The 57671-nt window shown below is 39.4% G+C and carries 60 protein-coding genes and 5 pseudogenes (1 of these 65 running past the window's edge); 45 read left to right on the top strand and 20 right to left on the bottom strand.

Annotated features, from left to right (window positions below):
* From WAX46_RS06500 to WAX46_RS06490, 3 genes and pseudogenes are all read left to right on the top strand, one after another.
* Positions 1-34, top strand: a pseudogene (locus WAX46_RS06500) (RDD family protein) (its annotated part extends 50 nt beyond the left edge of the window); the annotation flags it as partial.
* A gap of 95 nt (positions 35-129) precedes the next feature.
* Positions 130-1440, top strand: coding sequence for an MFS transporter (locus tag WAX46_RS06495; RefSeq protein WP_336493532.1), 1311 nt, complete (start codon positions 130-132; stop codon positions 1438-1440).
* 73 nt (positions 1441-1513) lie between these two features.
* Complete coding sequence (locus tag WAX46_RS06490; RefSeq protein ID WP_226567026.1) at positions 1514-2422, top strand: chemotaxis protein; 909 nt, start codon at positions 1514-1516, stop codon at positions 2420-2422.
* A gap of 35 nt (positions 2423-2457) precedes the next feature.
* Here WAX46_RS06490 and WAX46_RS06485 read toward each other — a convergent pair whose 3' ends face one another.
* The 5 genes from WAX46_RS06485 to WAX46_RS06465 form a co-directional block, all read right to left on the bottom strand.
* Positions 2458-2919, bottom strand: a complete 462-nt coding sequence (locus WAX46_RS06485) for a YkyB family protein (RefSeq protein ID WP_226567025.1) — start codon at positions 2917-2919, stop codon at positions 2458-2460.
* 669 nt (positions 2920-3588) lie between these two features.
* A complete protein-coding gene (locus WAX46_RS06480; protein WP_336493531.1) occupies positions 3589-4884 on the bottom strand; it encodes a M48 family metallopeptidase in 1296 nt (431 codons plus the stop codon).
* Between the two features lie 34 nt (positions 4885-4918).
* A complete protein-coding gene (locus tag WAX46_RS06475; protein ID WP_336493530.1) occupies positions 4919-5188 on the bottom strand; it encodes a hypothetical protein in 270 nt (89 codons plus the stop codon).
* An 80-nt stretch (positions 5189-5268) separates the two neighbouring features.
* On the bottom strand, positions 5269-5526 hold the full coding sequence (locus WAX46_RS06470; protein WP_336493529.1) for a hypothetical protein: 258 nt from the start codon (positions 5524-5526) through the stop codon (positions 5269-5271).
* A 317-nt stretch (positions 5527-5843) separates the two neighbouring features.
* Positions 5844-6041: a hypothetical protein gene (locus WAX46_RS06465; protein WP_226567021.1), complete on the bottom strand. Its 198-nt coding sequence runs from the start codon at positions 6039-6041 to the stop codon at positions 5844-5846.
* Positions 6042-6883: 842 nt separating this feature from the next.
* On the opposite strand from WAX46_RS06465, the pseudogene WAX46_RS15795 reads away from it, so the two are divergent.
* Positions 6884-7087: pseudogene (locus tag WAX46_RS15795) on the top strand (hypothetical protein); the annotation flags it as partial.
* A gap of 52 nt (positions 7088-7139) precedes the next feature.
* Here the strand turns inward: WAX46_RS15795 and WAX46_RS06455 are convergent.
* From WAX46_RS06455 to WAX46_RS06445, 3 genes are all read right to left on the bottom strand, one after another.
* Positions 7140-7544: a DUF3221 domain-containing protein gene (locus WAX46_RS06455; protein ID WP_226567020.1), complete on the bottom strand. Its 405-nt coding sequence runs from the start codon at positions 7542-7544 to the stop codon at positions 7140-7142.
* 704 nt (positions 7545-8248) lie between these two features.
* The gene (locus WAX46_RS06450) at positions 8249-9526 is read right to left on the bottom strand and encodes an MFS transporter (RefSeq protein ID WP_336493528.1); all 1278 of its coding nucleotides are present in this window, start codon (positions 9524-9526) and stop codon (positions 8249-8251) included.
* Between the two features lie 73 nt (positions 9527-9599).
* A complete protein-coding gene (locus WAX46_RS06445; protein WP_226567018.1) occupies positions 9600-10097 on the bottom strand; it encodes a L,D-transpeptidase family protein in 498 nt (165 codons plus the stop codon).
* Between the two features lie 245 nt (positions 10098-10342).
* Here WAX46_RS06445 and fadH point away from each other — a divergent pair, with 245 nt between their 5' ends.
* The 11 genes from fadH (at position 10343) to WAX46_RS06390 (ending at position 19045) form a co-directional block, all read left to right on the top strand.
* Entirely contained in the window at positions 10343-11107 is a 765-nt protein-coding gene (fadH, locus tag WAX46_RS06440; protein WP_336493527.1) for a 2,4-dienoyl-CoA reductase, read from the top strand.
* Positions 11108-11171: 64 nt separating this feature from the next.
* The gene (locus WAX46_RS06435; protein ID WP_336493526.1) at positions 11172-12392 is read left to right on the top strand and encodes an EAL domain-containing protein; all 1221 of its coding nucleotides are present in this window, start codon (positions 11172-11174) and stop codon (positions 12390-12392) included.
* Positions 12393-12653: 261 nt separating this feature from the next.
* Complete coding sequence (locus WAX46_RS06430; protein ID WP_226567015.1) at positions 12654-13550, top strand: manganese catalase family protein; 897 nt, start codon at positions 12654-12656, stop codon at positions 13548-13550.
* A gap of 159 nt (positions 13551-13709) precedes the next feature.
* Positions 13710-13952, top strand: a complete 243-nt coding sequence (locus WAX46_RS06425) for a YkuJ family protein (protein WP_336493525.1) — start codon at positions 13710-13712, stop codon at positions 13950-13952.
* 142 nt (positions 13953-14094) lie between these two features.
* Positions 14095-14610 carry a ribonuclease H-like YkuK family protein gene (locus tag WAX46_RS06420; RefSeq protein WP_226567013.1) on the top strand — a complete coding sequence of 172 codons (516 nt, stop codon included), beginning with the start codon at positions 14095-14097 and terminating at the stop codon, positions 14608-14610.
* Between the two features lie 151 nt (positions 14611-14761).
* A complete protein-coding gene (gene abbA / locus WAX46_RS06415) occupies positions 14762-14953 on the top strand; it encodes an antirepressor AbbA (protein WP_003210802.1) in 192 nt (63 codons plus the stop codon).
* Positions 14954-15098: 145 nt separating this feature from the next.
* Positions 15099-15542 carry a cyclic-di-AMP-binding protein CbpB gene (gene cbpB / locus WAX46_RS06410; protein WP_034281593.1) on the top strand — a complete coding sequence of 148 codons (444 nt, stop codon included), beginning with the start codon at positions 15099-15101 and terminating at the stop codon, positions 15540-15542.
* 98 nt (positions 15543-15640) lie between these two features.
* Positions 15641-16522: a LysR family transcriptional regulator gene (locus WAX46_RS06405; RefSeq protein ID WP_336493524.1), complete on the top strand. Its 882-nt coding sequence runs from the start codon at positions 15641-15643 to the stop codon at positions 16520-16522.
* A 307-nt stretch (positions 16523-16829) separates the two neighbouring features.
* A complete protein-coding gene (dapD, locus tag WAX46_RS06400; protein ID WP_226567011.1) occupies positions 16830-17540 on the top strand; it encodes a 2,3,4,5-tetrahydropyridine-2,6-dicarboxylate N-acetyltransferase in 711 nt (236 codons plus the stop codon).
* Positions 17541-17573: 33 nt separating this feature from the next.
* The gene (locus WAX46_RS06395; protein WP_336493523.1) at positions 17574-18752 is read left to right on the top strand and encodes an N-acetyldiaminopimelate deacetylase; all 1179 of its coding nucleotides are present in this window, start codon (positions 17574-17576) and stop codon (positions 18750-18752) included.
* A 50-nt stretch (positions 18753-18802) separates the two neighbouring features.
* Positions 18803-19045 carry a YkuS family protein gene (locus WAX46_RS06390; RefSeq protein WP_336493522.1) on the top strand — a complete coding sequence of 81 codons (243 nt, stop codon included), beginning with the start codon at positions 18803-18805 and terminating at the stop codon, positions 19043-19045.
* Positions 19046-19072: 27 nt separating this feature from the next.
* Here WAX46_RS06390 and WAX46_RS15790 read toward each other — a convergent pair.
* A pseudogene (locus WAX46_RS15790) lies at positions 19073-19225 on the bottom strand (mechanosensitive ion channel protein); the annotation flags it as partial.
* Positions 19226-19537: 312 nt separating this feature from the next.
* Here WAX46_RS15790 and ahpA point away from each other — a divergent pair.
* The 3 genes from ahpA to WAX46_RS06370 all read left to right on the top strand — a co-directional run bounded on the left by ahpA (position 19538) and on the right by WAX46_RS06370 (position 21684).
* Positions 19538-20080: a biofilm-specific peroxidase AhpA gene (ahpA, locus tag WAX46_RS06380; RefSeq protein ID WP_226567008.1), complete on the top strand. Its 543-nt coding sequence runs from the start codon at positions 19538-19540 to the stop codon at positions 20078-20080.
* 82 nt (positions 20081-20162) lie between these two features.
* The gene (locus WAX46_RS06375; protein ID WP_226567007.1) at positions 20163-20621 is read left to right on the top strand and encodes a TlpA family protein disulfide reductase; all 459 of its coding nucleotides are present in this window, start codon (positions 20163-20165) and stop codon (positions 20619-20621) included.
* Between the two features lie 481 nt (positions 20622-21102).
* On the top strand, positions 21103-21684 hold the full coding sequence (locus WAX46_RS06370) for a Rok-like winged helix domain-containing protein (protein ID WP_226567006.1): 582 nt from the start codon (positions 21103-21105) through the stop codon (positions 21682-21684).
* Between the two features lie 55 nt (positions 21685-21739).
* On the opposite strand, the gene WAX46_RS06365 is transcribed toward WAX46_RS06370, so the two are convergent.
* Positions 21740-22657, bottom strand: a complete 918-nt coding sequence (locus tag WAX46_RS06365) for a sigmaE regulated sporulation protein (RefSeq protein ID WP_226567005.1) — start codon at positions 22655-22657, stop codon at positions 21740-21742.
* A gap of 84 nt (positions 22658-22741) precedes the next feature.
* On the opposite strand from WAX46_RS06365, the gene WAX46_RS06360 reads away from it, so the two are divergent.
* The 6 genes from WAX46_RS06360 to moaD are packed head-to-tail and all read left to right on the top strand — an operon-like array spanning position 22742 to position 26875.
* Positions 22742-23323 (top strand): molybdenum cofactor guanylyltransferase, encoded by a 582-nt coding sequence (locus WAX46_RS06360; protein WP_226567004.1) that lies wholly within the window; start codon positions 22742-22744, stop codon positions 23321-23323.
* Positions 23324-23352: 29 nt separating this feature from the next.
* Positions 23353-24369, top strand: a complete 1017-nt coding sequence (locus WAX46_RS06355; RefSeq protein ID WP_226567003.1) for a MoeB/ThiF family adenylyltransferase — start codon at positions 23353-23355, stop codon at positions 24367-24369.
* A 9-nt stretch (positions 24370-24378) separates the two neighbouring features.
* The gene (locus WAX46_RS06350; RefSeq protein WP_226567002.1) at positions 24379-25656 is read left to right on the top strand and encodes a molybdopterin molybdotransferase MoeA; all 1278 of its coding nucleotides are present in this window, start codon (positions 24379-24381) and stop codon (positions 25654-25656) included.
* Positions 25638-26165 carry a molybdopterin-guanine dinucleotide biosynthesis protein B gene (gene mobB, locus WAX46_RS06345; protein ID WP_226567001.1) on the top strand — a complete coding sequence of 176 codons (528 nt, stop codon included), beginning with the start codon at positions 25638-25640 and terminating at the stop codon, positions 26163-26165. Before WAX46_RS06350 ends, mobB begins: the two co-directional genes overlap by 19 nt.
* A complete protein-coding gene (locus WAX46_RS06340; RefSeq protein ID WP_226567000.1) occupies positions 26158-26649 on the top strand; it encodes a molybdenum cofactor biosynthesis protein MoaE in 492 nt (163 codons plus the stop codon). The genes mobB and WAX46_RS06340 overlap by 8 nt, the downstream gene beginning before the upstream one ends.
* A complete protein-coding gene (gene moaD, locus WAX46_RS06335) occupies positions 26642-26875 on the top strand; it encodes a molybdopterin converting factor subunit 1 (protein WP_226567067.1) in 234 nt (77 codons plus the stop codon). The genes WAX46_RS06340 and moaD overlap by 8 nt, the downstream gene beginning before the upstream one ends.
* 47 nt (positions 26876-26922) lie before the next feature.
* Here moaD and WAX46_RS06330 read toward each other — a convergent pair whose 3' ends face one another.
* Positions 26923-27300, bottom strand: coding sequence for a Rok-like winged helix domain-containing protein (locus WAX46_RS06330; RefSeq protein WP_226566999.1), 378 nt, complete (start codon positions 27298-27300; stop codon positions 26923-26925).
* A gap of 512 nt (positions 27301-27812) precedes the next feature.
* Here WAX46_RS06330 and WAX46_RS06325 point away from each other — a divergent pair.
* The 8 genes from WAX46_RS06325 to lepB all read left to right on the top strand — a co-directional run bounded on the left by WAX46_RS06325 (position 27813) and on the right by lepB (position 36130).
* The gene (locus WAX46_RS06325) at positions 27813-28439 is read left to right on the top strand and encodes a YIP1 family protein (RefSeq protein WP_336493521.1); all 627 of its coding nucleotides are present in this window, start codon (positions 27813-27815) and stop codon (positions 28437-28439) included.
* 9 nt (positions 28440-28448) lie between these two features.
* Positions 28449-29555, top strand: a complete 1107-nt coding sequence (locus tag WAX46_RS06320) for an efflux RND transporter periplasmic adaptor subunit (protein WP_226566997.1) — start codon at positions 28449-28451, stop codon at positions 29553-29555.
* On the top strand, positions 29552-30253 hold the full coding sequence (locus tag WAX46_RS06315) for an ABC transporter ATP-binding protein (protein WP_226566996.1): 702 nt from the start codon (positions 29552-29554) through the stop codon (positions 30251-30253). Before WAX46_RS06320 ends, WAX46_RS06315 begins: the two co-directional genes overlap by 4 nt.
* The gene (locus WAX46_RS06310) at positions 30240-31433 is read left to right on the top strand and encodes an ABC transporter permease (protein ID WP_226566995.1); all 1194 of its coding nucleotides are present in this window, start codon (positions 30240-30242) and stop codon (positions 31431-31433) included. Before WAX46_RS06315 ends, WAX46_RS06310 begins: the two co-directional genes overlap by 14 nt.
* Positions 31434-31782: 349 nt before the next feature.
* A complete protein-coding gene (locus tag WAX46_RS06305; protein WP_226566994.1) occupies positions 31783-32538 on the top strand; it encodes a DeoR/GlpR family DNA-binding transcription regulator in 756 nt (251 codons plus the stop codon).
* Complete coding sequence (gene pfkB, locus WAX46_RS06300; protein WP_336493519.1) at positions 32535-33446, top strand: 1-phosphofructokinase; 912 nt, start codon at positions 32535-32537, stop codon at positions 33444-33446. The genes WAX46_RS06305 and pfkB overlap by 4 nt, the downstream gene beginning before the upstream one ends.
* Positions 33447-33459: 13 nt before the next feature.
* The gene (locus WAX46_RS06295; RefSeq protein WP_336493518.1) at positions 33460-35349 is read left to right on the top strand and encodes a PTS fructose transporter subunit IIABC; all 1890 of its coding nucleotides are present in this window, start codon (positions 33460-33462) and stop codon (positions 35347-35349) included.
* A 208-nt stretch (positions 35350-35557) separates the two neighbouring features.
* Positions 35558-36130 carry a signal peptidase I gene (lepB, locus tag WAX46_RS06290; protein ID WP_226567066.1) on the top strand — a complete coding sequence of 191 codons (573 nt, stop codon included), beginning with the start codon at positions 35558-35560 and terminating at the stop codon, positions 36128-36130.
* Positions 36131-36159: 29 nt separating this feature from the next.
* On the opposite strand, the pseudogene WAX46_RS06285 reads toward lepB, so the two are convergent.
* Positions 36160-36434: pseudogene (locus tag WAX46_RS06285) on the bottom strand (hypothetical protein).
* A 142-nt stretch (positions 36435-36576) separates the two neighbouring features.
* On the opposite strand from WAX46_RS06285, the gene WAX46_RS06280 reads away from it, so the two are divergent.
* The gene (locus tag WAX46_RS06280; protein WP_336493517.1) at positions 36577-38196 is read left to right on the top strand and encodes an ABC-F family ATP-binding cassette domain-containing protein; all 1620 of its coding nucleotides are present in this window, start codon (positions 36577-36579) and stop codon (positions 38194-38196) included.
* Between the two features lie 222 nt (positions 38197-38418).
* Here the strand turns inward: WAX46_RS06280 and WAX46_RS06275 are convergent, their stop codons facing one another.
* From WAX46_RS06275 to mreBH, 3 genes are all read right to left on the bottom strand, one after another.
* Positions 38419-39651: an aminopeptidase gene (locus WAX46_RS06275; RefSeq protein WP_336493516.1), complete on the bottom strand. Its 1233-nt coding sequence runs from the start codon at positions 39649-39651 to the stop codon at positions 38419-38421.
* A 105-nt stretch (positions 39652-39756) separates the two neighbouring features.
* Positions 39757-39888: a protein YkpC gene (locus WAX46_RS06270; RefSeq protein ID WP_226566989.1), complete on the bottom strand. Its 132-nt coding sequence runs from the start codon at positions 39886-39888 to the stop codon at positions 39757-39759.
* Between the two features lie 72 nt (positions 39889-39960).
* On the bottom strand, positions 39961-40968 hold the full coding sequence (mreBH, locus tag WAX46_RS06265) for a rod-share determining protein MreBH (RefSeq protein ID WP_226566988.1): 1008 nt from the start codon (positions 40966-40968) through the stop codon (positions 39961-39963).
* 275 nt (positions 40969-41243) lie between these two features.
* Here mreBH and WAX46_RS06260 point away from each other — a divergent pair, with 275 nt between their 5' ends.
* The 5 genes and pseudogenes from WAX46_RS06260 to ade all read left to right on the top strand — a co-directional run bounded on the left by WAX46_RS06260 (position 41244) and on the right by ade (position 46148).
* Entirely contained in the window at positions 41244-41522 is a 279-nt protein-coding gene (locus tag WAX46_RS06260; protein WP_226566987.1) for an AbrB/MazE/SpoVT family DNA-binding domain-containing protein, read from the top strand.
* A gap of 142 nt (positions 41523-41664) precedes the next feature.
* Positions 41665-42975: an ATP-binding protein gene (locus WAX46_RS06255; protein WP_226566986.1), complete on the top strand. Its 1311-nt coding sequence runs from the start codon at positions 41665-41667 to the stop codon at positions 42973-42975.
* A 138-nt stretch (positions 42976-43113) separates the two neighbouring features.
* Positions 43114-43401: pseudogene (locus WAX46_RS06250) on the top strand (gamma-glutamylcyclotransferase); the annotation flags it as partial.
* 76 nt (positions 43402-43477) lie between these two features.
* Positions 43478-44146, top strand: coding sequence for a potassium channel family protein (locus WAX46_RS06245; RefSeq protein WP_336493515.1), 669 nt, complete (start codon positions 43478-43480; stop codon positions 44144-44146).
* A 271-nt stretch (positions 44147-44417) separates the two neighbouring features.
* The gene (gene ade, locus WAX46_RS06240; protein ID WP_226566984.1) at positions 44418-46148 is read left to right on the top strand and encodes an adenine deaminase; all 1731 of its coding nucleotides are present in this window, start codon (positions 44418-44420) and stop codon (positions 46146-46148) included.
* A gap of 104 nt (positions 46149-46252) precedes the next feature.
* Here ade and rnjA read toward each other — a convergent pair whose 3' ends face one another.
* Positions 46253-47920 (bottom strand): ribonuclease J1, encoded by a 1668-nt coding sequence (rnjA, locus tag WAX46_RS06235; protein ID WP_336493514.1) that lies wholly within the window; start codon positions 47918-47920, stop codon positions 46253-46255.
* Between the two features lie 5 nt (positions 47921-47925).
* Positions 47926-48135, bottom strand: coding sequence for a DNA-dependent RNA polymerase subunit epsilon (locus tag WAX46_RS06230; protein ID WP_226566982.1), 210 nt, complete (start codon positions 48133-48135; stop codon positions 47926-47928).
* Positions 48136-48535: 400 nt separating this feature from the next.
* Here WAX46_RS06230 and WAX46_RS06225 point away from each other — a divergent pair, with 400 nt between their 5' ends.
* Positions 48536-49315: a Cof-type HAD-IIB family hydrolase gene (locus tag WAX46_RS06225; protein ID WP_226566981.1), complete on the top strand. Its 780-nt coding sequence runs from the start codon at positions 48536-48538 to the stop codon at positions 49313-49315.
* A gap of 37 nt (positions 49316-49352) precedes the next feature.
* On the opposite strand, the gene def is transcribed toward WAX46_RS06225, so the two are convergent.
* Both def and WAX46_RS06215 read right to left on the bottom strand, forming a co-directional pair.
* A complete protein-coding gene (gene def / locus WAX46_RS06220) occupies positions 49353-49910 on the bottom strand; it encodes a peptide deformylase (RefSeq protein WP_336493513.1) in 558 nt (185 codons plus the stop codon).
* Positions 49911-50022: 112 nt separating this feature from the next.
* Positions 50023-50202: a YjcZ family sporulation protein gene (locus tag WAX46_RS06215; RefSeq protein ID WP_226567065.1), complete on the bottom strand. Its 180-nt coding sequence runs from the start codon at positions 50200-50202 to the stop codon at positions 50023-50025.
* Between the two features lie 225 nt (positions 50203-50427).
* Here WAX46_RS06215 and WAX46_RS06210 point away from each other — a divergent pair, with 225 nt between their 5' ends.
* The 5 genes from WAX46_RS06210 (at position 50428) to lpdA (ending at position 56531) form a co-directional block, all read left to right on the top strand.
* A complete protein-coding gene (locus tag WAX46_RS06210) occupies positions 50428-51096 on the top strand; it encodes a YkyA family protein (RefSeq protein WP_226566979.1) in 669 nt (222 codons plus the stop codon).
* Between the two features lie 470 nt (positions 51097-51566).
* Positions 51567-52682: a pyruvate dehydrogenase (acetyl-transferring) E1 component subunit alpha gene (pdhA, locus tag WAX46_RS06205; protein ID WP_226566978.1), complete on the top strand. Its 1116-nt coding sequence runs from the start codon at positions 51567-51569 to the stop codon at positions 52680-52682.
* A 3-nt stretch (positions 52683-52685) separates the two neighbouring features.
* The gene (gene pdhB / locus WAX46_RS06200; protein ID WP_336493512.1) at positions 52686-53663 is read left to right on the top strand and encodes a pyruvate dehydrogenase complex E1 component subunit beta; all 978 of its coding nucleotides are present in this window, start codon (positions 52686-52688) and stop codon (positions 53661-53663) included.
* Between the two features lie 110 nt (positions 53664-53773).
* Positions 53774-55114, top strand: coding sequence for a dihydrolipoamide acetyltransferase family protein (locus tag WAX46_RS06195; RefSeq protein WP_336493511.1), 1341 nt, complete (start codon positions 53774-53776; stop codon positions 55112-55114).
* A gap of 4 nt (positions 55115-55118) precedes the next feature.
* Positions 55119-56531: a dihydrolipoyl dehydrogenase gene (gene lpdA / locus WAX46_RS06190; RefSeq protein ID WP_226566975.1), complete on the top strand. Its 1413-nt coding sequence runs from the start codon at positions 55119-55121 to the stop codon at positions 56529-56531.
* Positions 56532-56685: 154 nt separating this feature from the next.
* Here the strand turns inward: lpdA and WAX46_RS06185 are convergent, their stop codons facing one another.
* Positions 56686-57066 (bottom strand): hypothetical protein, encoded by a 381-nt coding sequence (locus tag WAX46_RS06185; RefSeq protein ID WP_226567064.1) that lies wholly within the window; start codon positions 57064-57066, stop codon positions 56686-56688.
* Between the two features lie 322 nt (positions 57067-57388).
* Here WAX46_RS06185 and WAX46_RS06180 point away from each other — a divergent pair, with 322 nt between their 5' ends.
* Positions 57389-57508: a GapA-binding peptide SR1P gene (locus WAX46_RS06180; RefSeq protein ID WP_003212464.1), complete on the top strand. Its 120-nt coding sequence runs from the start codon at positions 57389-57391 to the stop codon at positions 57506-57508.
* Positions 57509-57671 lie beyond the last annotated feature (163 nt).

Here is a 57671-nt window from a genome sequence, read left to right as displayed (position 1 = left end):
ACTTCACGATTTAATTGCAAGTACTATTGTTTAGAAGAAATCATGAGAAGAAGCACCTCTGCTATATAGTAAGGGGTGTTTTTTGAATAGATAGATTGTAAAAATAAGGCAGGTAAGGGAGATGATAGATTGAGAAGGGGAAATAAGACCGTACAGAAAAAAAGAGCAGGCTTCGGGCTGTTTTTGACAGCACCTGTTTTGGCCTGGGCCTTGTATGATTTTGCAAACACGATTTTTTCGTCGAATATGATCACCATTTTCTTCCCGTTCTACTTGCAGGAAACCATAGGAGACAGTGCGAGAATGGACCAGATCGCCAGTACATTTATCTCTTATGCGAATGCATTAGCAAGCTTTTTCCTTGTGATTTTTACACCATTATACGGAGTGCTGATCGATCATACAGGTAAAAAGAAGCGCTATATCACTGTGTTTACCCTTGTTTGTATCGCTTGTACGTTTATGATGGGAATCTTTGCTGGAATTGATTTTTCAAGTGAGTGGTATGGGCTGCCTGTCACCTTATTGGTGGTGGTCACCTTATTTGTGATCGCGAAATTTTTCTATCACTCTAGTCTTGTTTTTTATGACACCATTTTGCCTGATCTTGGGACAAAGGATGAAATCCCACTCATTTCTGGATTCGGAATTGCCGTTGGCTATTTAGGTACACTTGTTGGTCTCTCTGTTTATTTACTTTTAGGAAATGACCAGTTTCATGAAGCCTTTATCCCGACAGCTCTATTATTCTTTCTCTTCTTTCTCCCCTTTCTCTTTTTTGTGAAAGATCCTCATCCGCTGCCACAGCAAGTGAAAAAAGCATCCTTTTTTAGCGGGTATAAAGAGATTATTCGCACGTTTAAAGATATGAAGCAATACAAGCCAGCTTTTATTTTTATGATTGCTTTCTTTTTTATGAATGATGCTTTGCAGACAGCGATTGCGATGATGGCCGTTTATGCCAAAATCATTGTTGGCTTTACCGCTGGGCAATTTATTTTGCTTTATCTTGTGTCCACCGTCTCAAGTATCATCGGGTCCTTACTATTTGGATATATCACAAAAGCGATCGGGGCAAAGCGCTCGATTACAGTCGTTCATGTCATTTTAATCATTGCACTTATACTGGCTGTGACAGCTTCTACCGAATGGGTCTTCTGGGTCGCGGGAAGTTTATTTGGGATATCACTTGGCGCGAGCTGGGGGGCATCCCGGATATTGATTATTGAGTTAACACCTAAAGCAAAACGAGGACAATTCTTTGGACTCTTTGCGTTTTCTGGGAAAGTGTCCTCAATTGTCGGACCCATCATTTATGGCTCAGTCACACTGCTATTTGCAGCGCACGGAAATCTCGCAAGCCGCCTTGCGCTTGGGTCTTTACTTATCCTTGCAGCGATAGGACTTGTGATTCATCAATTCGTGGGAGAGAAAGCGTAAAGAAACGTCAACTTTTTACCCATGCTGCCGATATAAATAGTACAATCTTATATTGAAGAATAGAGGGATTTCCGTGGCTTTAAACAAACAAGACATTTTACTTGACTCTGGTACAAATGAATTGGAAATTGTGAAGTTTGAAATTGGTTCAAATCAATTCGGCATTAATGTGATGAAAGTAAGAGAAATCATTCAGCCAGTTAAGGTAACGGTTGTTCCGCACTCTCACCAAGATGTAGAAGGTATGATTAGTTTACGAGGCGAAATTTTACCAGTCATCAATCTATTTTCCTTTTTTAATGTCGAGTCAGATCAGTCAGAACAAGAAAAATACATTGTGACTGAATTCAACAAACGGAAATTTGTGTTCCATACAGGAACGGTTTCACAAATTCACCGCGTCAGCTGGGAAGAGATTGAAAAGCCAACTGCACTCAATCAAGGGATGGACCGTCATTTAACAGGTATCATTAAGCTTGATGGGAAAATGATTTTCCTTCCAGACTACGAAAAAATCATTTATGATATTGAATCCGCTTCTGGCGTAGATTCGTATCATATGTTTGACGGTGAGAAAGACGAGAGAAGAACAGGGAAGAAGCTGTATGTCGTTGAAGATTCTCCGCTTCTCATGGGATTATTAACAAATGAATTAACGGAAGCAGGCTATAAAAATATTGTCACATTTGAAGATGGCAAACAGGCATATGATCACGTCATGGATCTTGTCAGCAAAGGGATCAATTTGACAGAAGAAATTGATATGATTATTACAGATATTGAAATGCCAAAAATGGATGGTCATCGATTAACAAAACTGCTAAAGGACAATCCTTTAACGCAATCCATTCCGATTCTCATCTTCTCTTCGTTAATCACTGAAGATTTAAGACATAAAGGGGAAACAATCGGTGCAGATGATCAAATTAGTAAGCCAGAAATTCATCAGCTTATTGAAAAGGTAGATCACTTTATTATTTAATGAAAAAACCACTCGGCCCGAGTGGTTTTTTCTGTTTAAAAGTAACTTTCCCCGAGTCGTTTGAAGACGGGTTTCGTATTATGTGATTTTTGTTTTGTAGCGACAGTTTTTTCTTTTAAACCGACATACGTTTGAAGGATTTGTTTTGCTCTGTTTAATGACATATTCGCTTTCGGATTGCGATATGATTGATTTAAATTTCCTAAGTGTGGCAAAAATTCGAAGTCTTCTTTGGTTGGAGGCAGGTGAAAATAATAATCTCCAATTTCAATCAGCACGTCGGACTGTTGTTGACTATATTTGGGGTTGTTAGAGAAATGTAGGCCCACTTTTCTTCCTTTATCTTCTTGCAATATTTTTTGCAGTGCACGCTTTTTCAAAAGATAAAGGAACTTGGGGTTTGGTGCGGTTTTAGCATGGCGGTTAACAGTATAAACGGCTTTTGCGATGTTTTCTGCTGTAGGTTCTATGTCTTTAGTATGAGCATAATCGTCCATCTTTTCTCTCCTTTGTCTTTCGTCTTCTTGTGCTTAGTATAAATTATACGTTTTTATTAGTAAATTGCAAATAGAGTGATTGTAAAAAGAAAACCTTTGGTATAAAGGGGTTAGGGAGGATTATAATCTTAACATTATAGAATCCACCCCAAAACCTCCCCCAAATTATAAATTCATCGCCTATTTAAAAACTTCAACTGATTCTATTTCTAATTCTTCGAACGATTTGAGGGGCAACTGTATCAGCATAATTTAATTGAGTTAGGAGATATAGGTTTTCCATTTGTTCGCCTAATTAGTACAAGATCATTTTCTTTTAAAGGATGACCAAAGGAAAGCTTTAATTCTTTACACCAATTTTGTTCTCATTTTTTTTATTAGCATCCTCCCTTCTCTTATAGTGCGATAACTATTATTAGTTTTAGGGGGACGCAAACCATCATCATCATAGGTTTGTTTATTGTTATCATGCAATTAATAAAATTCAATGTCTTTCCATGTCAAACCTAACGTTACGCATTACTGTACGGTCTAAAATGAGAAGGCAGCATAATTTGAGATACTTTTAAGCGTTTGAGCAGCTTCAAGAAAAGCGCTTAATTGTTCGCAAGCGGTTCTTCTTCATTCATTTGGAATGGTACAGTTTAGTCTTCACATAATCACCTTGACTTAATTCGTTTTCTTTATGTTCTCAATTCGTTTTTTGAAAGAGGGATGACTTTCACGCCATTCAGATTTTCTTCCATAATCTCCATCTTCTCCTTCAATAAGGTTACTTAATTTAATCAAAGTATTGAGATACAGTGTTTTATTCTCAAGATGGGAAACAGCAAAGTGATCAGCCTGAATCTCAAATAACCGGCTGATTTTCTTTGGCAACCATTCCGTAATGAAGATCATGAGAATTACTCCTATTGGGAAAATAAGAACATATTGCCACCATCCGTTGGCAAGCATAACCTGTCTTGCATAATACATACTGATGCCCATAAATAATGTTACGATCAAAGTTAGGAACATGGTGTAGTGTGCATGTTTTAACTTCGCATGCCCCATTTCATGGTATAAGATAGCACGAATTTCATCTTTATCAAACTTATCTAACAACCCTTCTGTCACATACACATCGACTCTTCTTTTACATGGAAGTTTAAAAGAATATATCCAGGCATTCACACCCTGTTGAGAGTCTTTTTTCACCCAAATATTTACCTTTTGGTTTGTCTTATACTCAATATCCTTGCGAATATTCATGAATGCTTCCGTATTTAAAACTTCATATTTGTTTATTATTTTTTGAATGATTGAGTAACCAATAATAAATAATATGATTAGGGCGAAGTACCAGCCACAAAATAGAAAAAGGTTATCCATGATCTTCGCTTGAAACGACAAAGGAAGTAATAAATATGATCCGAAATATAGCAAAGATAATGTGGCAGCACCAAACAAAACCACTTGCTCCCTAACATTCATTAAGAACGAATTTCCTGACGCGCCTTCATTTTCTTCTAAATCTTCAGACGTATCTTTTGTAGTATACTCAAATGAATAAGCTGTCAATAAGACTGACAGGAAACTAGGTACAAGTATAGAGAGAATAATACTCAACACATAAGAGCCTGTTATTGATAGCACATATCCCATTAAGAAATAATAATTTAATCCCAAGGGAAGAAAAATGGCTAGAACAAAGGGAATAAATAATGTGAATAGGTTTTTCATAGATTCATGAAGATTAAAAAATAAAAATAACAGAGCTGGAAAAAGAATTCCCATTAATGTAATGAATATAATATATGTGGTATTATGCTTAAAATCTGTTTTGACCTTAGTAGTTTCTGTTAGATTCGTTAGACTGTATTTAGAGAAAAAAGGATTTTGCGATACCTGTTCCATCTTGATTTTATCATCATGAATAGGTACAAAACCTCTTCTTAGAAAAACTGTTGCCTTATCTTTCATTAATTTGTCAGTTTCAATTATGCTAATTCCATCCCTAGATGGAATCTCCGTGAAATGTATTTGCTTCCCCCCCCAATTGAAAGGCTGCTTCTGAACGATCTTTGGAGGAACCATCTTGATAGGTCAATAAAAAATCACCCTGATAAAGAGAATGGGAGATGAATACTTTTGGATTGTTATCTTTGTTCGAATCAAGTAGAACAAATGGAGAAACAACTGCTGAACGGATACCAACTTCAATCAAAATGACTATGATTGTAATAATGCTTGCAATAAAATAAGAAAGTGAGGCTTTTCGTACCATTTCATCACATCCTGCTGATATATAGGTGGTAGATATTCAGTAAATTAGTGGCTTTTTTCATATGGTATGGGTCACTATGGTTACTTGATTGTAATAGAACTATATGTAGTGGATGGCAAGTTTATTTCAGTCACACCTAGTGAAAACATGTTATCTCTTTTTTCAACACCAATAATTCCGACTCGTCTACATCCAAGAAAGTCTGCATCTGAAAGTGGCCGGTTATCCTCAATAAGGATTGGCTCAAGTTGAAGATAGTTTTGATTGATCTCTGATGTCCATTCAAATTGCTGTTTTTTATACCTGAATGTCTTGAAGTCTGTATTGAGACCAGGCACATTTTTTACCCATTGAAGGAAAGGTTTAAAAATAATAATGTATCATTACATGTAACCTATGCATGTAAAGGTAAAAACATAATATTTCAGAAGTAAGGATTGAAGGGCCAACTGTCTTATTTTTGTAGAAACATGAAAACCATTCATTGGTTCTTGAAGGGGTTAAGCCTAAAGAAGCTAAAAAAGACTCGCATCCGCCTATCAAATAGGTTTTCTGTATATAGCCTTCACCTCATGAAATTAACGGACCGAAGACGAAGACGAAACTTGAAGCTCTGTTAAAGTAAAAAAACGTTTTTGAGATATTTTAAATTCTTTTATGACACATTAAAACTGAATACGACGTATATCGCAACTTCAGCTACAAGTAAATAAATCATATACCTTGCGTATCTGAACACATCATTATCGTAAGCGCTTTTCTTACTTCTGAATGTCCATGCAAATAAACCTAAAACAGTTAAGGCTAAGATCACTTCAACTATTGTTAATGGAGACATTTTTATCACTTCCATCGACATTTCCATCCATAGTATCTCAACTCTATTGCAAGAGATGCTGCATTAACTTTCATCCCAGATGCATTATGCAGATAATTCATATTGCTTAGTTTTGATATATGTAAAGATGACACCATTCAAACATTGGCGGGCTATATTACCATAACTACCAATCATTTTTTTACAACACATTTACCAAAAGACGTTGCACTAGCAACCTGAAACCCAGACTTCTGAAAAGAAGAGTCCGACGCGATCAACTCTTTCAATTTCAAAGCAGCAGAGTCACCCGCCAGAACTTTTGCATCAAACAGTTCATTTTTTTAATCACATATCCTTCAACAGTCTTCTTTAATTAAAACTTTAATACTTTCTCAACTTACTTTTCTGAATAATACCATAACGGAATAGCTTTTTACCTAGGATAATGTATTTGACATATAGATTACCATAAAATGCGTTATGACATCCTTTGATATTGAAAAATAGTAAAAAAGATACATTTTAATAAGATGAATATCTTTACTTCAGACCTAGTGATTGTAATGTAAGAGGGTTTCTTTTTTACGTAGTAATGTTTTGCAGCTGAAACTGGACTTGAAGCCGGCCGGAAAAATACCAGCCGTATAATGATTGAAGCAATTCCAACTGAGAGAAGGGCTATGTTTTAAAGTTTAAATACGAAAAAAACGGTTGTTTGGTATAATTATCATAGAAAAAACAAACCAATGAGGGGGTTACTATGAAAAGAACCGAACAAAGATTACAAGCTATAGACGAACTAACTAAACAAAAGTTTCCCGCTATCTGTTAGAGAGGTTTGTTTAAAATCTTCAAGTACAGCAGAAGGTCATCTTGACCGGTTTCGTAAAAAGGGGCTTGTTGATTGGGAAGAGGGTAAGCCAAGAACATTCATTTATTACGTAAAGAAAAGCCGCCATTTGAATAATTGGTGGCTTTGTTGTTCTTATTTCGGTTCAATGTTTATCATGGTATGCTGGGAAACAAAGCAAGAAGTTTGTAGAAAACATGGGTTTCTCTATAAGCTGAGGACACCCTAAACAAGAAAGGTGTCCTTTGCTTTTGAAACAACATTTAGCAAATCATTCAGTATTATTCTGATATTCTTTCAATAGTTGGCATACCAGCAATTGGTGGAATAGAAGACGTCCACATTTTTGAAAATACATTTAATTTTTCACCTATTTCATAATGATCATCTATAGAAATAGGAACTCTTAAAATTTTCCCTTGAGCAGCAAGCTCCCACCAATTATTTTGGTAAAGGAGTGCCTCCTCTTTTGTAGGTGTATCTGCAACAATCATATATTTGTTATCTACTGAGATCACATACCCTGTAAAAGGGATCTGTTCTTGTTTTTGAACAGAAGAGATTGGGGAAGAATGATTTACCCCTTCTTTCGACTCCGCGAATGCTGGAACCCCGCCTAAAGTTAATCCACACCCCAGAGCTAAAGTTGTTGCGACTGTCGCAAGTTTTTGTTTTGTTGAAATCATATGTATAGTCTCCTTTTGTATTTTGCTACACTTATACATTTCTAAATTGGAAAGTTAATCCCTTTATAAATTGTATTATTTAACAAATATTTCACAATTTCTTCTGTTTTGTCAGATTTTAAGTAGGCACTAGAAACCTCAATCTTACCTGTTTTTTTGTTTGTGGTTGTTCCGAGTTCATTTTTAAAAGTGAGTCCCATGTTGAGAAGAATTTCCCATTGTTTTAATATTTGTTTTAATCCGTTTCATTCTTCGGTGAAATCTTCACGATTTTTAATCAGCTGCAAGACTTGGGGGAACAGAGGTCAAAACCAGGGACAAGGACAACTTAAATAGTAAACAACGCCCATTTTTTATGTAATTCCCCCTATGGTAAATATAGTTTTACAACACCACTTTATCTTTTTCAATAAATTTAGAACACAGACTAATATTCCATTTAGCTTTGCAGATTGGATGGGCTTCGCTACTACTGGTTGAGGGGATAACGAAATGTGAGGGAACAAGTTCTCCTCACAGCCGCTTGCCAGAATATGAAGAAGATTGCCAGACACCTAGCGAAGCTAAGCTAGGGGTGTGGGAGGCATTATTCAATCAAATCCATTCAACATACATATGTTACAAACAAAAAAACTTGTAGAAAAACATAGGTTTCTCTACAAGTTGAGGACTTTCTCATCAAGAAAGTCCTTTTATCGGTTCATTTATTGAACTCCCTGGCCTTTTAACTCACGCTGTACATCTAAGTCGGCAGCTTCTCTGCTGAACTTTGGAAGTGTAATGAAGTAAAAAAGGAAGACGAGTAAAATAATAATGCCCATTCCGTAATAAATATATGAAATGTTCGTGACGAGCTTTGGAAAAATGACCGCAATCAGACCTAAGGTCATGGATTGGGCAAACATCGTGAGCGGATCAACCCAGCCTGACACACGTCCCATCAGGCGAGGATGGACGATTCTTGGCATCCAGCCGCCAATGACAATGTTGATTGGCCCGATGCACGTTCCAATGAAAAATGATGTGACATAAAATAACCACAATGTATGGGTAGAACCAAGTACAAAAATGAGAATGCCTGCAATCAGAATCGGAATCGACATCAGATATTGCATCTTCACTTTTTTAGCGAGGACTGTGCCAATTCCACTTCCAACAAGAAGTCCTGCACCGATCGCAATTGTGAAAAAGGATGTATGCAATTCAAAGTCATCTGGCGACAGACCATATTTCATTGTAAACATCGGCAGAACTGCAAATGCGCCATTAACAAGACCAAAAACAAAAAATCCAAAAATTAAGGAAGCCAGTAATTTATTTTTTAAAATATAAATAATGCCTTCTTTAAAATCCTTTAGAGAAGTTTTAATGGTCATACTTCTCCAGCCTGCTTGTCCATTTGGCTGACGCGCTTCAATTGGAATGTTGCATGATCGAATCAAAATACCTGAAATCATAAAACTAACCAAATCAATGGTAATGGCACCATGAAGTCCAATGGTCTTATACATAATGGCACCTAGTCCAACACCAAATACCATAAACAGGCTAAATAGCATTTGATTTAAGCCAGCAGCTTTTGCATATTGATCTTTATTTAAGATGGCCTGAACGAGAGAGGCTTCAGCTGGATAGAAGAACTTCGTAATGGCACTTCGTATAAACAAGATCAAGAAAATAAGAGGCAGTGAATGAAAATAAATGACGATAAATAAAACAATCGTCAGCCCAGCTCGTATCCAATCACAATTCTCTGCGACTTTTTTACGATCAAAACGGTCTGCGACCACACCCACCATAAAAAAGACAAAGATCGTAGGCAGTGAATACATTAACTCTGCCAATGTGGCGTAGGCGGGCTGATGACTAAAATGGTCGAGCAAATAAAAGGCAAACGCCATATTGCCTACCGTTGTCCCCATTTGCGAGGCAAGTGCTGCAAAAAAGAGACGAACAAAATTTCTGTTTTTAAAGATATCCATAAATACGCTCCTTAACCTGAAGATCCCACTTTATATCATATAAAATTTTAACCATTCATACAATTGATTTCTCCTACTGGCTAATGGTCACAGGTGTTCCATTCGGAACGAGTGAAGCAAGTTCGATGACATTCTGATTATACATGCGAATGCACCCTCTAGAAACAGCTTTACCAATTGAAGACGGGTTATTCGTCCCGTGGATGCCGTAATGAACTTTCGAAAGGCTCAGCCAATAGGCGCCAAAGGGACCTCCTGGGTTTGGCTGTCTGTTGACAATATAATAAGAACCTGTCGGTGTCATATTTAATATTCTTCCTGTTCCAATCGGGTACGAGCGTATGAGCTGTGATCCAGAAAATAGAACGAGACGTTTCGTTGAAATTGAAACAGATATGCGGTAAGGGATCGTGCTAGGATCGGGTAACCCGGGAATGATAATGACCTCATTTTGTTCTGGCTCACGAGATTGAAGTGACGGATTTGCAGCCTTTAAGGCATCTGTCGTTGTTCGAAAATCAAGCGCTATAGAAGCAAGTGTTTCTCCACTTTTCACCGTATATCGTAGCACCAAGGACACTCCTTTTGCTTAAATAAAAGAAGCCGTGATACCCGTCACCAGATATATGATATGGACGGAATCAGGGCCCATTAAGGTTTCTCCTAACATTTGTCATGAGAAATATCTTTGTTTATACATATGCAAGAGCATGATATTTGATATATCTCCTATATGGTGCAGGAAAGGGAAATCATGGTATGATAGAAAAATAATGAATGAATAGTCATTCAAATTGTACAAAGGGGGACAAAAATATGACGAAGCAAACAGTAATTGTCACAGGAGGATCTAACGGAATGGGGAAAGCGATGGCTACCCATTTGGCACTTGGGGAGTGGAATGTCGTGATTACAGGAAGAACAGAAGAAACGCTGGAAAAGACCACAAGTGAGATTAAGCAGAAAGGCGGTTCTGTCGCTTATTTTCAAATGGATGTGCGAAATCCAGAGGATGCTGATCAAATGGTGAAGTTTGCGGTTGATACATTTGGCGATGTGGATGCCCTCATAAACAACGCGGCGGGGAACTTTTTAGTTCCGACAGAAAAACTGTCTCCTAACGGCTGGAAGGCTGTCATTGATATTGTCTTAAATGGTACATTTTTTTGCAGCCATGCAGTCGGCAATTACTGGATTCGACAAAAGAAAAGAGGAAGTATGGTTAATATGGTGGCGACTTATGCATGGGGTGCTGGTGTAGGTGTGGCTCATTCAGCAGCAGCAAAGGCAGGCGTTCTGTCTCTTACGCGAACGCTTGCAGTCGAATGGGGAAAGCAATATCGAATTCGCGTCAATGCCATCGCACCAGGGCCAATCGAGAGAACAGGCGGTGCTGATAAATTATGGGAATCCGAAGAGGCAGCGCAAAGAACATTAGACAGTGTCCCTCTTGGCAGACTTGGCACACCAGAGGAAATTGCAGAGCTTGCGAGCTTTTTATTATCTAAACATGCTTCGTATATTAACGGAGATTGTATCACAATGGATGGGGGTCAATGGCTCAACCAATCCCCATTTTGAATGACCGCGTAAGACCTGCTTTTGATGTGGTATAATCACACAAAGAGAGAAGCAGGTGATGAAAATGGTCGATCCATTGGATATTTTAACGAATATTGAAGATGTTTTACCGCACTATCAAGCGATCTTCAGTGCGGAAGAACAAAAAGTGATAGGCTATGAGATTCTAGGAAGAATGGAGTTTGAGTCTGAAACGGTTAGTCTAGGCTCCTTCTTTACGGATTCATCTATTCCTGACGAATATAAACTGGAAGTAGATCAAAAAGTACTTAGTCAAGCATTAACTCTCTTCACAACAGCGGATGAAGATTTGCTCATTTTTATTAATCATGATGCCAATGTCCTCATGTTGGATCATGGCGAAAGTTTTTTAGGGCTTTTAAAGGAATATGAAGGAAGGGGCATTCAGCTTAACCGGTTTGTCATTGAATTTACTGAACATACATTTAGCGGCGACATTGAACAGCTTTACCATACGTTGACGTATTATCGTACATATGGGATTAAAATCGCCGTATCGAATATCGGAAAAGAATGCAGTAACCTTGACCGGATTGCCCTGCTTTCACCCGATCTGTTAAAAATTGATTTACAGGCCTTAAAGGCTTTGTCTCCTTCACCTTCCTATGAATATGTCTTGTACAGCATTTCATTGCTTGCGAGAAAAATAGGGGCTGCCCTAATTTATGAAGACATTGAAGCGAATTTCCAACTGCAATATGCATGGAGAAATGGAGGGAGATATTTTCAAGGGTTCTACCTTCACGAGCCTACGGCGGAATTAATTGACCGCAACAAACGAAAAGATCAGCTTAGAGAAGAATTTCAGCAATTTATTGCTCATGAGAAAAAGAAACTTCAATCTGTCTACGAACATTCTGAAACATTTTATAAACGAATTCATCAAGCTGTCACGACCTTAAAAAAATCATGCAACACAAATAATGAACTCATACAAAAGCTGTCATTAGAACTAACCGATTGCAGTTTTCGGATTTATATGTGTAATGAGGAAGGGTTTCAAATTACTGGAAACGTATTTAAGAAAGAAAAGGAATGGCTGTTTCAGCCGGAGTATGTAGAGAAAAACTGGAGCTGGCGGCCTTATTTCCTATCAAATATTCTCCAAATGAGAATTAGCGGGAAAGGATTTTTTAGTGATATTTACAGTGATTTAGAAACTGGAGAGCGGATACGAACGTTTTCCTATCCATTAGAGGGAGATATGTATTTGTTTATAGATCTTCCGTATGCCTATCTATATGAGCAAGATGGATTGATTTAAAAGCAGTCTTAACGGCTGCTTTTTTTAATAGAAAAAAGAAATAAAAAATAGTTGACAATGAAACTGATAATCATTATCATTTAGTTATAGAGAGAAGCTACTCTCTGTTCCCCAATCCCTCTATCAGATCAAGATCCAAAAAACTTGGCGCTACCCCCGCCAAGTTTTTTTTGTACTTTAATCTTTCTCTTCATGCATAGGACATCCCAAATCCTCCATACATCTTAAATGATGATAGTTAGACGGTAGGAGGGAACAGCCATGATCAAACGCGACAAACGGCTGCTGATTGATTTACCAAGGCCAGATCACCCAGATGCAAATGGTGCTGCTGCTGTGCAAGAATTACTCGGTGGGAAATTCGGTGAAATGTCCACTTTAAATAATTACATGTTTCAATCCTTTAACTTTAGAGGGAAACGAAAACTCAAACCATTTTATGACCTCGTAGCAAGTATTACAGCTGAAGAATTCGGTCATGTCGAGCTTGTGACCACAGCTGTGAATCTGATGATTACGGGAACCACCCATGGAGGAGATCCAGATACGACACCGATGAAAGCGGCTGTCGATAAACGAAATACGCAGCATTTTATTCAAACGGCTCAAACAGCTTATCCGTTTGATTCAATGGCAAAACCTTGGACAGGAGAGAATGTGTTCTCAAGTGGTAACCTGATTCTTGATCTTCTTCATAATTTCTTTCTTGAATGCGGGGCTCGTACGCATAAGATGCGCGTATATGAAATGACGGATCATCCTACAGCAAGAGAGATGATCGGTTATTTACTTGTCAGAGGCGGTGTGCATGTCGTGGCGTATGCAAAAGCGCTTGAGGTGGCCACTGGAGTAGATATAGGGAAGATGCTGCCGATTCCAAACCTCGACAATAAATACTTTGACTCTGCGAGAAAGTTTGAAGATCAAAACATTCATACAAAGCTGTATACATTTAGTGATACAGATTATAAAGATATCAATAAGATTTGGAAAGGGAGCCACCCGATTGATGGAAAGCCGCTGACAGTCATTGAGGGTACCCCGAAAGGTGCACCTGTACCAGATTATAGAGAATTGCCGGAAGAATTTGCGCCAGGCATTTCAAAAGAGGATTTTGACGAAATTGCCAAACGGCTCACGAGATCTGCCGGTTTATAAAAACATGGTGCATGATATCAGAAAAAAGACTCAAATAGAAAAACAGATTCTTTTTCTTTTTTTGAATTCAAGAGGAAAAATATCATCTGAGAACACTTTATGGTATGATGCTTTGTAGGACTTGTGTATAATCATTTTTGAAAGGAGTCTTTTTTTAGAATGTCACAATTAATGGGTATCATTACAAGGCTGCAAAGTCTTCAAGAGACAGCAGAAGCTGCAAACGAGCCAGCACAGCGCTATTTCGAAGTGAATGGTGAGAAAATCTGTAGTGTTAAATATTTCGAAAAGAATCAAACGTTTGAACTGACTGTTTTTCAACAAGGGGATAAGCCAAACACTTTCCCATTTGACAACATTGATATGATTTCGATTGAGATTTTTGATCTTCTACAATCCTAGGCTGAATCGTATGAAATGTTTTTTCTAAGAATTCCTTGGTTTATTACAGCAATATACACTTGTTCATAGGCGATGTACAAATAGAAGATGATCAATCAGCGCATTTTTCGGATAAGAAACCATTAAAAAGGAGTTCCTTTCTGTGAGTGATTCTTTTTTCTACAATCTTTCTGAAGATCATTTAGCGTTTTCTGATGTCGTCATGAGAATGAAAGACTTTATTCGAAAAGACCCTAGATCTGTCTATGTGCTGTCAATTGGCACGGACTCACAGGTCAATCAGAATGTCACAAAGTTTATGACTGCGATTCATCTTCACCGTATGGGCAAAGGAGCCTGGGGCTGCCTGACACAACAAGTGGTCAGTAGAGCTGTGCAAAGTCTTAGAGAAAAAATTTCATTAGAGACAGCATTTAGCCAAAAGGTATGTGCAGACATCCTTGACGGACCTTTAACGGAACTGATGGATTTGCTTCTTCCGTTTGCTGAGGAAGGGGCAGACCTCCGTTTTGAAGCCCATCTTGATATTGGGAAAAACGGAAGTACGAAAGAGCTGATTCAGGAAATGACCGGAATGATCACAGCTATGGGAATTGAAGCAAAAATAAAGCCCGACTCATATGCAGCATTTTGCTATGCCAATCGATACACAAAATAAAATTTCCGTCAATCTTCTTCAAACCTTGTCGAAACGTGCGGTTGACGATTCGATTCTAGTTCCTTATTCTAGCTGTATAGAGAGGAAGCAGACATTCAAAAGCCTGCTAATCAATATAAAAGCATATATGAAACAGGGGGCCTGATGTTGAATGAGCGTCATCGAAAATCGTTTTAATGAAGAAGAGAAAAAGCTATTATTAAATGTATTGCTGAATCAGGAATATGCTGTCGAATTACTAAGCAGTGAGATCAATGATATAGAATGTGGAACAAAAAATGTCGATGACAATACGTATAAGCAATTGATCACATTGTATGACAGAGTAAGGTTTGAGAATTAATATTGGTTTAACATTCTATTAGATACTCGAGGCTGAGTATCTTTTTTATGCAGAAAAAAATCTTTCGACAAATTTCGTTTTAGTTTATGCTTAATAGTAAAGGGGAATGAATGATTGATGATCGAGAGAAAAGGGGTCGAGGAATATGATCGAGATCGAACCGACTCAATTACTTGAGTCAACAGTAGCAGAGCATATGATTGATGCAGATAAAGTGGCACATGTTCAAATTGGAAATAATCTTGAGCACGCTCTATTGGTCCTGACAAAAACAGGATATACAGCAATACCTGTTTTAGATGCTTCTTATCATCTTCATGGGTTAATTGGAACGAATATGATCATGGATAAAATCTTTGGTTTAGAACGAATTGAATTCGAGAAACTGGACCAATTAAAGGTAGAAGAGGTCATGTTAACAGATATTCCAAGACTCAAAACGACTGATCCTGTACTAAAAGGTGTTCACGCTGTGACGAATAATGGATTTGTTTGTGTAGAAAATGAAGAGCAAGTATTTGAAGGAATTTTTACTCGACGTGTAGTATTAAAACGCTTAAATGAGGTCATTCATTCCGCGAAAAAATGAGCTGTAGCCCAGCTTATTTTTTTGCCTTCATAAGCTGAAATTTATATAATGAACATATAGAATAAGAAAAACTTATAAAGAGATAAGGGAGGACGCCCATGCAGCTTCAAGAGTTACATATGCTTGTTGTGCTAAGTGAAGAATTGAATATGAGAAAGGCTTCGGAGCGGCTCTTTGTATCTCAGCCTGCATTATCTCAAAGATTGCAAACGATTGAAAAGGAATGGGGAACAAAAATTTTTTTTCGTTCACAAAAAGGGCTGACAGTGACTTCAGCAGGCGAACAGATTATTCAATTTGCTAAAGAGGTCACGACTGAGCAGGATCGAGTGAGAGAGAGAATTGATGAGCTTGAAGGGGACATTCACGGTACACTCAAGCTTGCAGTTGCGTCCATTATTGGACAGCACTGGCTGCCGAAAGTGTTAAAGCGGTATGTCGAAAAATATCCAAATGCCAAAGTGTCATTGGTCACCGGCTGGAGTAGTGAAATGCTCAAAAGTTTGTATGAAGACCACGTGCACATTGGGATTATTCGTGGAAACCCTGATTGGAAAGGGACAAAGGAATATTTGATGACAGATCATTTATATTTAGTCGATTCCGTAATCAAGGATGTGGGTGAGTTAATCAAGACAGAACGGCCATTTATCCAGTTTAAAAGTGACAGCACCTATTATCAGGAAATCCAGCACTGGTGGCATCAAAAGTTTAAAGTGTCACCAAAGCAGACCATTCTTGTGGATCAAATTGAGACATGTAAACAAATGGCTTATCATGGAATTGGCTATGCCATTTTGCCTTCTGTCACCTTGTATGACCATGAAAAAAGTGTTCATAAAATCCCGCTCGTTGACGTAAATGGAGAGCAAATCGGACGTGACACATGGCTTTTAGGATATGAAGCGTCCTTTCAATTAAAACAGGTTCAAGCATTTGTTGGTGTGGTGAAAGAAATGCTTGAAAGTGAGGCAGTGTAAGTACCTTCTTCAAATAGGAGGTGCATTTTTATAGGATTAATGAACGTTCTTGGGTGATTTGACATGAAGCAGTGACCTAATTTATTTACCTATGAAAGTACTTAAAGATTTTCATTGTAGGAGAGAGGAATTTTCATCATATTATGAATATTTTTTGGCAAACAATTTGTTCAACTTCACCAACAAGAAACGGAATAAAGGTACCCGCTTGTTTTATATGCAAATGCGCAGTCAATTCTTTCACTTGTCATTAAAACTCTCCTTTGGTACAGTAATGAAGTATAAATTAAGAGGAGGACATACATACATGAAACAAATGGACGCTAATGAAATTATTTCATTTATTCAAAATAGTACAAAATCAACACCTGTCAAAGTCTATATTAAAGGCGACTTAGAAGGTATTGAATTTGGTGAACATGCAAAGACTTTCATCACGGGCAACACAGGAGTTGTCTTTGGTGAGTGGAGCGAAATTCAAGAAGCTCTAGCATCAAACGAAGACAAGATTAAAGATGTTGTCGTAGAAAATGACCGCCGTAATTCTGCGATCCCTATGTTAGATTTGAAAAACATTAAAGCGCGTATTGAACCAGGTGCAATCATTCGGGATCAAGTTGAAATCGGTGATAATGCAGTGATCATGATGGGGGCTTCTATAAATATCGGTTCAGTCATCGGTGAAGGTACAATGATTGACATGAACGTGGTTCTTGGTGGCCGTGCAACAGTAGGGAAGAACTGTCATATCGGTGCTGGATCTGTTCTTGCTGGCGTCATTGAGCCGCCATCTGCTAAACCAGTCGTAGTAGAAGATGATGTTGTTATCGGTGCGAACGCTGTTGTTTTAGAAGGCGTAACAATTGGTAAAGGTGCGGTTGTAGCAGCTGGCGCAATCGTTGTCAACGATGTGGATCCTTACACAGTTGTAGCAGGTACACCTGCAAAGAAAATCAAAGATATTGATGAAAAAACAAAAGGTAAGACAGAAATTAAACAAGAACTGCGTCAGCTTTAATTATATAATTTGCAGATGTAGACATAGACGTGGATGATATTTCCACGTCTTATTCGTATAGAGGAAAGGAAGCGAGTTCACTTGTTAAATCGTGAGCAATTGATATCCATTCGAAGAGATTTGCACAAAATTCCTGAGCTTGGTTTTCAAGAGTTTAAAACGCAAGCGTATCTCATCAAACATCTCAACACATATCCAAAAGATCGAATAGAGATTGAAACATGGCGGACTGGGCTGTTGGTGAAAGTGAAGGGGATAAGTCCCTCGCGCGTATTTGCTTATCGTGCAGATATGGACGGCCTATCCATTCCTGAGGAAACTGGGTATCCATTTCAATCTGTGCATGAAGGAAAAATGCATGCGTGTGGACACGACCTTCATATGACCATTGCCCTTGGCATTATTGATTATTTCGTTCATCAGCCAATAAAAGAAGAATTACTATTTATTTTTCAACCGGCAGAAGAAGGACCAGGCGGAGCGGAACCAATGCTTACAAGTGACGTCCTGAAAAAGTGGACCCCAGAGTTTATTACAGCGCTGCATATTGCACCTGAGTATCCTGTTGGAACGATTGCAACAAAGCCGGGTCTATTGTTTGCCAATACGAGTGAACTTGTAATCGATTTAGAAGGAAAAGGTGGACATGCTGCTTATCCTCATTTAGCGAATGACATGGTGGTTGCTGCAAGTGCACTTGTAGGTCAGTTGCAATCAGTCATTTCACGTAATGTCGATCCTCTTGATAGTGCGGTGATTACGGTGGGGACGATTACTGGAGGAACTGCTCAAAATATCATTGCTCAGCACGCAAAACTCGATGGAACCATTCGTACGCTCTCACCAGAGTCTATGGAAAAGGTGAGAAAGCGAATTGAAGCACTTGCAAAGGGAATTGAAGTCGGCTATGAGTGCAAAGCGACAGTACGTTATCCTTCATCCTATTACGAAGTGGACAATTCAAAGGATCTGACAGAGGAATTTATGTCCTATGTAGCCGAAGAAGGACTGGCGAATGTGATTGAATGTAGAGAAGCCATGACAGGAGAAGATTTCGGCTACATGCTGAAAAAGTATCCTGGGTTCATGTTTTGGTTAGGTGTAGATTCAGAATATGGTCTGCATCATGCAAAACTGAAACCTGATGAAAAGGCCATCGAAACGGCAGTGAGCGTCATGACGGCTTATTTTAAAAAGCAAGCGGGTGAATGAATAATCGATAAACCTCCTGTACACCTTATGAACAGGAGGTGTTCTTGATTATGACAAGAATTGGTGTAGAACCATCTTTATCTGATGTAGAAGAACTTTTGAAGCAAAAAGGGTATGACGTGGTACGTATTCAAAATGAACAGCAAATGGATCAGTGCGACTGCTATGTAGTAACAGGACTAGATTCAAATGTTCTTGGTATGTCAGACACAGAGACAAAGGCATCCGTCATTAAAGCGTCAGGTATGACCGCTGATGAGGTTTGTCAAGAAGTAGAACAGCGTGTTCAATAAGGTAAGCAAAAGAGAACCGGAAGATGATGATCCCGGTTCTTTTTGACCTTTATCTAAATCAAATACTTCTTTCATCCTTTTGCGCAGAATTCGTTCCACCCGCCATTGCTCCAAAGTTTCTGTTTTCGCAATGATACGCAGCACGGAGGAAGAGGAACCGAACGCTTCCAACGACTTGACAATATAAATCATAACATTAGCAATTAATTTTAGAAAAATCATACTGATATAGAGGATGATGGAAATTCAAAAAGAGAAGCTAATCATTTGTTCCTTTATGCAAGACATGTTAAACTTTTGTTAGTTGAAGTAAGAGATTGTGATTAGTCTTTAATTAAATTTATTATTAATTAATATTGACTAAAAATCGCTTAAGTATTATAATTGTACTTGTGAAGTTATTAACTAAATGAGAATTTCATCTTTTGATTCTCATTTTATATACAGCTAAGAAGTCTGTATAAAGATATTATTTTATGGAGGGATTTACATATGGCAGAGCGTTTTGTAGGAAAACAAGCTCCACGTTTTGAAATGGAAGCAGTACTTGCTAACAAAGAATTTGGTAAAGTAAGTTTAGAGGAAAACATGAAGAATGACAAATGGACAGTTCTTTTCTTCTATCCAATGGATTTCACATTTGTTTGCCCAACTGAAATTACGGCAATGAGTGACCGTTATGATGAGTTCAAAGACTTAGATGCAGAAATCATTGGTGTATCTACTGATACAATCCATACGCATCTTGCTTGGATCAACACAGATCGTAAAGACAATGGTCTAGGTGAATTAAAATACCCACTAGCTGCTGATACAAACCACACAGTATCAAGAGAGTATGGTGTTTTAATTGAAGAAGAAGGAATTGCACTTCGCGGATTATTCATCATTAATCCAGAAGGCGAACTTCAATATCAAACAGTATTCCACAACAATATCGGTCGTGATGTAGATGAGACATTACGTGTTCTTCAAGCATTACAAACTGGCGGACTTTGCCCAGCGAACTGGAAACCTGGTCAAAAAACACTTTAATTGATAACTGCAGAAACAGGAGGGTCTAACTGATGTTAGACCTTTTTGTTTCGACACATACAATGGATGGAGGCGCTTAATAATGAAATTACGTCAACCAATGCCAGAACTAACTGGTGCAAAAGAATGGTTAAATGGAGAAGTATCAAGAGAAGAACTGATTGGCGATAAACCTACATTGATTCATTTCTGGTCAGTTAGCTGTCATCTTTGTAAAGAGGCGATGCCACAAGTTAATCAATTCCGTGATGAATACAAGGATCAATTAAACGTTGTAGCTGTACATATGCCGCGCTCAGAGGATGATTTGGACCTAGATAAAATAAAAGAGGTTGCCAATGAACATGAAATCACACAGCCAATCTTTGTGGACAGTGAGCATCAATTAACGGAAGCCTTTGAGAACGAATACGTACCAGCATATTATGTGTTTGATAAAACAGGTGCTTTACGTCACTTCCAAGCTGGTGGAAGTGGTATGAAAATGCTTGAAAAACGAGTGAATCGAGTTCTTTCTGAGTCTGAAAAGACTGTAGAATAGGGCTTTTACCCCCATGAATGGGGGTTTTTCATATTCAAAAATAGGACACATATTGCACTGAATGGGATTTTATTGTTGGTGTTATGCTTAAGAAAAAAGAAAGTGAGGGATTACATTAAAAAATATTCGTGATGTAAAAAGGTATTATGACCTATTTACATTTTTGTTTTGAAATGAAAATGTAAAAAAATCAACCTTTACTCTTTAGAACGTTTTTGCACAAAAGAAATTTCATTTTGATAAATAACTATATAAATCAAGTATTTTAAGTGTTTATTCAAATTTTTTACAATATTTTAAGTCTTGATTAAAGCCTGTATTGGCAACGAATGGTTGCCTATTTTTCGTATTTGACAAAAAAATAGTTAAAAATACCTATCTGTTAGCAAACTGTAAAATGATAAAAAATAGTTGATAAAATTAGTTTTCTAATCTAATATTTACTATAGAGTATTTTTTAATATGATGAGGGGGAAATCCATTGTTTAATGAGAGGGAAGCGTTACGTTTAAGATTGGAACAATTAAACGAGGCAGAAGTGAAGGTCATTCGTGAATATCAAATCGAACGAGATGCGATTTATGCAAAATTAAGAGAATTAGACCGTCAAGGAACAGGACTAGTGACAGATACAAAAAAAGAAGTGCGTACAGAGAGAAATACGGATTCATTGCCTGTTTTAGCTGAGCTAGCTGCACAAGAAATGAGAAGCTATCAACAGCCGACGCAATCGCAATCAGCCACTACATCTTCTTTAGGAACAAGTCATCTAAGCGGTGCACCTGTAGGTATTCCTGAAGTATCTACAAGACGCAGAAGAGGAACAGCTCGACCTGGTTCCAAGGCAGCTAAGCTCCGTGAAGCGGCGATCAAAACGTTAAAGCGTCATAATGCGGCGATTAAGAGCTCAGAGCTTCAAAAAGAGATTGAAAAAGAGAGCGGTCTTGAAATCCCCAATATGACAACGTTTATGCAAAGCTTAATAAAAATGTATCCTGAAGTGAAGAAGCCTTATCGCGGACAGTATATTTTAGAAGGTGACATTCAAACAGAAGACGAATAAAAAATAAACTGCTAGGCGTAAAAGCCAGCAGTTTTTTATTTCTTACAAGAGCAGATCACTTATTTTGATCAACTGTATAGACAATTCGTCGCTCCTTAGGCATGTCATCACGCTGCTTTTTAAATCCGTCGATTTTGACTGTCATGACCTCTCCATTTCGCTGCACTGCGTCGACTTGTGCCTGGAGTGTTTGTACTTGTTCGTTCAGTTTCTTCAAAATAGGTTCAATTTCTTCTGTAGTTTGCAGAATGCGATCTCGTGAGAATGGCTGGGGATTTGTTTGAACTGACTGGTCAATATCAGCAAAGTGAGATGCGATCCATTCCTCGCTTTCTGCTAACTGTTTTTGATAGCTTGTGAGCGTTTCATAAAAAATGGTTTCTTTTGCTTTTTCAATTTGCAGTAATTTTTCTTGTGTTTCATAAAAGCGCTGCTGAAGATTTCGAACGCCTTCCTGTAATAAATGTAGCTCTGCGTTTTTATCCCCTATTGTTTGCTGTAGCCTTTTAACAACAGTAGATAACGAATTACCTTTTTTTTCCTCTTTTGAAAGCCTCTTGTCTTGATCCAGTAACCGTTCGTTTAATTGTTGAGAGATTTCCTTATATTTTACAACCTTCAAATGCAATCGATGCTTTTCTTCTGTTTCTTTTCTTTTTTGATAGGTTTCCTTTTGCAGCATTTCATGGAGAAGGACGATTTTATGTAATAATTCTGATTTGCTATAGGAGAGATCCTGTATTTTAGAGGCTGCATCTTCTTGGTAAATGGTCATTTCTACCAATTTTTGTTTTAATTGAGTGAAATTCTTTTTCATCTCATGATATTCTTGAGTTAACTTCTTATTTTTAGAATACGTATACGTGGACTGTAAATCTGAAATCATTTGTTGATATTTGGCAGTTTCAGCTTTTAAGTATAAATTTTCTTGAGATAGATCATGGAATAGGGGAGAAGCATAGCGGCTTTTCATAGGTAGACCCTCCTTATTCATGTTACAAATAACGTATGCAAAATGAGTGTGGTTAGAACAACCATGTATAAGGAGGATGAGATGGTGAGTGTAGTGAATGTCATTTTAGCTGGAGGAGCTTCTAAACGTTTTGGAGAGCCAAAAGCAAGTCATTTGTATCAGGGAAAACCACTATATGAGCGTGTCAAAAAGCAGCTTTTGGAGGGGCAAATCATCATCATCAGTCATCCAGAGCTAGTGCCTTTTTTCAAAGCAAGAGGTGAACAAGATGTCTGGTTAGATGATGAAAAGGTCCGCGGGTGCGGTCCGCTTGCAGGCATGTATACTGCTATGAAAAAAAAAGAAGCGGACTGGTATTTGGTGACTGCATGTGACATGCCTTTCATTCGAAAAGAGACAGCGCGGACATTATCGTCCTATTGCAAGGAGCATGTAGATGCCGTTGTCCCGTTTGTGCAGGGAAGGTTACAGCCTTTGTTTGCACTTTATCACCGCCGCTGCTTTCCGATTATTCACGCGTGTTTAAAAGAGAATCAACTAGCCATCAAAGAACTTCTTCAAAAGCTTAACATGCACGTTGTGCTAGAAGACGAATTGGCCGTGACATCAAAGGAATTTCACAATATCAATAAAAGAAGCGATTTACCTGAAAACGGTATGATATGATACATAAAAACGATGAGGAGAGAACAACATTGAAGGAGCGATATTCAAGACAAATCTTGTTCCCTCCGGTAGGGGAAAAAGGCCAGCATGCGTTGGCTAAAAGTCATGTCCTGATTGTTGGAGCAGGTGCACTGGGAACTGCCTCAGCCGAAGGGCTCGCTAGGTCTGGGGTCGGCACTTTGACGATTGTGGATCGTGATTATGTGGAGTACTCAAATTTACAGCGGCAGCAGCTTTATACGGAACAGGATGCAAAGGCACATGTACCAAAAGCAATTGCGTCGAAAAAACGTCTCCAAGAGATTAATCGTGAAGTGACCATACACGCTTTCATTGAAGATGTAGATGCTGAGCGGTTAAGACCTTTATTTCACAAAGCGGATATCGTTATTGATGCGACAGATAATTTCGAGACGAGGATGGTGATGAATGATTTATCTATAGAAACGAATACTCCTTGGATATATGGAGCCTGTGTGAGCAGTCAGGGGATGTATATGACCATTTTGCCAAATAAAACACCGTGTTTATCATGTGTATTTACGACAATGCCAGTTGGTGGTCTAAATTGTGAGACAGCGGGTATTATTTCACCTGCAGTTCAAATAGTTTCTGCTTATCAGCAAACAGAGGCACTAAAATATTTAACAGGGCATGAGGAGCAAATAGAGCGGAAGTTTGTCAGCTTTGATGTCTGGCAGTCAACATCTTTTAAAATGGATTTATCTCGTATTAAGCAGCAGGACTGTCCATCTTGCGGCATGAAAAGAACCTATCCGTATTTATGTGATCAGCATAAAAAAACGACGGTCCTTTGCGGACGAGACACCGTACAAATCGTGTCAAAGGATTTAGCGAACCTTTCATTTCAGCATTTGAAAGAGCAGCTGTCCTCTATTTGTGAGGTAGAAGCGAACGACTTTTTAATCCATGTACGCTATGAAACTTACCGGATTGTCTGCTTCAAAGGAGGACGTGCACTAATCCATGGAACAAATGATGAAAAAGTAGCAAATTCAATACTAGCAAGACTGCTGGGTATATAGGAGTGAGATGTGATGGAAAGACGGCAGGCAATTCCAGTAAAAGAGGCAATAAAGAAAGTCCACCAATATCGAAGATACGGTGAAGTAGAATGGATTCCTTTAAAGGATAGCCTTGAGAGGTTTATTGCAGAGGATATGTTGGCAGACCATGATGTTCCTGCCTTTGATCGTTCTCCGTATGATGGCTTTGCACTTCGGGCTGAAGATACAAAAGAAGCATCAAGCGAGCAGCCGATTGAATTTGAGGTCATTGATCATATTGGTGCAGGAATGGTTTCAACAAAAACCATCGGCCCCTTTCAAGCCATTCGTATCATGACAGGAGCAAAGATTCCGGATGGAGCAAATGTTGTCATCATGATTGAACTGACTAGGACCTTTGAAAAAAATGGAAAATATTTTATGTCGTTAAAAAGGCCGCTTCAAAAGGGGGATAACATTTCTCGTCAAGGAGAAGAGACCTTCAAAGGGAAAGTGATGGTCAAAAAAGGAACAAAAGTGACTCCAGGCGTCATTGCCTTATTGGCGACATTCGGCTATGCGGTTGTACCAGTTGTAAAAAAGCCGGTCATCGGTATCATCTCAACAGGCACAGAGCTTCTTCAAGTAAGTGATGCAATGGTGGACGGTAAAATTAGAAACAGTAATCTCAGTATGGTCTACGCACAGGTTCTGGTTACTGGAGGAGAGCCGCTTGATTTAGGGGGTGTATCCGATGATTTCGATCAAAGCTATGAAGCAGTAAAAGTAGCCTTGAGCAAGGTAGACATGCTTATCACAACAGGCGGTGTGTCGGTCGGGGATTTTGACTTTCTGCCTGCCATTTATAAAAAGCTTGGTGCAGAGGTTTTGTTTAATAAAGTCGCCATGAGACCAGGAAGTGTGACAACCGTTGCTGCACTGCCAAATGGTCAATTGCTGTTTGGGCTGTCAGGAAATCCAGCTGCCTGTTTTGTTGGCTTTGAATTACTTGTGAAACCTATCGTGTATAGATGGTGCTTAAAAGAAAATCCATATCCTGCTTTTGCCGAGGCGAAGCTGACACATGATTTTCCAAAAGCCAATCCATTCACTCGTTTTGTCAGGGCATCACTTCAGTTCACTGGTAGTCAGCTGAGTGCGACGCCAACAGGTCTTGATAAATCAAGTGCGGTAACATCGGTTGCTGATGCTGACTGTTTCATCGTTTTGCCTGGGGGAACAAGAGGGTTTCAAGCAGGTGATCAGGTCGTTGTCCTGCTGTTTCAGTACGAAGGCGGTGGCTCTAAATGCTGGATGATAAATTAAACATGTTACAAGTGGTCGGCTATCAAAACAGCGGCAAGACCATGTTGATTGAAAAATTATGTCAGCTAGCTGATCATGAGCAGCTTAAGCTAGGCTGCTTTAAGCATCATGGGCATGGTGGGAAACCGGATAGACTTTTCAAAGAAAAAGATACCAATCGCTATGTTCAAGCGGGTGCATTTGCCGCTGGTGTAGAGGGAGAAGGCGAATTCCATTTTTCGATGCAGCACATGACGTTAGAGCAATTGCTCAAACTGTGTCAACATCTTCCGTTAGATGCCATCCTCATCGAGGGATATAAACAGGCGCCTTATCGCAAAATCATTTGCGTAAAGAATGAGAAGGAGCTCATCAACCTTTCAACACTTTCTCACATACAAGCAGCAGTTTATTTTTCTAACGTATTTCAGCTAACCGAGAATTACTCATTTCCTGTATTTTCAGCGTCTGATAAGCGTGGGACTACATTTGCTTTTAACTTATTGAAGGGAGGAGCCTCACATGAATGAACTTTTTAAAATAACAATAGAGCCGATTAATGTGAATGAATTGATTCAGCATGTGACTAGACGAAAAGCAGGGGCTATTACGACTTTTATCGGGACGGTAAGAGAGTGGACAAATGGAAAAAAAACATTGCGTTTAACCTATGAAGCATACATTCCAATGGCCGAAAGCATGCTTAGTCAAATTGAACAAGAAATAAAGAAGCGGTGGCCTGATACTAAAGTCGCCATTATGCATCGTATTGGGATGCTTGAGATATCTGACATTGCTGTCGCGATAGCCATTTCGGCTCCTCATAGGAAAGCAGCTTATGAAGCAAATGAATATGCCATTGAACGAATCAAAGAAATTGTTCCAATTTGGAAAAAAGAGTACTGGGAAGATGGAGAGGCATGGATCGGTGATCAGCTTGAAACGGTTTCTTATCCAGAAGGAAAACCGAGTGCTCTTCAACTTAGCAAGAAAGAAGGTGATCGGCATAATTAGTGTATTATTGTTCGCCAGCCTTGCTGAGAAGGCCGGTAAACAACAAATCATCATTCAAAAAGATCAAACAACGGTTGATGAGATTATAATAGAATTACAGGAGGTATATGGCGTCGATGCTGCACAAAACGTGATGGTTGCAGTCAACGAAATATATACGAGGGGAAAAGCTGAAGTGCGTAGCGGGGACACTGTTGCACTCATTCCTCCTGTAAGTGGTGGATAATAGATATTAGAGGATTTGGTTATGGCTAGCGGCTGTAACCAATTTTTTTATGTGTGAAAAGCTTGTAGAGGTACTTGGGTGTGATCTTCATAAATAAAACATCCCCTTCGTGCCTTTGAAATATGGGGATCGAGCTGTTTAATAAGATCATACAATTCGCTAATTCGTCTCACATTGAAATCTGTTCTAGCTTGAAGCTGTTCTTTTAATTCTTTTGTGCTCACAATGCTTCCCTTTTTCTCTTTAATAATATCTACACACCTTGCAGCGTAGTATATTTTGTCATTAGAGGGGCTACTTTCTTTCATATCAAGTAATTTGAGCTCATGATAAATCAGTTCCCTTTCCTTTCGAAAGTATTGCCATGCTTCTTGTTCCTTTTCATAAAGTAAAATCAATTGCATTTTCAATTTTTCTCTTAACATTCACTTGACTCCATTTCCACTATCATTTAACTTACCTCTATTTTACATTATATGAAAAAATAACTTTTGATCAAGTAAAATCCTTTTATTTTTATTTTTTTAATATGAAAGTATTGATGCTAAAGGCTTATTTGTTCTATGGGAGAAACCAATGGTAGGCTTATAAAGCCGGGAATTGTAGAAATTACTAGGCTTATTTTAACAAAAAAATGTTGTGTCTAACTGAGGCCATCCGAATCCAAAGGAAAAGCATATTTATTTCCAAATGCATTTATTTAATGAATAAAATGTTTTTAGGTAAGTAAAATCAATACTTTTTAATATGAATATGGTCGGATCATGGTGTCCTTTGGAAAAAGTGATTCATAAAAATAGAATAATAGATACAAGCCTCCTTCAATGAAAATAACAAATGATCTATCACTTATTGGCAATCTTTTGATAAAATAGAAAGAACAAGAGCTTGAATAGCCGTTTGCATATCTCGTGTGACATAGAGAGGATGACAATTGATGAAAGAAAAAATTCAAAAGCCCACGATTATAGGAGTGAGCATAAGGCCGGCCGAGCATCTGAGAAGAGTGTGGGAAAACCCGGTTGTTTGGTGGCCTTTATGCTGCGTGCTTGTTTTAACAGTCATCGTCACTTATTTATCTGAGCTGGTGAATGCAGAAATGTGGGCAGAATTAAGCTTCCCATTACAAGCTGTGTATGTGGTGACACTAATGGGCCTTATACTGGGGATTGTCATCAATGCTGCCATATATAAGCTCATCGTATTTTTAGCAAAAGGTGATGCATCGTATCAGCAACTGTTTTCAGCAGTTCTGTTTATCACACCAATCACGATCATTGGGACAATTATTTCTCATTTGGCAGTTATTCTTTTTCATGTTTCAAAAGAGATAACTGTCACATCATTAAACGCACTTATTCGACTCCCTGATCAATGGCATTTCGTGTTAGCCAATATTGATCTATTTGTGATCTGGAGTCTCATTTTAACAGGCTTTTTATTCATCCAAGTCGGTCGAATATCGACGAAAACAGCTTGGATCATTGTAGGAGTCTTTTATATACTTTCTTTAATTTTTCAATATTTAGGAACCACAATCAACATGTCAGTAAGCTGGAGGTAGAATGTATTTATGAGAAAGAAAATCATCATTGGGTCCATTTTTATTATTGTGATTGGTCTATTTATTGGATTTAACATTGCAAAAAACCAGTCAAAACCTGCTTCTACAGCAGCATTTAAAACAATCAAACTCAAGCCAAAAGAAGTAACATCTACGGTAATGACACCTGGAAGCCTTTCTTTCTCGGAGGAGCAATTCATTTACGTAGAAGAGGAAAAGGGGAAGCTGAATGAGATTGCAGTAAAAGAAGGGCAAAAGGTAAAGACTGGAACGCTGCTACTTACATATGAAAATAAGGAACTGGAGCTTGAAGAGCAGCAGCAAGCACTAGCGGCTGAAACAAGTACATTAAAACTCGAACAATTGCGAAATAGACTCGGCGAATTAGATGAAACAAAAGCAGGCGAGCCGAGCTCTCATTCCAAAAACGAACGAGATCAGCTTGAATTAGAATTAAAGGCAGCTGAATTAGAGCAAAAGCAAGCCGAGCTTAACAAAGAAAAAGTAAAGGCACAAATAGAAGATTTAACGATACATAGTAAAATTGAAGGGACAGTGATATCGATTGAGCGAGAGGCTGTCGCAGGTAAGTTAGAAGAGAGACAGCCGCTCATACATATTGGCAATGAGAAAAAAATGATCGTGCGAGGCTTGGTCTCTGAGTATGACGCCATAAAAGTTAAAAAGAAACAAAAAGTAAGGGTGACGTCTGATGTCATTCACGGTAAGAGTTGGCAAGGAGTCGTTAAGAAAGTGGGCGCTGTTCCAGCTCAAGCAGCATCAGAAACGACTACGGGAGATCAAAGCGTTCAATATCCTGTTGAAATTGAAATAAAGGGAAAAAACCCTGATGCAAAACCAGGCTTTAAAATGATCATGGAAATTGAAACAGACAAGCGCCAAGCGCAAACCGTTCCTGACTCAGCAATAAAAAAAGAGGATGGTGAACAATACGTATATATTGTGGAAAAGAATATATTAAAAAAAGTAAAGGTAGAGCTTGGAGAAACGACAGGGAATGATCTTGAAGTAACAAAAGGATTAACCAAAGAAGATCAAATCATCGTAAATCCATCAGATGATATGTATGATGGAATGGAAGTGAATGCTGAATGATTCAGCTTTCAAATGTCACTAAAAGCTATGAGGTAGCACAAGAAACTTTTGATGTATTAAGTGAGATTGACCTTGTCATTGGAAAGGGAGAGTATATGTCGATCATGGGGCCGTCTGGCTCTGGGAAGTCGACGTTAATGAATATCATCGGCTGTTTAGATCGCCCAACCTTAGGACAATATCATTTTCAAGGAGCAGAGCTGTCAGCAGCAAAGGATCAAGAACTTGCAGTGATTCGAAATCAATCCATTGGGTTTGTTTTTCAACAATTTCATTTGCTGCCTAGATTAAATGCGAGGCGAAATGTTGAACTTCCGATGATTTACGCTGGTATCAGTCAAAAGGAAAGAAAAGAACGTGCGGAAATTGCACTTGAAAAGGTTGGTTTGACTGATCGAATGAAACATATGCCAAGCGAGTTGTCAGGAGGTCAAAAGCAAAGGGTGGCCATTGCACGTGCAATTGTCAATGAGCCTCAGCTCATCTTAGCAGATGAACCAACAGGTGCTCTTGACTCAAAAACAAGTTTCTCAATTATGGAACAGTTTACACAGCTAAATGAGGAAGGGACGACGGTTGTTCTCGTCACTCATGAAGAAGAAATTGCTGCGTATACAAACCGAACGATAGTTGTGAGAGATGGCCGCCTAGTTGAAGATAGATTGAAGCAAGGAGACGCTATGAATGAAACTCTTTGAAAATATCAAAATAGCGCTGAATTCTGTTTTAGCTCATAAATTACGTTCAATTTTAACGATGCTAGGGATTATAATTGGTGTTGGGTCGGTGATTGCAGTCGTTGCCATCGGTCAAGGCGGTGAGCAAATGTTGAAAGAATCGATTTCAGGGCCAAACAATACCATTGATATGACGTATACGCCTTCTGATGAAGAGTTAAATGCAAATCCAAACGCCTTATTTGAAGCCTCATTTACTGAAGAAGACATACAAAGCATTAAGACGATGAACGGGGTAAAACAGGTCGCCTCCTCAACTGCACAAGGGATGCAATTGAGGTTTCAAGATACAACAGTTGATGCTACAGTAAACGGTATTAATGAAGGTTATACGAATGTACATTCATTACGAATAGCAGAAGGACAAGATTTACGGGATATTGATTTTAGAAGTGGCAGAAGGGCCGCTATTATTTCAGAAGGTCTAAAAAAAGAACTTTTTAACGGACAAAAGGCAATAGGTGAAATGATATGGATGAACGGACAGCCAGTTGAAGTCATCGGAGTTTTAGCAAAACAAAAAGGACTACTTTCATTTCATATGAATGAAATATATGTGCCATTTGCTATGCTCACTGCCACATTTGGTTTAAATAAATACGATAAGTTGTCTATTCAAGTCACACACGCTGATCAAATGAAAGAAGTAGGAAAGAATGCTGCTGCACGTTTAAATGAAAATCACCATACAGAAGATGCTTACGAAATGATCAATATGGAAGAAATCGCTGCAGGCATCGGTCAAATTACGTCTGTCATGACAACAATTATTGGCTCGATTGCTGGTATCTCATTACTTGTCGGCGGCATCGGTGTCATGAACATTATGCTCGTTTCTGTGACAGAGAGGACAAGGGAAATCGGTATTCGAAAGGCGCTTGGCGCAACCAGGGCTCAAATACTCGTTCAGTTTTTAATCGAGTCTGTCGTTTTAACACTCATCGGTGGGCTGATGGGGATCGCACTTGGTTTAGGTGGTGCCTCGCTTGTATCCCTCTTTGCTGGCTGGCCATCTCTTGTGTCGTGGCAAGTGGTGTGCGGAGGTGTGCTGTTTAGTATGCTCATTGGTATTATTTTTGGCTTAATTCCTGCGAATAAAGCAGCAAGACTTGATCCTATTGAATCCCTCAGATATGAATAATCATGAAGCCCATCTTTCCAAGATACTGACAATAAGAAAAAGAGATTACATATAGTGTATCTTCGCCATTCATCAACCCACCTGAAGCTTTTATGCAAACAGCATAAAAGCTTTTTTTAGTTGAAATGAATGAAATGAAAAATGATAGAAATGCTAATATCATGACTTTCATCTCAATGCCACATATTTTTCAGTTTACAAATGGTACATATAAAGGTAAGATGACCATTGTGAAAGATTTTGATAATTTTTGAATGTATTTGATCGTTTTGTATTGATAATGTTGAAAAAAGCGATTACAATAAAGATGCGCGCAAAATGAATACGTTTTCAAAAGGGGGTGTTTTTAATGTTAACACCAGAAAGACATCAACTCATTATTGACTACTTAGAAGAGAATGGTGTCATCAAAATACAGGACTTAACGATTATGACGGATGCTTCTGAGTCTACAATCAGAAGAGATTTATCAGCTCTTGAAGAAAAAGGCTTTCTGAAAAGAGTTCACGGAGGAGCGGCCAAAATATCTAGTATTCGTCTTGAACCCGATGTATTTGAGAAATCTGCCAAAAACCTTCATCAAAAGTCATTGGTTGCAGAGGCAGCTGCGTCTCTTTTAAAACAAGGGGATTGTATTTATTTAGATGCTGGTACGACGACACAGCAAATGATTGAATATATAGATCCAGATCAAGATATTGTTGTGGTGACAAACGGTGTGATGCACATTGAAGTACTCATGAGAAAAGGGATTTCTTTTTACCTGATAGGGGGATCAGTGAAACATCGAACAGGAGCCATGGTGGGGGCCGCAGCTTTAACAGCTATGGAAAATTACCGTTTTGACAAAAGCTTTGTTGGGACGAACGGCATTCATCCCGAGGCGGGGTTTACAACACCTGATCCAGAGGAAGCACTCATAAAAAAAAGAGCCATGAAGCAGGCGAAGAAAACCTATATCTTATCAGATGCCTCAAAGTTTGGCGAAATATCGTTTTCAGCCTTTGCTAGTTTACAGGAAGCCACCATTATCACAAACGACGCAAAAGAGGATTTATTCGATAATTACCATGAAAAAACGGTTATAAAGGTAGTGAAAACATGATTTATACAGTTACTTTAAACCCATCAGTTGATTACATCGTACACGTGGAGAATTTTGCTGTCGGCAGCTTGAATCGTTCAACCTATGACAAAAAATATCCAGGTGGTAAAGGAATCAATGTCTCAAGGCTTTTAAAACGTCACGGTGTTGAATCAAAAGCACTTGGATTCATTGGCGGATTTACAGGTAAATATATTCAAGACTTTTTACAAAATGAACAATTACAAACAGCCTTTCATGAGATGTCGGAAGATACACGAATTAATGTGAAATTAAAAACAGGTGAAGAAACGGAAATCAACGGGCTCGGTCCAAGTATTACTGAAAATCAATTTGAGTCGTTTCTATCCCAATTTACTTCATTGACTGAAGGAGATGTAGTTGTATTAGCAGGCAGCATTCCTTCCTCATTGCCTCATAACACATATGAGCGTATTGCAGAGGTTTGCGTGCAACATGGCGTAGGTGTTGTGTTTGATATATCAGGCGAAGCCTTAAAAAAGGCAGCAGACATGAAACCGTTCTTAATGAAACCAAACCATCATGAGTTAGGTGAGATGTTTGAGACAAGCATTTCAACAGCTGAAGAAGCCATCCCTTATGGGAGAAAGCTGTTAGAACAAGGTGCTGAGCATGTCGTCGTATCCATGGCAGGAGATGGAGCCCTTTTATTTTGTCAAGAAGGAATCTATCAGTCAAATGTTCCAAAGGGCACGTTGATCAACTCAGTTGGTGCTGGTGATTCAGTCGTTGCAGGGTTTTTAGCAGGTGTTTCTAAAGGTCTTTCCATCGAAGAATCATTTAAGCTCGGCGTCACATCAGGAAGTGCTACAGCATTTTCTGAGGAACTTGGCACAAAAGAGCTTGTCGACACACTATTACCACAAGTAAAAGTCACACGTATTTAAAGGAGAAGTCATCATGAAAATCACAGAACTACTCACGAAGCATACGATTAAGCTTCAATTAGATAGCCAGCAGAAAGAAGCAGTTATTGAAGAGCTGGTGACTGTATTAGATACAGCAGGCAAATTAAATGATAAAGAAGGCTACAAAGAAGCTGTCATCAATCGTGAAAAACAGAGCTCTACAGGGATTGGCGAAGGAATTGCGATCCCTCACGCTAAAATAGCAAGTGTGAAAGAGCCTGCCATTGCATTTGGCCGCTCTACTGCTGGTGTAGACTATGAATCACTGGATGGACAGCCAAGTCATCTTGTCTTTATGATTGCAGCGACTGAAGGGGCAAACAACACGCATTTAGAAGCACTTTCTCGTTTATCCACACTTCTCATGCGTGAAGAAATTCGAAAGCAGTTGCTTGAAGCGGCTACTGAAGATGAAATCATCGACATCATCAATACGCATGATCAAGACGATGAAGAAGAAGAGGAAGTAAAAAAAGAACCAACTGTAGAAGGAAAGACTGCTAAAATCTTAGCGGTGACAGCTTGTCCAACAGGTATCGCGCATACATTTATGGCAGCAGATGCGTTGAAAGAAAAAGCAAAAGAAATGGGCGTAGACATTAAAGTTGAGACAAACGGCTCTAGCGGAATTAAGTATGCTCTGACAGCAAAAGAAATTGAAGAAGCACCAGCCATCATTGTGGCAGCTGACAAGCAAGTTGAAATGGAACGCTTTAAAGGCAAACATGTCATTGAAGTCCCTGTTACAGCTGGAATTCGTCGTCCGCAGGAACTGATCGAAAAAGCGATCAATCAAGATGCGCCGATTTATAAAGGCTCAGGCAGCGGTTCTTCAAAAGATCAAAATGAATTGTCTGGTAAAAGAAGTGGATTTTATAAGCATTTAATGAGCGGTGTGAGCAACATGCTTCCATTTGTTGTCGGAGGCGGTATCCTCGTTGCAATTTCATTCTTCTGGGGAATTAACTCATCCGATCCTAATGATCCTTCCTTTAATTCGTTTGCCGCTGTGTTAAAAGGAATTGGCGGCGATAATGCACTTGCCTTAATCGTTGCTGTGTTAGCTGGATTTATTGCGATGAGCATTGCAGATCGTCCAGGTTTTGCACCAGGTATGGTCGGTGGATTTATGGCCTCTGCTGCAGGTGCCGGATTCTTAGGCGGACTGATTGCTGGTTTCCTTGCTGGTTACATCGTGGTGCTATTGAAAAAAGTATTCATATTTGTCCCGCAGTCGCTTGATGGCATTAAACCTGTTCTGCTTTATCCGTTGTTCAGTATTTTCTTCACAGGTATTATCATGCATTATGTTGTCAACACACCAGTTAAAATGGTGATGGACGGATTAACACATTGGCTTGAATCACTAGGTACTGGAAACCTTGTATTAATGGGAATTATTTTAGGTGGAATGATGGCGATTGATATGGGTGGTCCAATTAACAAAGCTGCTTATACATTTGGTCTTGCTATGATCGCTGCAGGAAACTATGCACCGCATGCAGCAATTATGGCAGGCGGAATGGTGCCACCACTAGGTATTGCCCTGGCTACAACGATCTTTAGAAATAAATTCTCAAAACGTGACCGCGAAGCAGGTATTACATGCTATTTCATGGGAGCTGCTTTCATCACTGAAGGGGCAATTCCGTTTGCAGCGGCAGATCCTCTGCGGGTGATTCCTTCAGCCGTTATTGGCGCAGCAGTCGCTGGTGGACTAACGGAATTCTTTAGAGTCACGCTTCCTGCACCGCACGGCGGACTATTCGTTTTATGGGTAACAAACAATCCAGTTCTTTATATCATCAGCATCTTAATCGGTGCCGTTGTAACAGCGCTTTTACTTGGTATTTTGAAAAAACCGGTCAAACAAGAAGCGTAATTAGATGAGAAGCATCGTGAAACGGTGCTTCTTTTTGTTTAATCATCAGCAATTTAGGAAAAAATATCTAATTGAACGGCTGTCTTGTGAATTTTTAAATGACATGTGATAAAGTAAAGTTATTCAATTCACGTTTCAAGTCTTTTAGCAGAAAGTCTTAGGAGGAAGCAATATTTTGAACGAAGAAAACAAACAAAACGAAAATGACATTCAATCTGAAGCGAAGCAAGTCAAAACAGAGAAGAAAAGCTCTCTGTTTGAATGGGTTAAAGCCATTTTGATTGCACTTGCACTCGTCTTGCTCATCCGTACGTTTATTTTTGAGCCGTATGTGGTGGAAGGGGAGTCAATGGATCCAACCCTTCATGATGGGGAAAAGTTGTTTGTAAACAAAACCATTAACTATTTCGGTGGTGTCAAACGTGGAGATATCGTCATTATTAATGGAAAAGATGGTCAGAAAATTCATTATGTGAAACGATTGATCGGCCTTCCAGGAGACACGATTGCAATGAAGGATGACACCCTTTACATTAATGGTAAAAAAGTAGACGAACCTTATTTAAAAGAAAACAAGGCGCATGCGAAAGAGTATGAGGTGCATTTGACAGGAGATTTTGGTCCAGTGAAAGTACCGAAAAATAATTACTTTGTGATGGGAGATAACAGACTTAATTCCATGGACAGCCGAAATGGACTCGGACTCATTGAAAAGGATCGCATTGTCGGGACATCAGAATTTGTTTTCTTCCCATTTGGCGACATTCGACAAACACAATAAATGCACCCTTCTCCTGAGAAGGGTCGTTTTTAATTTGGCGTGAGCACCGTGACAATAATTACAATGGCTAAAACAGAAGCGAACACGGACCCGGTAATGGCTAACACGGATTGAAACAAACCGATCTTCTGATTTTCTTTTCCTCGCTTTTTTAAAAAGCGTTTTGAAAAGATGTGGACCAGTGTGTAATGAGGACAAGCCCAATATAAAGGCCAAAGTCCTTCGCGTTAAAGCCTGTTGCAGATAAATAAATGCCCATAAAAAAAATCAATAAACAGTATTCTATGAGTGTGAGTAATCTCAAATCGTACGAACTCCTTCAACTAATCATTCTCGCTTATTATACCATAATGGAAAAAAGCCTCTGTTCTTAGAGAGAGACGTTTCTATCAATCGTTATTCATGTTATACTTCATAATGATGAATGAGTGATGGAGGATTAATAAATGATTGCAGTGAATAATGTTAGTTTGCGCTTTGCTGATCGTAAACTATTTGAAGAAGTAAATATTAAATTCACTCCTGGTAACTGCTACGGATTAATTGGTGCCAACGGAGCTGGTAAATCAACGTTCTTAAAAATCCTATCTGGAGAAATCGAGGCTCAAACTGGTGATGTTCATATGAGCCCTGGTGAACGTTTAGCGATTTTAAAACAGAACCACTTTGAATACGAAGAGTTTGAAGTGTTAAAGGTCGTTATCATGGGTCATAAACGTCTATATGATGTGATGCAGGAAAAAGATGCGATCTATATGAAACCTGATTTCTCGGATGAGGATGGGATACGTGCAGCGGAGCTTGAAGGTGAGTTCGCTGAGTTAAACGGCTGGGAAGCAGAAAGTGAAGCAGCGATCCTATTAAAAGGTCTTGGCATTCCAGAAAGCCTTCAGTCGAAGAAAATGTCTGAGCTCGGCGGTTCTGAAAAGGTAAAAGTGCTATTAGCCCAAGCTTTATTCGGTAAACCTGACGTTCTTCTTCTAGATGAGCCAACGAACCACTTGGACTTACAAGCGATTCAGTGGCTGGAAGAATTCCTCATTAACTTTGAAAATACCGTTATCGTCGTATCGCATGATCGTCACTTCTTAAACAAAGTATGTACTCATATTGCGGATCTTGACTTCGGAAAAATCCAAATATATGTCGGAAACTATGATTTTTGGTATGAGTCTAGCCAGCTAGCGCTGAAACTAAGCCAAGAAGCAAACAAGAAAAAAGAAGAACAAATTAAGCAGCTCCAAGAGTTCGTTGCTCGGTTCAGTGCGAATGCTTCTAAATCGAAGCAAGCGACGTCAAGAAAGAAATTGCTTGATAAAATCTCTCTAGATGATATTAAGCCATCTTCACGTAAGTACCCGTATGTTTATTTTGCGCCAGAGCGTGAGATAGGGAATGATGTCCTTCAAGTAGAAGGCCTATCCAAAACAATCGATGGCGTGAAAGTACTTGATAACGTCAGCTTTATCATGAATCGGGAAGATAAAATTGCGTTCTTAAGTCGTAATGAGCTCGCTGTGTCTACTTTATTTAAAATCCTTGCTGGTGAGATGGAGCCAGACAGCGGGATGTTTAAATGGGGCGTCACAACATCTCAAGCCTTTTTCCCGAAAGACAATAGTGAATACTTTGAAGGAAGCGACTTAGATCTTGTTGATTGGCTTCGCCAATATTCTCCTAATGATCAAAGTGAAAGCTTCTTACGCGGATTCTTAGGTCGAATGCTTTTCTCTGGGGAAGAAGTAAAGAAAAAGGCAAGTGTCCTATCAGGAGGAGAAAAGGTTCGTTGTATGCTTTCAAAAATGATGCTGTCTGGAGCGAATATTTTACTGTTAGATGAGCCGACGAATCACTTAGATCTTGAGTCGATCACAGCGCTGAATAACGGTTTAATGAGCTTTAAAGGGGCAATGCTCTTCTCATCTCATGACCATCAGTTTGTTGAAACAGTCGCAAACCGTATTATTGAAGTAACGCCAAGTGGCATTGTCGATAAACAAACAACATATGATGAGTTTTTAGCAGATCAAGACATTCAAAAAAGACTTCATGAGCTTTATGGTTAATAATGAAGAAAAGACATCCACATGTCATGTCTCAGCGTGTAGACAAACGCTCGCATTCGTTGTCAGCCCTGCGTGCCGGTGCTCACGAATCTAAAATTCGCTCGTCCTTCCTAGACTTCAAAGGTTTTCAATCACGCTGAAAAGAAGACAAAGGGCTAAAATAAAGATTATTTTAGCCCTTTGTCAACAATCTAAGACATCCACATGTGATGTCTTTTTCATTTAAAAAGCCCAGTTTCCATTTCGGAAGATCGGATCACGTTTACCATCTTTTGTGATCCCATCTATATTCATTTCCTTCGAACCAATCATGAAATCGACGTGTGTAATGCTGCTGTTGACACCAGCTGCTTCTAATTCCTCACGTTTCATCTCTTTTCCGCCTTCAATATTAAACGCATAACCGCTGCCGATGGCAAGGTGGTTCGATGCATTTTCATCGTAAAGTGTATTGTAATAGAGAATATTCGAGTTTGAAATTAGTGAATCATCTGGTACGAGGGCGACTTCGCCTAAATAATGAGAGCCTTCATCTGTTTCAACCAGCGATGTTAAAATGTCTTCGCCTTCTTTTGCTTTTATATCAACAATACGGCCATTTTCAAAGGTTAAAGTAAATCCATTAATGATATTTCCGGCATAACTGAGTGGCTTTGTGCTTGATACAATACCGTTCACACTGTCTTTTTTAGGCACGGTAAACACTTCTTCTGTCGGCATATTGGCCATGAAAAATACGCCGCGCTCACTCACACTGCCAGCACCTACCCAAATATGCTGCTCTGGAAGCTCAATCGTTAAGTCTGTACCTGGTGCTTCATAGTGCAGTTTGTGGTAGTGACGCTCATTTAATAATTTTACTTTTTCATTTAGTGACTCATCATGCTTCTTCCAAGCTTCAACAGGATCTGGCTGATCAGCGCGAGCAACTTTAAAAATTTGGTCCCATAATAAAGCGACAGCTTCTTCATCTGCATGCTCTGGGAATATCTTTTTCGCCCAATCTTTTGATGCAGCACCTACGACCGTCCAAGCGACTTTGTCCGATTGAACGTATTGACGATATGTATGAAGTGCTGAACCAGCAGCCTTTTGCTGTGAAGCAATTTTTTTCGAGTCAATGCCTCGCAGAAGGTCAGGGCTTTCTGACAAGATGGTAATAAAGGTGCCACCTCGTTTTGCGATGGTTTCCATCATTTGAGATTCCCATTCAGGAAATTGCTGAAAAACATCTTGTGGTGCATGTTCATATTTTAAACGTGTAAGTACACCATCACTCCAGCGGATATGTACGTTTTTCGCCCCGCGCTCATAGGCGTGTTTTGCCACAAGACGAACAAGGTCAACAGACTCAGTAAATGCAGATACGACCACTTCTTGTCCTTTTTGAACATTCACACCGACTTCAACGATGGTCTTTGCATATTGATCTAGTTGTTTTTCGAATGAACTCATAAAAAACCCTCCTTTAGTCATGTTCATCATATCAGATTTATGACTGAAAAGGAAAATTGGGAATCTCTCTAAAGCAAATGAAAAAAGCCGCTTTCGTGCGGCTTTTTAGCGGTCCAGTTGTTTCACAGGCTGTGCATTAGAAGGGGGCATATGTGAAAACGACAGGCTCATTCCTCCTAAAATAATACCGGTTAGAATGACTGTGACAACCACCCGTTTACCTAAATCAAGTAACATGTTCTTCCTCCTTCACGTTTATCCATTTCACGATATGATCGAAATGATGAAAAAAGAAGTAGAAAAAGAAGATTATTTTAACGTTTTTTGCAATTTGTCGATAACTTCTAATGAACGACCCGTTCCAATGGCTACAGATTCAAGTGGATTTGCCGCAATATGAACTGGAACAACAATTTCTTGGGAGAGCCATTCTTGAATCCCATTTAAAAGAGCACCGCCGCCGGTTAAAATCACGCCGCGGTCTACGATATCGCCACTCAGTTCTGGAGGGCTGTCCTCTAACGTGGCACGAATCGCCTCTAAAATATGGAGAAGTGATTCTCTCATGGCGTCTTGAATTTCATGAGATTCAAGTGTAATCGTTTTTGGAAGACCTGTGACAAGATCCCGTCCACGCACCTCTAATGATTCAGGATCATGCTCAATAAGTCCATAACCAATCTCTATTTTCACCTGCTCAGCTGTCCGCTCTCCAATCAGTAGATTGTATTTCTTTCTCACAAACGTAATGATATCTTCATCCAGCTGATCTCCGCCAATACGAATGGAATGACAAGAGACAACACCGCCAAATGAAATGATTGCCACTTCTGTTGTTCCCCCGCCAATATCTACAATGACGTTCGCAACAGGCTCGTCTACTGGTAGATCAGCGCCGATTGCAGCTGCGACAGGTTCTTCAATTAAATGCACATGCTTTGCCCCGCAATTCTTCACAGCATCGCTGATCGCGTGGCGTTCGACAGCTGTTGAACCAGAAGGTGTGCATACAACCACGGTCGGCTTTCTATAGGTAAACCCAATATTTTTCCCTGCTTTTTTCATGATTTGTTTGAGTAAATCTGTTGTCATATCATAATCAGCGATGACACCGTCTTTCATCGGGCGAAGTGCCACAATTTTTCCAGGTGTTTTCCCAATCATCGCTTTTGCTTCTGCGCCGACTGCAAGCACAGTCTTTGTTTCTGTATCTACTGCAACAACGGAAGGTTCATTTAGAATAATTCCCTTGTTTTTACTATAAACCAATATGTTAGCTGTTCCTAAATCAATTCCAATTTCGGCATGTTGAAACATGTTTTCACCCAATCTCTATTTTTACTGTTTTAATCAATTTACATTTAAAAGTTCAAAGGATAGAGGTCATTTGTGGGGGTTTGTGATGATCTTGAAATGAATCTGTAAAATTGAAGTCTCATTTTGACAATCACAATAAATTTTCCCTTTGTTTTTTCTTTTATGGAAAAATTTTTTAAGTAGAAGAAACCTTTTGAGAGCCTCTTACGTCTACGATATATCAATTGGTGAAAAACAGATTGATCTTGAGCTAACGAAAGAAAGAGGGAACGAAATTGAAATCTATCGGAGTCGTAAGAAAAGTAGATGAACTAGGGCGTATTGTCATGCCAATCGAACTGAGAAGAGCACTTGATATCGCAATTAAAGACAGTATGGAATTTTTTATAAATGGAGAGAAAATCGTCTTGAAAAAATATCAGCCTCAAGGCGTTTGTCTCATGACTGGTGAAATTACTTCTAAGAATCAGCAATATGGAAATGGTCAAATCACATTAAGCGCTGAAGGCGCAGAACGACTGCTAAAAGAGCTTCAAGAAGCCCTTGAGCAGTAAATAAAAATAGCCTGCTCTCTTCCTTTGGCTGAGAACAGGCTATTTTTTCTGAAAAGTTTCTTAAAAATGCCGCATCACCCTCAAAAATCAAGTGGAAAATGGTACAATTGACAAAGAATCTCAGGGCGGAAGGTGGAATCATTTGAACAAAACATACCAAGTGCGGATCGTGTTATCTGCTCTTGCATTTATCTTAATTTTAAGCTGGGATTTCTTTTATTATCTAGGCGGCTATCACATTAATTGGCCGTTCGATCTAGCCTTCACTGTCGTTGTTTTAGCTGGTATTTGGATCTTCTCAGGCTATGTGGACCGGTTAAATTTACTTGTGTCGGATTTAAACAAAAGAGAGAAAGAAGCTCATGAACTGACAGAGCGGCTGAATCGAATTACAGATAACTTGCAAGAAATCGTCTTTGAAACAAATGAAAAGGGTCAAATCGTATTCTTAAATCAAGCATGGAAACAAATGACGGGTTACGACATAGAGGAATGTCTTGGGACGATGTACAATCAGTACTTTAATCAGGAAGAGCATGTCGTACAGCATTTGTTATCTGTTATAAAAGAGCATAAGGATGAGGGGCGAGTTGAACTGCAGCTTCTCCATAAAGACGGAAAGAAGGTATGGGGTGACGTTCATTATAAGCTCTACTTTGATGAGCAGCATCAGTTTACTGGTGGCATTGGAACAGTTGCTGATATCACGAAACAAAAGCAGGCAAAGCTCGAGCTTGAAAGATCTAATCAGCAATTGCAAATGCAGGCACAAAAGCTAGCGGTTGCAGGACAAATAGCTGCTGGGATTGCCCATGAAGTCAGAAATCCACTCACATCAGTCAACGGATTTTTGCAGCTGATGAAAACACAATATCCCGAAAGAACCGATTATTTTGACATTATCTTTTCAGAAATTAAACGGATTGATTTTGTTTTAAGTGAGTTGCTTGTGTTAGCAAAGCCTCAATCGGTCAACTTCCAAGAAGTACAGCTTCATGAGCTGTTAGAACAGGTCATTACCCTTTTAAAAACAAATGCAGTTCTTTCTAATATTGATCTCAAGCAGCCATTTAAAAAGCAGGATGCTGGGGTTATCTTAGCAGACGCCAATCAAATGAAGCAGTTATTCATTAATTTAATTAAAAATGCCATTGAAGCGATGCCTGAGGGGGGCTGCATATACATATCAACAGAAAAAATGATGAATGAATGGGAAATTACCATTCAAGATGAAGGAAAAGGGATGTCTGAAGAGGATATTCAGAAAATATATGACCCGTTCTTCTCAACCAAAAAAGAAGGGACAGGACTTGGTCTGACCATATGTGCGACGATTTTAAAGGATCATCACGGAAGAATGGATGTATCTAGTGAGCTAGGAAAAGGCACAGCCTTTCATATTTATTTACCTGTGTATCAAAAGAGCAGACAGAAGCAAGGCGAAAGGACTTGATTTGTGATGACGATGAAGACTTTATTTGTATATGGAACGCTTTTAAACATGAAGAGCATCACGAGGCGTATTTGACGTTAATAAGATAGACGAGCTAGAGGAGGGTGATGACATGCAGGAAATAGATGTCATGACTGATCATTGGTGCGACCTCATGGATTACGAGCGGATATGGTAGAAGACGGGGGAGAAACTGAGGGTGTTCTATATGAGGTGCCCTTTGATAGGTATTTGTACAAACGAGAGGGCGTATATGAGGGCACATATCTTCCAGCTTTTGTCGATGTCAAAATAGGTAATCAAATATATGACGACGGCTTAACTTTTCTCGTCTTACAAAAAAGTGAAGAAATCGCTCGGCCAGGTCATTATCGTATCGAGATAGAAAAAGGAGCAGACCTCTATTTAAGTGAGGCGTTTCCGTAAAAAAATTCGTTTTCTATGGATTCATTAATCAAATCATAGTAAAATGCATGGTAAGTGATATAAAAGGAGTCAGAACATGAAAAAGGAATATGCAGTCATTGGTCTTGGACGCTTTGGAGGAAGTATTTGCAAGGCGCTGAGTGAAGAAGGACTTGAAGTAATGGCCATGGATATGAATGAAGACCGAGTGAACGAATACGCTAAAATTGCGTCACATGCGGTGATCGGTGATTCAACGGATGAATCGGTTTTAAAAAATCTAGGGATTCGCAATTTTGATCATGTCATCGTCGCTATTGGAGAGAATATTCAGGCAAGTATTTTAACAACCATTATGCTGAAAGAGCTTGGCGTCAAAATGGTTACAGTGAAAGCACAAAATGACTATCATGAAAAGGTACTCAACAAAATTGGGGCGGATCGCATTGTTCATCCAGAGCGAGATATGGGCAAACGGATTGCACATAAAATCATTTCCAACAATGTGCTGGATTATTTAGAGTTGTCAGATGAGTATAGTCTCATTGAAATCGTTGCAAACACCAGACTTGCAGGGCATTCTCTTTTGGATCTCGATATTAGAGCGAGATACGGCATCAATATTGTGGCGATTAAGCGTGGGAAAGAAGTCATTGTTTCACCGTTAGCTGATGAAATGATACAAAAAGAGGATGTTCTCATCGTCATTGGATCAGTAGCAGATATTGGACGCTTTGAAAAACGAGAAATGCAGAACGAAAATTAAGCACTCCGAAAAGGGGTGTTTTTTATATGAATGTGTACATAACAAATGGACAGTAAAGGGTGAGAAAGAAAGTGAAAGGAGTTTATTTTTTTAGAAAAAGGAATGAAAAGAGCAAAAGTGATCAGCAACATTTTTCATGTAATTATCACATATTGAGAAATAAAAATCAGCCCTTTTATAAGGTTGATTGTCTCTAAATGTCATTGACTGGGCAAACAGATTCGTTTACGATAAGAAACATTATATTGTTAACTTGGAGGAGGCAGTGTCGTTGGATAAGGAGTTTTTAAGACGTCAAATTGAGGTAGCTGCAAAGAGAAAAAAGGCAGCCCTAGTGATTAAACATGCGAAGGTGATGGACGTGTTTAACCAGGAATGGATAGAAGCTGATGTCGCTGTTGAAAATGGAAAAATAGTGGGAATTGGAGAGTGCGAGGGAGAGCGGGAGCTAGATGCAGCTGGCCAAATGCTTGTACCTGGTTTTATTGATGGTCACGTTCATATCGAGTCCTCAATGGTCACCCCTGTTGAATTCTCCAAAGCTGTCGTTCCTCACGGTGTGACAAGTGTCGTAACAGACCCGCATGAAATTGCCAATGTTTCAGGTATTGCAGGAATTCGTTTTATGATGGAAGAAGCAAGAAAAGCTGCCTTAAATATATATTTCATGCTGCCATCCTGTGTGCCAGCAGTCAGTTTTGAACGATCAGGTGCTACTCTAAAAGCGAAAGATTTAAAGCCTCTTTATCAAGAGAAGGAGGTTCTTGGTCTTGCCGAGGTCATGGATTATGTCGGGGTGGAGCAGGCGGAAGAAGATATGCTTCAAAAACTGCTTGATGCTCAAAAAGAGAATAAATTGATTGATGGACATTTGGCAGGCTTAACGGACCGATTAATTAACGTGTACCGGACAGCCAATGTGCAAACAGATCATGAGGTGACAACGGCTCAGGAGGCCCTTGAACGTGTAAAACGCGGCATGTATGTCATGCTGAGAGAAGGGTCTGTCGCCAAAAACGTGAGAAACGTTTTACCCGCTGTTAACGAGAAGAATGCGAGACGCTTTTTCTTTTGTACCGATGATAAACATCTAGATGAATTAATGGCTCAAGGAAGTATTGATGAACAAGTACGTATGTCCATCAAAGAAGGATTGAATCCCTTCTTAGCGTATCAAATGGGGAGTTTAAACGCAGCAGAGTGTTTTGGCCTTAAAACAAAGGGAGCGATTGCACCAGGCTTTGACGCGGATTTTATGCTCATTTCTAACCTGCAAGAAGTAGATATCACAAGCGTCTTTATTGCAGGACAGTTGGTCTCCCAGCATGGGGAATATCAGCTAAGTGTAGAAAAAATTGCACCGAGTTCTGTATTATTGCAATCTGTACACGCTGTGGATGTTCAAGGTCAAGATCTTGCACTGCCTATGACAGCCCATCAAAAGATGAACGTCATTCGGATTATTCCGAATCAGCTTGAAACAAAATTAGAACAAGTATTTCCTTCAGAAATCAATGGACAATTTACTAGTGATATAGAAAGAGATTTATTAAAAATGGTGCTTGTAGAACGTCATCAAGGTCTATCTGAAATGGGGATAGGGATTGTCAGTGGGTTCGGCTTAGAAAAGGGTGCCATTGCAACAACTGTAGCGCATGATTCTCATCATTTAATTGCTGTCGGCACAAATGATGATGATATGACGAAAGCCATTGAGACGTTAAAAGAAGCTGGTGGTGGTTTGACCGTTGTAAAAGATGGACAGCCTCTTCATACGCTTCCATTACCGATCTCTGGTCTATTATCAGATCAACCCGCACATGTGGTAAAAGAAAGCCTTCATGCACTCCATGAAGTGTTAAAAGAAACGGGTTTCGATTTAGACTTTAATCCATTTTTGACGTTATCCTTTTTGGCACTTCCAGTCATTCCGGATGTAAAAATGACGACAAAGGGATTGTTTGATGTCAGAAGCTTTCAGCATCTTCCCATTCAATCATAAAATGAAGAAAGAAGCCGCATTCTCAGGTATCTTCGTATATGTGGTTTCTTTAAATATTGACGAAAAAAAGAGACACAGCCTAAGGGCGTGTGTCTCTTTTTTTATTACACTTCCATAATAATCGGTAAGATCATTGGGCGGCGTCTTGTTTTTTCATAAAGGAAAGGTGCAAGAGTGTCAGTAATTTCGTTCTTAATTTCTGACCATTGTGTCGTCTTGCGTTCCATTACTTTTTCAAGATGCTTTGAAATTAAATCCTGTGCGTCATTAATGAGATCTCCAGATTCTCTCATGTAGACAAAGCCTCTTGAGATTAAATCAGGACCAGCAGAAATTTTGAATTCTTTCATGTCCATGCTGACGACAACAATGACAAGACCTTCTTCTGAAAGAATGCGGCGGTCTCTTAATACGATGTTGCCGATATCGCCAATACCGCTTCCGTCGATATATACGTTGCCTGATGGAATTTTGCCAGCGACACTTGCTTCGTCACCTTTCAGTGCAAGCACTTCACCGTTATCCATGATAAAGCAGTTTTCCTCAGGAATTCCGCAATCATTCGCAAGTTTAATATGCGTTTTTTGCATGCGATATTCACCGTGAATCGGCATGAAGAATTTTGGTTTAATCAAACGGAGCATCAGCTTTTGCTCTTCCTGTCCACCGTGACCCGATGTATGAATATTATTCAGTGAGCCATGAATGACCTCAGCACCAGCACGATAAAGCTGGTTAATGGTACGGCTTACGCTAATATTATTACCTGGGATCGGAGAAGATGAGAACACAACAGTGTCTCCAAGATTAATGGAAATCTGGCGGTGTGTACCGTTGGCAATTCGGGAAAGAGCTGCCATCGGTTCACCTTGGCTACCAGTACAAAGAATGGTGACTTTGTTTGCTGGAAGACGATTGATTTCATTATGTTCAATGAACGTGTTTTTTGGACATTTAATATAGCCGAGTTCTTGTCCAATATCAATTGCAGACTCCATACTACGTCCGAATACAGCTACCTTTCGGCCGTTGGCGACAGCAGACTCAATCACCTGCTGAAGTCTGTGAATGTTGGATGCAAAAGTTGCAAAGATGATACGTCCATCTACTTTTCTGAAGATGTCATCAATACTTTCACCTACGCGTCTTTCAGACATCGTAAATTCTGGGATTTCACTGTTTGTACTGTCAGATAAAAGACAAAGAACGCCTTCTTTACCGATCTCAGCCATTTTCGTTAAATTGGCAGGCTCGCCAACAGGGGTAAAGTCAAACTTGAAATCACCTGTATGTACGATGTTACCTGGAGGTATCTTAACGACAATTCCATAAGAATCTGGAATACTGTGCGTCGTTCTAAAGAAAGACACAGCTGTTTTCCTAAATTTAATGATATCTTCTTCTTCAAAAATGTGTAGCTTCGTTTGTCTTAGTAGACCATGCTCTTCCAATTTGTTACGAAGTAGGCCGATTGCGAGTTTGCCTCCGTAAACTGGAATATTTACTTGCTTGAGAAGGTAAGGGATACCGCCGATGTGGTCTTCATGTCCGTGAGTAATGAAAAGACCTTTGATTTTATCTTCGTTTTTAACTAAATACGTATAGTCAGGGATGACGTAATCAATCCCAAGAAGCTCATCTTCAGGGAACTTAATACCAGCATCAATTAAAATGATTTCATCTTGAAATTGAACGCCATACGTGTTTTTACCGATCTCGCCTAATCCGCCTAGCGCAAAAACTGCCGCCTGATCGTTTTTAACAAATTTCATTCCTCTCATAGCTCCAATACTTTAAAATTTTCACTTTCTCGTTCATAGTCTAAAAAAGCACCGTCTACAGGCTGAATGAATTCAATATTGTAGTTATGTTTTTTCAACTTTTCGCGTACGTCTCTTTCAGAAACCGCCTCAACGTATAGTGAATCTGTGTTTTCTCTTACAGGTACCTCCGTAGTACTTGCTTGAAAGAATACCTTATATATCATCCAAATCTCTCCTTAAATACCGTATGTTACACTCGCTTATTCTATTATATTAAAAAAACGCGCATAAGAAAAGTCTCAGAGAAAAAAGGACCTTCAGCAAATGTACGGAAGATCCTTTTAAGCAATCGATTTTTTACGAAGCATGTCCTTCCATTGTCTTCGAATTTTCTTACGCAGACGACGAAGCATCACAGGTCGCCTCCTTTCAGTATGAGGTTAAGGTTATATGAAACAGCGAATTCCGTTCTCTCTTTATACTTGTATTATATGATGTTTCCATTAAATGTTACATGGTTATATGTGGGAAATGGGCTTTTAAAAGGAAGTGGTTTCGTCAGCGGGAATCTTTCTGTATGATGAAGGGGATAGGGTATACATAACGAGAGACAGGTGACGAGATATGAATAAAAAAATTATCTTCTTTGATATCGACGGAACTTTATATGATCATGATAAAAAAATACCTCAATCAACGAAGCGAGCTGTTCGTTTATTAAAAGAAAAAGGGCATCATCTATTCATTGCATCCGGCCGTTCGCCTTTTCTGATTCAACCTATTTTAGAAGAATTAGCGCTTGACTCATTTATTGCTTATAACGGTCAATATGTCATGTATGAAGGACAAGTCATTTACCGTAACCCGCTCAAACAGAAGCTGATGGAGCAAATATACGAGACTGCGGATGATCATGATCACCCGCTTGTTTTTATGGGGGAAGAAACGATGAAGGCCTCTGTCCCGAATCATCCGTTTATCCATGAAGGGATCGGAACCTTAAAAGCAGAGCATCCCGAGCATGATTTGTCTTTCTTTAAAGAAAATGAGATTTATCAGATGCTTCTATTCTGTAAGGCAGAAGAGGAAAATCAATATGAGGCACTCCGTAAAGGGATTGACCTTGTCAGATGGCACGAGCTGTCAACAGACGTCTTGCCAAAAGGCGGATCAAAAGCCGAAGGAATTAAAAGAGTCATTGAAAGACTGCCTTACGATCAAAAGGATACGGTTGCTTTTGGAGACGGACTGAACGATAGAGAAATGATTTCGTTTGTTGGAACAGGCGTTGCCATGGGAAATGCCGTGAGTGAATTAAAAGCATTGGCTGATTTTGTGACGAAACGAGTGGATGAGGACGGCATATTCCATGCAGTAACCGAATTAGGCTTCATTGAAGAATGAAAAAAGAAGACCCGTTGATTGTTGGGTCTTCTTTTCATTAAGATTTGCCAATCGCAACAGCATTGTCTGGCTCGGCGAATGGCCGATCCTTTTCAATATGATCATAAAACATAATGCCATTTAAATGGTCAATTTCATGCTGAAAGACGATAGCTGGGAATCCCTTTAAGCGGATATCAATGTATTCGTCTTCAAGCGTTGAGGCCTTGACCCTGATCTTTTCGTAACGCGGGACAAATCCAGGGATGGACTTATCAACAGATAAGCAGCCTTCTCCAGTAGCTAAATAAGCTCTTTTGACTGAATGACTGACAATACGAGGATTGAAAAGAGCATAGCTGTATAGATGACCGTCCTCATCCTCACAGTGAACAGCAATCATTCGTTTACTAATATTGATTTGCGGAGCTGCTAGTCCAACGCCGGGTCTTAGTCCATATTTTTCAGCAATGTCTTCATCCTGACTATTTTTGACAAATTCGATCATGTCAGCTAGTTGCTGTTTATCCCGCTCTGTTGGCGGGAGTTCGACCGCTTCAGCGGTTTGTCTTAGGACGGGATGCCCGTCTCGTACGATATCATCCATGGTAATCACAAAACTTCACTCCTATTTCCTTTGTATGTAAAGTATATAAAATGATACACAACATATGCAATGAAATAAAGAAGACCGGTCGTCAGAGACCGGTCAGAGGTTTAGAGAGCCATTAGCAGCAGCCACCACCGCCGCCGCCTAAGAATGCTGCGCCTACAATGATCAATAGGATGAAAAGGACGACGATTAAAGCGAATGTACGTCCACCACCATATCCGTATCCACCACCATAACTTGGATAGCAGCAGCCACCGCCGTATCCATATCCGTAACCGCCGTATCCACCATACATACTTCCATGACTAAAATTAGACATACTTTTGACCTCCTTTGGAAATACACTCGGCCTCTCAGAAGTAAAGGCGAAGCGTGTAATATAAACTATGTATGAATACACTATTTGTATAGTCATGAGCCTATGGCATGAAAAAAATCTTCTTCAGCCTACTCTCTTTCCTTGTCACAAAAGACGATAGAAATTATAGTGGTATGTGGAGATGTAAAGGGGGACCCTGGAATGAGACAGGTGAATAGAAGCAGCAAAGCACGTGCTACTTTGGCGGGGATATGTGTCCTTGTTTTGGCCGGCTGCGGAGGGCAAAGTCCGCTCAAGGACATGCAAGATGCCATGACGAAAATGAGTGAAAAAGAGGCCTTATTTGAAAAAGAGCAAGATACATTGCAAAGGTATGAAAAAAAAGAGCAGCAGCTGTATTCTAAGATGGTTCAGACAACGAAGGACCATACAAAAACAGTATCAAGTTATTCTGACCAGGCATTAGCATCGGCAACGAAGCGTGAAGAACATTTGAAAACAGAAAAAGACAGTATGGATCAATCGAAAAAAGAATTTCAATCTGTAAAGGAGTCTGCCGGGCGGATAAAAGATGCAGCATTAAAAGATCAAGCAGATCAAACGGTGAAATTAATCGAGAAGAGATATGCGTCATACGATCAGCTATACCGTGAGTATCAAAAGGCGCTGAAACTAGATCAGCTTTTGTATCAATCCTTAAAAAAGAAAGATAAAGGATACGAGGATCTGAAATCCAAGCTGAAGACAGTGAATCGTTCTTACAGCAAAGTCAGAAAAGAAAGCAAGAAGTTCAATCAATATACAGACCAATTGAATGAGCATAAAAAGGCTTTATACAAAGCAGCAGATAAAGAGGCGAAAAATAGCTGAAAAGAAGACAAAGGGCTAAAATAAAGATCACTTTAGCCCTTTGTCAACAATCTAAAAGAGCTGAAAACAGCTCTTCTTTTATTTTTCGACAAAAACAAACATTTGCTATTGTAGTACAGTAGCAAAGTCTATACTATTACAGTTTTTGCTGTTTGTTAAACAGATTGATACAGTTCTCTATAAAAAGTAAAGCGAATACATTTATTTAAATAAAGCCGTTAAATCAATTGACGGACTATTTTTCTTGTTGTAAACTATTCTTTGTTAACAGAAGTTGTATTAGTTTTTTGTGAACTATCATTAATACAGTTGAAGAACTCAAAAGCGAGCGATCGTCCGATGTTTCGACAACGATCTTTGTGGCTATTATATACAGGAGTCATATGAGTATTTTGGGTTATCCTAATCTGTATGTATAAATGGATTCACGACAAATTGACTGTTAAAAGAAAGGAAGAGGTGACTTTAGAATGGCTGCAAAAACAAAAAAAGCAATTGTTGATAGCAAAAAGCAATTTGATGCCATCAAAAAGCAGTTTGAAACATTTCAAATTTTAAACGAAAAAGGCGAAGTCGTAAACGAAGTGGCAATGCCGGATCTTTCAGATGACCAATTAAAAGAATTAATGCGCCGTATGGTGTTTACACGAGTATTAGATCAACGTTCAATTTCATTGAACCGTCAAGGACGTCTAGGTTTCTACGCACCAACAGCTGGACAAGAAGCTTCTCAACTTGCAACTCACTTTGCACTTGAGAAAGAAGATTTCATTCTACCGGGATATCGTGATGTACCACAATTAATCTGGCATGGTCTTCCACTAACAAAAGCTTTCTTGTTCTCTCGTGGACATTTTGTTGGTAACCAAATGCCTGAAGATGTGAATGCACTTTCCCCTCAAATCATTATTGGTGCACAAATCATCCAAGCTGCTGGTGTAGCTCTTGGATTGAAAAAACGAGGTAAAAAAGCTGTTGCAATCACTTACACTGGTGATGGTGGAGCTTCACAAGGTGATTTCTATGAAGGCATTAACTTTGCAGGAGCTTACAAAGCCCCAGCGATTTTTGTTGTCCAAAACAACAGATATGCGATCTCTACGCCTGTTGAAAAGCAATCTGCTGCTCAAACGATTGCACAAAAAGCAGCAGGAGCTGGTATTGTCGGCGTACAAGTTGACGGTATGGATGCATTAGCTGTATATGCAGCGACTGCTGAAGCTCGTGAGCGTGCTGTAAATGGTGAAGGTCCAACATTAATCGAAACTCTTACATTTCGTTACGGCCCACATACAATGGCTGGTGACGATCCAACAAGATATCGTACAAAAGAAGATGAAAACGAGTGGGAGCAAAAAGATCCATTAGTTCGCTACCGCAAATTCTTGGAAAACAAAGGCCTATGGTCTGAAGAAGAAGAGAATAAAGTCATCGAAGATGCAAAAGAACAAATCAAACAAGCAATCAAAGAAGCTGACGAACAGCCTAAGCAAAAAGTCACTGACTTGATTGAAAACATGTACGAAGTTCAACCATACAACCTAGTTGAACAGCTTGAAATTTACAAACAGAAGGAGTCGAAGTAAGCCATGGCGCAAATGACAATGATTCAAGCGATCACTGATGCGTTACGCACAGAACTGAAAAATGACGAAAACGTTCTCGTTTTCGGAGAAGACGTTGGTGTAAACGGCGGCGTATTCCGTGCGACTGAAGGATTGCAAAAAGAGTTTGGTGAGGATCGCGTATTCGATACTCCACTTGCTGAATCTGGTATTGGCGGTCTTGCAATTGGCCTTGGACTACAAGAATTCCGCCCAGTAATGGAAATTCAATTCTTCGGATTCGTTTACGAAGTATTAGATTCTGTTTCTGGACAAATGGCTCGAATGCGTTACCGTTCTGGCGGACGCTGGCATTCTCCAGTGACAATCCGTTCTCCATTCGGTGGAGGGGTTCATACACCTGAGCTTCACGCGGACAGCTTAGAAGGTCTTATCGCACAACAGCCTGGTATCAAGGTTATTATTCCTTCAACACCTTACGATGCAAAAGGACTATTAATTTCTGCAATTCGCGACAACGATCCAGTTGTGTTCCTTGAGCATATGAAACTTTATCGCTCTTTCCGTCAGGAAGTTCCTGAAGAAGAGTACACAATTGAAATCGGTAAAGCTGACGTGAAACGTGAAGGTTCTGACCTTTCTATTATCACTTACGGTGCAATGGTTCACGAATCACTTAAAGCTGCTGAAGAACTTGAAAAAGAAGGCGTTTCTGCTGAAGTGATCGATCTTCGTACAGTCAGCCCGCTTGATATTGAAACAATCATCGCTTCTGTGGAAAAAACAGGTCGTGCGATCGTTGTTCAAGAAGCACAAAAACAAGCGGGTATTGCTGCAAACGTAGTAGCTGAAATTAATGATAGAGCAATCCTTAGCCTGGAAGCACCAATACTTCGTGTAGCTGCACCGGATACTGTATTTGCTTTCTCTCAAGCTGAAAGCGTATGGCTTCCAAACCATAAAGATGTACTTGAAACAGCTAAGAAAGTTCTTGAATTTTAATTAAATGATAGTGGGGGAAAAGAATTTATTTCTCTTCCCCTTTATCAATTTACATGATGGTGTAATGATTACACAAAAAGGGTTCAATAAAATCTAGGAGGCGAAAAACAGTGGCATTTGAATTTAAACTTCCGGACATCGGAGAAGGTATCCACGAAGGTGAGATCGTTAAGTGGTTTGTAAAACCAAACGACGAAATCAATGAAGATGACGTTTTAGCAGAGGTACAAAATGATAAAGCAGTTGTAGAAATTCCTTCACCTGTTAAAGGAAAAGTATTAGAATTAAAAGTTGAAGAGGGAACAGTTGCAACTGTAGGACAAACAATCATTACGTTTGATGCACCTGGTTACGAAAATCTTCAATTTAAAGGCAGCGAAGAAGAAGGCGAAGCGAAAACTGAAGCTCAAGTACAAGGTACTGCTGAAGCTGGTAACGAGCCTGAAAAGAAAGAACTGGCTCAAGAAGAAGCGGCAGCAGCAACTGGTGCTGGCGCACAAGAGCAAGTAGATGCCGATCCAAACAAACGCATCATCGCTATGCCTTCTGTACGTAAATATGCTCGTGAAAAAGGAGTTGAAATTTACAAAGTTGCAGGTACTGGTAAACATGGCCGTGTCTTAAAAGAAGATATCGACAGCTTCGTTAATGGTGGTTCTGCAAGTCAAGAAGCAGCACCTCAAGCAGCTGAAAGTGTGAAAGAAGAAGCAACTCCAAAAGCGGCAGCAGCTCCAGTTCTAGAAGGAGAATTCCCAGAAACTCGCGAGAAAATGAGCGGAATCCGCAAAGCAATCGCGAAAGCAATGGTGAACTCTAAGCATACAGCTCCTCACGTAACATTAATGGATGAAGTTGATGTAACAAACCTTGTTGCACATCGTAAACAATTCAAACAAGTTGCAGCTGATCAAGGAATCAAGTTAACTTACTTGCCTTACGTTGTAAAAGCTCTAACTTCTGCTTTGAAAAAGTACCCAGTACTTAACACTTCTATTGATGATAAAACAGATGAAGTTGTGCAAAAGCATTACTACAACATCGGAATTGCAGCTGATACAGAAAAAGGCTTGCTTGTTCCAGTTGTGAAAAATGCAGATCGCAAAGCAATTTTCGAAGTATCTAACGAAATCAATGAGCTTGCAACAAAAGCACGTGATGGTAAATTGGCTCCGGCTGAAATGAAAGGTGCATCTTGCACAATCACTAACATCGGTTCTGCTGGTGGACAATGGTTTACGCCAGTCATTAACCACCCTGAAGTAGCGATCCTTGGTATTGGCCGTATCGCTGAAAAAGCGGTTGTTCGTGATGGCGAAATCGTTGCAGCTCCAGTCTTAGCTCTTTCCCTAAGCTTTGACCATCGTATGATTGATGGAGCTACTGCGCAAAATGCCCTTAACCACATCAAGCGTTTATTGAATGATCCACAATTAATTTTAATGGAGGCGTAATGTTATGGTAGTAGGAGATTTCCCAATCGAAACAGATACTCTTGTCATCGGTGCAGGTCCTGGTGGATATGTAGCTGCTATTCGTGCTGCACAGCTTGGACAAAAAGTAACAATTGTTGAAAAAGGTACGCTTGGCGGTGTATGTCTAAACGTCGGCTGTATCCCTTCAAAAGCGTTAATCAATGCTGGCCATCGTTTCGAACATGTAAAGCATTCTGAAGACATGGGTATCAAAGCTGAAAACGTAACAGTTGACTTTACAAAAGTTCAAGAGTGGAAAGCTTCTGTTGTTAACAAATTAACAGGTGGAGTTCAAGGTCTTCTAAAAGGAAATAAAGTCGACATCGTAAAAGGTGAAGCTTATTTCGTAGACAGCAACTCTGTACGTGTCATGGATGAAAATTCAGCACAAACTTACACGTTCAAAAACGCAATTCTTGCAACTGGATCTCGTCCAATTGAATTGCCTACATTTAAATACACTGATCGTGTGATCAACTCAACTGGTGCTTTGGCACTTAAAGAAGTACCTAAAAAGTTAGTTGTGATCGGAGGTGGATACATTGGTACTGAGCTTGGAACGGCTTATGCAAACTTTGGAACTGAAGTTATCATCCTTGAAGGTGGAGACGAAATCCTTCCAGGCTTTGAAAAGCAAATGAGCTCTTTGGTGAAACGTAACCTCAAGAAAAAAGGAAACGTTGAAATCCATACAAACGCCCTTGCAAAAGGCGTTGAAGAAACATCTGATGGTGTTACTGTTACTTTCGAAGTAAAAGGTGAAGAAAAAACAGTTGATGCAGACTACGTTCTTGTAACAGTTGGTCGTCGTCCAAATACGGATGAGCTTGGCCTTGAGCAAGTTGGTGTTGAATTGACAGATCGCGGAGTTGTTAAAACTGACAAACAATGCCGTACAAGCGTATCGAACATCTATGCAATTGGTGATATCGTTGATGGACCACCACTTGCACACAAAGCTTCTTACGAAGGTAAAATTGCAGCTGAAGCAATCGCTGGAGAGCAAGCTGAAATTGATTACCTTGGTATTCCTGCTGTTGTATTCACTGAGCCAGAACTTGCAACTGTTGGATACACTGAAGCAGAAGCAAAAGAAGAAGGAATCGAAATCGTTGCAGCCAAATTTCCATTCGCAGCAAACGGACGTGCACTTTCTCTTGACGCAACTGATGGCTTCATGAAAATCATCACTCGGAAAGAGGATGGTCTAGTCATCGGTGCACAAATTGCGGGTGTTGGGGCTTCTGATATGATTTCAGAGCTTAGCCTTGCAATTGAAGCTGGCGTGACTGCTGAAGATATCGCAATGACAATTCACGCTCACCCAACACTAGGAGAAATCACAATGGAAACGGCTGAAGTAGCAATTGGAAGCCCAATCCATATCGTAAAATAATAAACCTATCAAATTTTTAGAAAGTATTCTTCCTTATGAATGAAGTGACCCCTGTCAAGTAGACAGTGTTAAAAAGACACTAAGCAGCCTGAGTCCTGTATTGATATGGGCTCAGGCTGTTTGATATAAATATATAAGTGGAAGGCACATTTCATTAATTTGTATTCATACGGTCTAATGCATGACATAAGGGCGATAAGATATCCTTTTTACTTCGGACATTTCCCTCAACCTTCACAATGACTTTATCATTATTGACAAGTAAAATAGCCGGTAACTCGTCTACTTCATTTTTCCAACCTTTACGATCCTCTTTCACAATCATCTTTGACATTTCCTTTGGGTACTGATTTTTTAAATCGAGCACTGCATCATAATAAGGACTTTCTTTATCAAGGTTTTCTGCATCAGTAAAAAAGAGAATCCTCGGTTTTTGAATATGATGGAGTTGGTCTGTCTGATTCGGTATGATATACGCAAATGAGCATGAACTAAATACAAAGAGCATAGGGAATATAATGAGAAGTGTCCTCATAAAATTCAATCTATTCACCTCAAAATCCTTTGGGGTTGTACCAACATTTTTAGGAGCTGATTCTTTGTTAGCCAATCTAGTGTATCACGTCCGTTTTCACAATCTTCAATTGTTACTCAATTGTTATAGAATTGATATGAAGCAAAATACAATTGAAACGTTCCCTCAATATGATGAGGAAAAAGCATATATTTATAAAAAATGATTAAATGTGTCATACAATTAACCGTTGACAACTTAAATATGACATCATATTATAGAGATAAGAAATACATTAAACGTTTTCAAACTATGAGTGAAGAAAAGGGGAATGTACGTGTACGTGGGTACAATTATTTGTCAAGATTGCAATGAAACCATTGATCAATTTGAGAATGAAAAAGTGACAACGCTTTATGGAACGTGTGGTCACTGTCATTGCTGTGATGAAGCCTCTGAATAAATAAAAAAGCATGCAGCTCCCTACGGGGCTGCATGCTTCAGCTTGTAGACAAAGTCTACAAGCTTTTTTGTATAATAAGGGTAATAACACAATTCTGCGGGGGATGAACATGTTATCGAAACGTGAAGAAGAGAGAAGAAATCAATTAGAAGTAGTGGCTTTA

It is taken from the genome of Bacillus sp. FJAT-53060, from assembly GCF_037104745.1.
Lineage (GTDB): Bacteria > Bacillota > Bacilli > Bacillales > Bacillaceae > Bacillus > Bacillus stratosphericus_B.
The sequence above is the reverse complement of the archived record's forward strand: the minus strand, read 5'-3'. Positions and strand labels throughout refer to the sequence as shown.

Coding starts and splice junctions, on each gene's coding strand:
- WAX46_RS06485 (WP_226567025.1), bottom strand. CDS start 2,919: ATGGACGATTATGCTCATACTAAAGACATAGAACCTACAGCAGAAAAC.
- WAX46_RS06480 (WP_336493531.1), bottom strand. CDS start 4,884: ATGAAAGATAAGGCAACAGTTTTTCTAAGAAGAGGTTTTGTACCTATT.
- WAX46_RS06475 (WP_336493530.1), bottom strand. CDS start 5,188: ATGGTACGAAAAGCCTCACTTTCTTATTTTATTGCAAGCATTATTACA.
- WAX46_RS06465 (WP_226567021.1), bottom strand. CDS start 6,041: ATGGAAGTGATAAAAATGTCTCCATTAACAATAGTTGAAGTGATCTTA.
- WAX46_RS06455 (WP_226567020.1), bottom strand. CDS start 7,544: ATGATTTCAACAAAACAAAAACTTGCGACAGTCGCAACAACTTTAGCT.
- WAX46_RS06450 (WP_336493528.1), bottom strand. CDS start 9,526: ATGGATATCTTTAAAAACAGAAATTTTGTTCGTCTCTTTTTTGCAGCA.
- fadH (WP_336493527.1), top strand. CDS start 10,343: ATGACGAAGCAAACAGTAATTGTCACAGGAGGATCTAACGGAATGGGG.
- WAX46_RS06435 (WP_336493526.1), top strand. CDS start 11,172: ATGGTCGATCCATTGGATATTTTAACGAATATTGAAGATGTTTTACCG.
- WAX46_RS06430 (WP_226567015.1), top strand. CDS start 12,654: ATGATCAAACGCGACAAACGGCTGCTGATTGATTTACCAAGGCCAGAT.
- WAX46_RS06425 (WP_336493525.1), top strand. CDS start 13,710: ATGTCACAATTAATGGGTATCATTACAAGGCTGCAAAGTCTTCAAGAG.
- abbA (WP_003210802.1), top strand. CDS start 14,762: ATGAGCGTCATCGAAAATCGTTTTAATGAAGAAGAGAAAAAGCTATTA.
- cbpB (WP_034281593.1), top strand. CDS start 15,099: ATGATCGAGATCGAACCGACTCAATTACTTGAGTCAACAGTAGCAGAG.
- WAX46_RS06405 (WP_336493524.1), top strand. CDS start 15,641: ATGCAGCTTCAAGAGTTACATATGCTTGTTGTGCTAAGTGAAGAATTG.
- dapD (WP_226567011.1), top strand. CDS start 16,830: ATGAAACAAATGGACGCTAATGAAATTATTTCATTTATTCAAAATAGT.
- WAX46_RS06395 (WP_336493523.1), top strand. CDS start 17,574: ATGATATTTCCACGTCTTATTCGTATAGAGGAAAGGAAGCGAGTTCAC.
- WAX46_RS06390 (WP_336493522.1), top strand. CDS start 18,803: ATGACAAGAATTGGTGTAGAACCATCTTTATCTGATGTAGAAGAACTT.
- ahpA (WP_226567008.1), top strand. CDS start 19,538: ATGGCAGAGCGTTTTGTAGGAAAACAAGCTCCACGTTTTGAAATGGAA.
- WAX46_RS06375 (WP_226567007.1), top strand. CDS start 20,163: ATGAAATTACGTCAACCAATGCCAGAACTAACTGGTGCAAAAGAATGG.
- WAX46_RS06365 (WP_226567005.1), bottom strand. CDS start 22,657: ATGAAAAGCCGCTATGCTTCTCCCCTATTCCATGATCTATCTCAAGAA.
- mobB (WP_226567001.1), top strand. CDS start 25,638: ATGCTGGATGATAAATTAAACATGTTACAAGTGGTCGGCTATCAAAAC.
- WAX46_RS06340 (WP_226567000.1), top strand. CDS start 26,158: ATGAATGAACTTTTTAAAATAACAATAGAGCCGATTAATGTGAATGAA.
- WAX46_RS06330 (WP_226566999.1), bottom strand. CDS start 27,300: ATGTTAAGAGAAAAATTGAAAATGCAATTGATTTTACTTTATGAAAAG.
- WAX46_RS06325 (WP_336493521.1), top strand. CDS start 27,813: ATGAAAGAAAAAATTCAAAAGCCCACGATTATAGGAGTGAGCATAAGG.
- WAX46_RS06320 (WP_226566997.1), top strand. CDS start 28,449: ATGAGAAAGAAAATCATCATTGGGTCCATTTTTATTATTGTGATTGGT.
- WAX46_RS06315 (WP_226566996.1), top strand. CDS start 29,552: ATGATTCAGCTTTCAAATGTCACTAAAAGCTATGAGGTAGCACAAGAA.
- WAX46_RS06310 (WP_226566995.1), top strand. CDS start 30,240: ATGAAACTCTTTGAAAATATCAAAATAGCGCTGAATTCTGTTTTAGCT.
- WAX46_RS06305 (WP_226566994.1), top strand. CDS start 31,783: ATGTTAACACCAGAAAGACATCAACTCATTATTGACTACTTAGAAGAG.
- pfkB (WP_336493519.1), top strand. CDS start 32,535: ATGATTTATACAGTTACTTTAAACCCATCAGTTGATTACATCGTACAC.
- WAX46_RS06295 (WP_336493518.1), top strand. CDS start 33,460: ATGAAAATCACAGAACTACTCACGAAGCATACGATTAAGCTTCAATTA.
- WAX46_RS06280 (WP_336493517.1), top strand. CDS start 36,577: ATGATTGCAGTGAATAATGTTAGTTTGCGCTTTGCTGATCGTAAACTA.
- WAX46_RS06275 (WP_336493516.1), bottom strand. CDS start 39,651: ATGAGTTCATTCGAAAAACAACTAGATCAATATGCAAAGACCATCGTT.
- WAX46_RS06270 (WP_226566989.1), bottom strand. CDS start 39,888: ATGTTACTTGATTTAGGTAAACGGGTGGTTGTCACAGTCATTCTAACC.
- mreBH (WP_226566988.1), bottom strand. CDS start 40,968: ATGTTTCAACATGCCGAAATTGGAATTGATTTAGGAACAGCTAACATA.
- WAX46_RS06245 (WP_336493515.1), top strand. CDS start 43,478: ATGAAAAAGGAATATGCAGTCATTGGTCTTGGACGCTTTGGAGGAAGT.
- rnjA (WP_336493514.1), bottom strand. CDS start 47,920: ATGAAATTTGTTAAAAACGATCAGGCGGCAGTTTTTGCGCTAGGCGGA.
- WAX46_RS06230 (WP_226566982.1), bottom strand. CDS start 48,135: ATGATATATAAGGTATTCTTTCAAGCAAGTACTACGGAGGTACCTGTA.
- WAX46_RS06225 (WP_226566981.1), top strand. CDS start 48,536: ATGAATAAAAAAATTATCTTCTTTGATATCGACGGAACTTTATATGAT.
- WAX46_RS06215 (WP_226567065.1), bottom strand. CDS start 50,202: ATGTATGGTGGATACGGCGGTTACGGATATGGATACGGCGGTGGCTGC.
- WAX46_RS06210 (WP_226566979.1), top strand. CDS start 50,428: ATGAGACAGGTGAATAGAAGCAGCAAAGCACGTGCTACTTTGGCGGGG.
- pdhA (WP_226566978.1), top strand. CDS start 51,567: ATGGCTGCAAAAACAAAAAAAGCAATTGTTGATAGCAAAAAGCAATTT.
- pdhB (WP_336493512.1), top strand. CDS start 52,686: ATGGCGCAAATGACAATGATTCAAGCGATCACTGATGCGTTACGCACA.
- lpdA (WP_226566975.1), top strand. CDS start 55,119: ATGGTAGTAGGAGATTTCCCAATCGAAACAGATACTCTTGTCATCGGT.
- WAX46_RS06185 (WP_226567064.1), bottom strand. CDS start 57,066: ATGAGGACACTTCTCATTATATTCCCTATGCTCTTTGTATTTAGTTCA.